Annotated in this window: 55 protein-coding genes and 1 other annotated feature (2 of these 56 cut by a window edge); of the genes, 16 read left to right on the top strand and 39 right to left on the bottom strand. The window is 51.7% G+C overall.

Annotation, left to right across the window (positions count from 1 at the left end; genetic code table 11):
- Nucleotides 1–360: the 3' portion of an alpha-amylase family glycosyl hydrolase gene (locus M891_RS0102780; RefSeq protein WP_028537742.1), read on the top strand. 1800 nt of this gene lie to the left of the window's left edge; only the last 360 of its 2160 coding nucleotides appear in the window; the start codon falls outside the window, past its left edge; it ends in the stop codon at nt 358–360.
- A 113-nt stretch (nt 361–473) separates the two neighbouring features.
- On the opposite strand, the gene M891_RS0102775 is transcribed toward M891_RS0102780, so the two are convergent.
- Entirely contained in the window at nt 474–818 is a 345-nt protein-coding gene (locus M891_RS0102775; RefSeq protein ID WP_016311976.1) for a winged helix-turn-helix transcriptional regulator, read from the bottom strand.
- Nucleotides 819–963: 145 nt separating this feature from the next.
- Between M891_RS0102775 and M891_RS0102770 the strand changes: the two genes are divergently transcribed.
- Complete coding sequence (locus tag M891_RS0102770; protein WP_028537741.1) at nt 964–2034, top strand: LLM class flavin-dependent oxidoreductase; 1071 nt, start codon at nt 964–966, stop codon at nt 2032–2034.
- 2 nt (nt 2035–2036) lie between these two features.
- Nucleotides 2037–2597: an NADPH-dependent FMN reductase gene (locus tag M891_RS0102765; protein ID WP_028537740.1), complete on the top strand. Its 561-nt coding sequence runs from the start codon at nt 2037–2039 to the stop codon at nt 2595–2597.
- A gap of 60 nt (nt 2598–2657) precedes the next feature.
- On the opposite strand, the gene sstT is transcribed toward M891_RS0102765, so the two are convergent.
- On the bottom strand, nt 2658–3899 hold the full coding sequence (gene sstT, locus M891_RS0102760) for a serine/threonine transporter SstT (RefSeq protein WP_028537739.1): 1242 nt from the start codon (nt 3897–3899) through the stop codon (nt 2658–2660).
- Nucleotides 3900–4002: 103 nt separating this feature from the next.
- Entirely contained in the window at nt 4003–5142 is a 1140-nt protein-coding gene (locus tag M891_RS0102755; RefSeq protein ID WP_028537738.1) for an NAD(P)/FAD-dependent oxidoreductase, read from the bottom strand.
- Between the two features lie 98 nt (nt 5143–5240).
- Between M891_RS0102755 and M891_RS0102750 the strand changes: the two genes are divergently transcribed.
- Nucleotides 5241–5552 (top strand): YbjQ family protein, encoded by a 312-nt coding sequence (locus tag M891_RS0102750; RefSeq protein WP_016311971.1) that lies wholly within the window; start codon nt 5241–5243, stop codon nt 5550–5552.
- Between the two features lie 78 nt (nt 5553–5630).
- On the opposite strand, the gene M891_RS0102745 is transcribed toward M891_RS0102750, so the two are convergent.
- The 3 genes from M891_RS0102745 to M891_RS23195 form a co-directional block, all read right to left on the bottom strand.
- The gene (locus M891_RS0102745) at nt 5631–6086 is read right to left on the bottom strand and encodes a GNAT family N-acetyltransferase (protein WP_028537737.1); all 456 of its coding nucleotides are present in this window, start codon (nt 6084–6086) and stop codon (nt 5631–5633) included.
- 32 nt (nt 6087–6118) lie between these two features.
- Nucleotides 6119–7204 (bottom strand): aspartate-semialdehyde dehydrogenase, encoded by a 1086-nt coding sequence (asd, locus tag M891_RS0102740; protein WP_028537736.1) that lies wholly within the window; start codon nt 7202–7204, stop codon nt 6119–6121.
- A 78-nt stretch (nt 7205–7282) separates the two neighbouring features.
- Nucleotides 7283–7548 (bottom strand) — a binding site (T-box leader).
- Nucleotides 7549–7620: 72 nt separating this feature from the next.
- Nucleotides 7621–8505: a helix-turn-helix domain-containing protein gene (locus tag M891_RS23195; protein ID WP_232228275.1), complete on the bottom strand. Its 885-nt coding sequence runs from the start codon at nt 8503–8505 to the stop codon at nt 7621–7623.
- Between the two features lie 135 nt (nt 8506–8640).
- On the opposite strand from M891_RS23195, the gene M891_RS0102730 reads away from it, so the two are divergent.
- Nucleotides 8641–10626, top strand: a complete 1986-nt coding sequence (locus tag M891_RS0102730) for a beta-galactosidase trimerization domain-containing protein (RefSeq protein ID WP_028537735.1) — start codon at nt 8641–8643, stop codon at nt 10624–10626.
- A 38-nt stretch (nt 10627–10664) separates the two neighbouring features.
- Here M891_RS0102730 and M891_RS0102725 read toward each other — a convergent pair whose 3' ends face one another.
- From M891_RS0102725 to M891_RS0102715, 3 genes are all read right to left on the bottom strand, one after another.
- Nucleotides 10665–11261 (bottom strand): hydrolase, encoded by a 597-nt coding sequence (locus M891_RS0102725; RefSeq protein ID WP_028537734.1) that lies wholly within the window; start codon nt 11259–11261, stop codon nt 10665–10667.
- A 33-nt stretch (nt 11262–11294) separates the two neighbouring features.
- Nucleotides 11295–12503: a multidrug efflux MFS transporter gene (locus tag M891_RS0102720; RefSeq protein WP_028537733.1), complete on the bottom strand. Its 1209-nt coding sequence runs from the start codon at nt 12501–12503 to the stop codon at nt 11295–11297.
- A 117-nt stretch (nt 12504–12620) separates the two neighbouring features.
- Complete coding sequence (locus M891_RS0102715; protein WP_028537732.1) at nt 12621–13451, bottom strand: AraC family transcriptional regulator; 831 nt, start codon at nt 13449–13451, stop codon at nt 12621–12623.
- 142 nt (nt 13452–13593) lie between these two features.
- On the opposite strand from M891_RS0102715, the gene M891_RS0102710 reads away from it, so the two are divergent.
- On the top strand, nt 13594–14319 hold the full coding sequence (locus M891_RS0102710) for a hypothetical protein (protein ID WP_157268747.1): 726 nt from the start codon (nt 13594–13596) through the stop codon (nt 14317–14319).
- 43 nt (nt 14320–14362) lie between these two features.
- On the opposite strand, the gene M891_RS0102705 is transcribed toward M891_RS0102710, so the two are convergent.
- From M891_RS0102705 to M891_RS0102695, 3 genes are all read right to left on the bottom strand, one after another.
- Nucleotides 14363–14896 (bottom strand): polymer-forming cytoskeletal protein, encoded by a 534-nt coding sequence (locus M891_RS0102705; RefSeq protein ID WP_016311962.1) that lies wholly within the window; start codon nt 14894–14896, stop codon nt 14363–14365.
- Between the two features lie 223 nt (nt 14897–15119).
- Nucleotides 15120–15797, bottom strand: a complete 678-nt coding sequence (locus M891_RS23190; protein WP_051416814.1) for an SDR family NAD(P)-dependent oxidoreductase — start codon at nt 15795–15797, stop codon at nt 15120–15122.
- A gap of 180 nt (nt 15798–15977) precedes the next feature.
- Entirely contained in the window at nt 15978–21080 is a 5103-nt protein-coding gene (locus tag M891_RS0102695; protein ID WP_028537730.1) for a discoidin domain-containing protein, read from the bottom strand.
- 371 nt (nt 21081–21451) lie between these two features.
- On the opposite strand from M891_RS0102695, the gene M891_RS0102690 reads away from it, so the two are divergent.
- Nucleotides 21452–22330 (top strand): daunorubicin resistance protein DrrA family ABC transporter ATP-binding protein, encoded by an 879-nt coding sequence (locus tag M891_RS0102690; protein WP_028537729.1) that lies wholly within the window; start codon nt 21452–21454, stop codon nt 22328–22330.
- A complete protein-coding gene (locus M891_RS0102685; protein ID WP_028537728.1) occupies nt 22327–23115 on the top strand; it encodes an ABC transporter permease in 789 nt (262 codons plus the stop codon). Before M891_RS0102690 ends, M891_RS0102685 begins: the two co-directional genes overlap by 4 nt.
- A gap of 59 nt (nt 23116–23174) precedes the next feature.
- Here the strand turns inward: M891_RS0102685 and M891_RS0102680 are convergent, their stop codons facing one another.
- From M891_RS0102680 to M891_RS0102670, 3 genes are all read right to left on the bottom strand, one after another.
- Complete coding sequence (locus M891_RS0102680; RefSeq protein WP_028537727.1) at nt 23175–23972, bottom strand: TetR/AcrR family transcriptional regulator; 798 nt, start codon at nt 23970–23972, stop codon at nt 23175–23177.
- 100 nt (nt 23973–24072) lie between these two features.
- Entirely contained in the window at nt 24073–24762 is a 690-nt protein-coding gene (locus tag M891_RS0102675; RefSeq protein ID WP_028537726.1) for a VOC family protein, read from the bottom strand.
- Between the two features lie 57 nt (nt 24763–24819).
- Nucleotides 24820–25137 (bottom strand): thioredoxin family protein, encoded by a 318-nt coding sequence (locus M891_RS0102670; protein ID WP_016311955.1) that lies wholly within the window; start codon nt 25135–25137, stop codon nt 24820–24822.
- A 169-nt stretch (nt 25138–25306) separates the two neighbouring features.
- On the opposite strand from M891_RS0102670, the gene M891_RS0102665 reads away from it, so the two are divergent.
- Genes M891_RS0102665 through M891_RS25205 form a run of 3 tightly spaced genes read left to right on the top strand, consistent with a single transcriptional unit; the run spans nt 25307 to nt 26759 of the window.
- Entirely contained in the window at nt 25307–25633 is a 327-nt protein-coding gene (locus M891_RS0102665; RefSeq protein WP_028537725.1) for a YnfA family protein, read from the top strand.
- A 13-nt stretch (nt 25634–25646) separates the two neighbouring features.
- Nucleotides 25647–26573 carry a serine hydrolase domain-containing protein gene (locus tag M891_RS0102660; RefSeq protein ID WP_051416813.1) on the top strand — a complete coding sequence of 309 codons (927 nt, stop codon included), beginning with the start codon at nt 25647–25649 and terminating at the stop codon, nt 26571–26573.
- Nucleotides 26574–26606: 33 nt separating this feature from the next.
- Complete coding sequence (locus M891_RS25205) at nt 26607–26759, top strand: hypothetical protein (protein ID WP_157268745.1); 153 nt, start codon at nt 26607–26609, stop codon at nt 26757–26759.
- A gap of 85 nt (nt 26760–26844) precedes the next feature.
- Here the strand turns inward: M891_RS25205 and M891_RS0102650 are convergent, their stop codons facing one another.
- The 4 genes from M891_RS0102650 to M891_RS0102635 are packed head-to-tail and all read right to left on the bottom strand — an operon-like array spanning nt 26845 to nt 30983.
- Nucleotides 26845–27660 (bottom strand): carbohydrate ABC transporter permease, encoded by an 816-nt coding sequence (locus M891_RS0102650; protein WP_016311952.1) that lies wholly within the window; start codon nt 27658–27660, stop codon nt 26845–26847.
- An 11-nt stretch (nt 27661–27671) separates the two neighbouring features.
- Nucleotides 27672–28544 carry a carbohydrate ABC transporter permease gene (locus M891_RS0102645; RefSeq protein ID WP_028537722.1) on the bottom strand — a complete coding sequence of 291 codons (873 nt, stop codon included), beginning with the start codon at nt 28542–28544 and terminating at the stop codon, nt 27672–27674.
- 1 nt (nt 28545) lies between these two features.
- Nucleotides 28546–29832, bottom strand: coding sequence for an ABC transporter substrate-binding protein (locus M891_RS0102640; RefSeq protein ID WP_028537721.1), 1287 nt, complete (start codon nt 29830–29832; stop codon nt 28546–28548).
- Nucleotides 29833–29843: 11 nt separating this feature from the next.
- Nucleotides 29844–30983 (bottom strand): LLM class flavin-dependent oxidoreductase, encoded by a 1140-nt coding sequence (locus tag M891_RS0102635; RefSeq protein ID WP_028537720.1) that lies wholly within the window; start codon nt 30981–30983, stop codon nt 29844–29846.
- A gap of 167 nt (nt 30984–31150) precedes the next feature.
- Here M891_RS0102635 and M891_RS0102630 point away from each other — a divergent pair, with 167 nt between their 5' ends.
- Nucleotides 31151–32029: a helix-turn-helix transcriptional regulator gene (locus M891_RS0102630; RefSeq protein ID WP_051416812.1), complete on the top strand. Its 879-nt coding sequence runs from the start codon at nt 31151–31153 to the stop codon at nt 32027–32029.
- On the opposite strand, the gene ybaK is transcribed toward M891_RS0102630, so the two are convergent.
- Nucleotides 32026–32511: a Cys-tRNA(Pro) deacylase gene (gene ybaK, locus M891_RS0102625; protein WP_028537718.1), complete on the bottom strand. Its 486-nt coding sequence runs from the start codon at nt 32509–32511 to the stop codon at nt 32026–32028. The two genes, M891_RS0102630 and ybaK, sit on opposite strands and share 4 nt — an antisense overlap.
- A gap of 98 nt (nt 32512–32609) precedes the next feature.
- Nucleotides 32610–33920 (bottom strand): MFS transporter, encoded by a 1311-nt coding sequence (locus M891_RS0102620; RefSeq protein ID WP_028537717.1) that lies wholly within the window; start codon nt 33918–33920, stop codon nt 32610–32612.
- 150 nt (nt 33921–34070) lie between these two features.
- Here M891_RS0102620 and M891_RS0102615 point away from each other — a divergent pair, with 150 nt between their 5' ends.
- Nucleotides 34071–35183 carry a DNA alkylation repair protein gene (locus tag M891_RS0102615; RefSeq protein ID WP_028537716.1) on the top strand — a complete coding sequence of 371 codons (1113 nt, stop codon included), beginning with the start codon at nt 34071–34073 and terminating at the stop codon, nt 35181–35183.
- A gap of 103 nt (nt 35184–35286) precedes the next feature.
- Here the strand turns inward: M891_RS0102615 and M891_RS0102610 are convergent, their stop codons facing one another.
- A complete protein-coding gene (locus M891_RS0102610; RefSeq protein ID WP_016311944.1) occupies nt 35287–35997 on the bottom strand; it encodes a FadR/GntR family transcriptional regulator in 711 nt (236 codons plus the stop codon).
- 168 nt (nt 35998–36165) lie between these two features.
- Between M891_RS0102610 and M891_RS0102605 the strand changes: the two genes are divergently transcribed.
- Both M891_RS0102605 and M891_RS0102600 read left to right on the top strand, forming a co-directional pair.
- Nucleotides 36166–37578 carry an FAD-binding oxidoreductase gene (locus M891_RS0102605; protein ID WP_028537715.1) on the top strand — a complete coding sequence of 471 codons (1413 nt, stop codon included), beginning with the start codon at nt 36166–36168 and terminating at the stop codon, nt 37576–37578.
- On the top strand, nt 37575–38939 hold the full coding sequence (locus tag M891_RS0102600; RefSeq protein WP_232228273.1) for a (Fe-S)-binding protein: 1365 nt from the start codon (nt 37575–37577) through the stop codon (nt 38937–38939). Before M891_RS0102605 ends, M891_RS0102600 begins: the two co-directional genes overlap by 4 nt.
- 88 nt (nt 38940–39027) lie before the next feature.
- Here the strand turns inward: M891_RS0102600 and M891_RS0102595 are convergent, their stop codons facing one another.
- From M891_RS0102595 to M891_RS0102560, 8 genes are all read right to left on the bottom strand, one after another.
- Nucleotides 39028–39951 carry a BadF/BadG/BcrA/BcrD ATPase family protein gene (locus M891_RS0102595; protein WP_028537713.1) on the bottom strand — a complete coding sequence of 308 codons (924 nt, stop codon included), beginning with the start codon at nt 39949–39951 and terminating at the stop codon, nt 39028–39030.
- Between the two features lie 17 nt (nt 39952–39968).
- Nucleotides 39969–41111: an exo-beta-N-acetylmuramidase NamZ family protein gene (locus M891_RS0102590; RefSeq protein ID WP_016311940.1), complete on the bottom strand. Its 1143-nt coding sequence runs from the start codon at nt 41109–41111 to the stop codon at nt 39969–39971.
- Between the two features lie 47 nt (nt 41112–41158).
- Nucleotides 41159–42376, bottom strand: coding sequence for an anhydro-N-acetylmuramic acid kinase (locus tag M891_RS0102585; RefSeq protein WP_028537712.1), 1218 nt, complete (start codon nt 42374–42376; stop codon nt 41159–41161).
- Nucleotides 42377–42392: 16 nt separating this feature from the next.
- A complete protein-coding gene (locus M891_RS0102580) occupies nt 42393–43253 on the bottom strand; it encodes a carbohydrate ABC transporter permease (RefSeq protein ID WP_028537711.1) in 861 nt (286 codons plus the stop codon).
- A gap of 21 nt (nt 43254–43274) precedes the next feature.
- A complete protein-coding gene (locus M891_RS0102575; RefSeq protein WP_028537710.1) occupies nt 43275–44198 on the bottom strand; it encodes a carbohydrate ABC transporter permease in 924 nt (307 codons plus the stop codon).
- A gap of 85 nt (nt 44199–44283) precedes the next feature.
- On the bottom strand, nt 44284–45738 hold the full coding sequence (locus tag M891_RS0102570; protein ID WP_028537709.1) for an ABC transporter substrate-binding protein: 1455 nt from the start codon (nt 45736–45738) through the stop codon (nt 44284–44286).
- A gap of 30 nt (nt 45739–45768) precedes the next feature.
- The gene (gene murQ, locus M891_RS0102565; RefSeq protein ID WP_028537708.1) at nt 45769–46683 is read right to left on the bottom strand and encodes an N-acetylmuramic acid 6-phosphate etherase; all 915 of its coding nucleotides are present in this window, start codon (nt 46681–46683) and stop codon (nt 45769–45771) included.
- A gap of 202 nt (nt 46684–46885) precedes the next feature.
- Nucleotides 46886–47749: a MurR/RpiR family transcriptional regulator gene (locus M891_RS0102560; protein WP_016311934.1), complete on the bottom strand. Its 864-nt coding sequence runs from the start codon at nt 47747–47749 to the stop codon at nt 46886–46888.
- Nucleotides 47750–48126: 377 nt separating this feature from the next.
- Between M891_RS0102560 and M891_RS0102555 the strand changes: the two genes are divergently transcribed.
- Entirely contained in the window at nt 48127–48558 is a 432-nt protein-coding gene (locus M891_RS0102555) for a VOC family protein (protein WP_016311933.1), read from the top strand.
- Nucleotides 48559–48578: 20 nt separating this feature from the next.
- On the opposite strand, the gene M891_RS23185 is transcribed toward M891_RS0102555, so the two are convergent.
- From M891_RS23185 to M891_RS0102510, 9 genes are all read right to left on the bottom strand, one after another.
- The gene (locus tag M891_RS23185; RefSeq protein ID WP_051416811.1) at nt 48579–49301 is read right to left on the bottom strand and encodes an N-acetylmuramoyl-L-alanine amidase family protein; all 723 of its coding nucleotides are present in this window, start codon (nt 49299–49301) and stop codon (nt 48579–48581) included.
- Between the two features lie 88 nt (nt 49302–49389).
- Nucleotides 49390–50766 carry an ABC transporter substrate-binding protein gene (locus M891_RS23180; RefSeq protein ID WP_198032012.1) on the bottom strand — a complete coding sequence of 459 codons (1377 nt, stop codon included), beginning with the start codon at nt 50764–50766 and terminating at the stop codon, nt 49390–49392.
- 177 nt (nt 50767–50943) lie between these two features.
- Entirely contained in the window at nt 50944–52098 is a 1155-nt protein-coding gene (locus tag M891_RS0102540; protein ID WP_028537707.1) for a hypothetical protein, read from the bottom strand.
- Nucleotides 52095–53564, bottom strand: a complete 1470-nt coding sequence (locus tag M891_RS0102535; RefSeq protein ID WP_016311929.1) for a sensor histidine kinase — start codon at nt 53562–53564, stop codon at nt 52095–52097. The genes M891_RS0102540 and M891_RS0102535 overlap by 4 nt, the downstream gene beginning before the upstream one ends.
- 3 nt (nt 53565–53567) lie before the next feature.
- Entirely contained in the window at nt 53568–54266 is a 699-nt protein-coding gene (locus M891_RS0102530; RefSeq protein ID WP_016311928.1) for a response regulator transcription factor, read from the bottom strand.
- A 148-nt stretch (nt 54267–54414) separates the two neighbouring features.
- Complete coding sequence (locus tag M891_RS0102525; protein WP_016311927.1) at nt 54415–55461, bottom strand: HD-GYP domain-containing protein; 1047 nt, start codon at nt 55459–55461, stop codon at nt 54415–54417.
- Nucleotides 55462–55623: 162 nt separating this feature from the next.
- Nucleotides 55624–55764 (bottom strand): hypothetical protein, encoded by a 141-nt coding sequence (locus M891_RS25495; protein ID WP_176221884.1) that lies wholly within the window; start codon nt 55762–55764, stop codon nt 55624–55626.
- A 19-nt stretch (nt 55765–55783) separates the two neighbouring features.
- Nucleotides 55784–56953, bottom strand: a complete 1170-nt coding sequence (locus tag M891_RS0102515) for a Ger(x)C family spore germination protein (protein WP_028537706.1) — start codon at nt 56951–56953, stop codon at nt 55784–55786.
- Nucleotides 56946–57404, bottom strand: partial view of a GerAB/ArcD/ProY family transporter gene (locus M891_RS0102510; protein ID WP_028537705.1) — the 3' end only. The gene runs 648 nt beyond the window's last position; the window shows 459 of its 1107 coding nt (coding positions 649–1107); its start codon lies off the right edge, out of view; it ends in the stop codon at nt 56946–56948. Before M891_RS0102510 ends, M891_RS0102515 begins: the two co-directional genes overlap by 8 nt.

The following is a 57404-nucleotide window of genomic DNA, read 5'->3' as shown; positions in this document are numbered from 1 at the left end:
GCATCCTCCGTGGACAGCAACAGCTATAGCAGCTTTAACCTGCTTACAGGAGATCAAGTCTCGGTTCGGTTCATCATTAACAATGCCAACACCACGTTAGGTGAAAATGTCTACCTGACAGGCAACATCGCCGAGCTTGGCAACTGGGATCCGGACAAAGCGATTGGTCCGTTCTTTAACCAGATCATTCGAACTTATCCAACTTGGTACTTTGATGTCAGCGTGCCGGCGGGAACAACTCTGGAATTCAAGTTTATCAAAAAGAACGGGACATCCGTGACCTGGGAAGGCGGCTCCAACCACAGCTTTACAACGCCAACCAACGGTGTAGGCACGGTTGAGGTCGACTGGCAACCATAAGCAAGTTCATCTAACAACCAAATGAGCAGCTATGGATCAATTCCTTAGCTGCTCGTTTCTTATCTTTACGTAAATGCGCCCAACACCCGTGCCAATTGCACGGGTCTTATTTTTTATTTCACATGCAGTAACTTCTCTTCCTTCCGCAGCACATGACTGACCCCCCAACTGTGCATCGCGTCCAGAAGCGGCTCCAAACTTCTTCCATACTCTGATATCGAATATTCTACACGAGGCGGAACCTCGGGATAGACGATCCGTTCGATAATCCCCTCTTCCTCTAATTCACGCAGGTTCTGGGTCAGCATTTTTTGAGAAATGTCCGGCAGCTTGCGCTTAAGGTCACTGAATCTTTTTGTGCCTTCTTGCAACAACACCAACAGAATCATCGGTTTCCACTTTCCTACAATAATCTCCAATGCGTCACCGACGTGACAAAGCTCAGGTATCTTCTCCATAGCACAACCTCCTAGTTTCTTATTAGTTTCTTATAAGTAACTATACCACTAAAAAGTGCGTACTTACTATATTTTCGTAAGCTGATTATAATAAGCGCATAAGCAACATCACATCACCAAAAAATAAACAAGGGGTGAATTTCTCATGAACCAATATCGTATTGATCCCAGCAAAGGACTGGAGTTTGGCATATATACTTTGGGCGATCATGTGCCTGATCCCAAAACGGGAAAAAGCACTTCCCCACAAGAACGAATTCAACAAATTATCGAGTACGCTAAGCTTGCTGAACAAGCAGGTTTGGACTTCTTCAGTGTCGGAGAAAGCCACCAAAATTATTTCGCGACCCAAGCACACACGGTGGTGCTTGCTGCTATAGCTCAAGCCACAAGCAAAATCAAGATCGGCAGTACCGCGACGATTATCAGTACTTCGGATCCTGTTCGCGTGTATGAGGATTTCTCCACAATTGACCTCATCTCGAACGGCCGGGCAGAGATCGTGGCGGGGCGCGCCTCCAGAGTTGGACTTTTTGACTTGTTAGGTTACAATGTTCACGATTACGAGGAATTATTCGAAGAGAAATTCGATCTTCTGCGGTTGATTAATGAACAAGAGGTTGTCAACTGGAGTGGAGAATTCCGGGCACCGTTGCGAAATGCCAAGGTCATCCCACGTCCGCTTAACGGCTCCTTGCCGATTTGGCGGGCGGTTGGAGGAAGTCCAGCCAGTGCGGTTAAAGCTGGTTTCGCCGGCGTTCCAATGGTAATGGCACATTTGGGCGGTCCCGCTTCCGTCTTCAAACGGACGGTTGACGTCTATCGGGAAGCCGCCAGAAAGGCTGGCCACAACCCGGACGAACTGCCTGTCGCCACTGCAGGCTTCTTCTACGCAGCCGAAACGTCACAACAGGCCCTGCAGGAGTTCTATCCTTACGTCAACGAAAGCATGATGAAATCGAATGGCCAAGGCTTCCATCGACAACTGTTCATGCAAGGCAGCGACCCGCATCACATCATTAATGCCGGCAGCCCTCAACAAATTATCGAGAAGATCCTGTATCAACATGAATTGTTTGGTCATCAGCGATATATCGCCCAAATCGATCTTGGCGGTATGCCGTTTGATCAGGTGAAACGGAATATCGAACTGATCGGCACAGAAATCTTGCCAGCCATCAAGAAATACACGAAAAAATCTGAAGGAGGTAAATAATGATGAAAGTCGTTGGATTGTCCGGCACCATCGTAGGTTCCAAAACCAAAACTGCCGTGGATTACACTCTAAAAACGATAGCGGAAAAGTACCCCGGCACGGAAACGAAGCTGATTGATCTGGCTGAATATCAAGTTCAATTTAGTGACGGTCGTAACTATTTGGATTATGAAGGCGATACGGGGATGATCACCCGAGCGATCATGGACGCCGACGTTCTGATTATCGGTACACCAATCTTCCAGGCATCGATTCCGGGAACGCTCAAGAATATTTTCGATCTGCTTCCACAATATGCTCTTAAGGACAAGGTGGTTAGTATCGTGGCTACCGCAGGCTCATCCCGCCACTTCCTCGTACCTGAACAGCAATTGAAGCCGATCCTGACTTACTTGAAAGCACAATTAGTACAGAACTATGTGTTTATTGAGGAACAAGACTTCTACCGTAAAGAGATTGTGAACGATGATGTTAAATTCCGGATTGAGCGTTTAGCCGAGGATACCATGATGTTGGCTGAAACCTATGCCAATATCCGAGAGGCTGCCTATAACGAGTTATGATAGCAAACCAAAGACTGCGCATGAAAAAAGGCTGACGAATCATCGCCAGCCTTTTGTTATTTAATCCAAGCTTGCCGTATTTGCGAGCGGAAGCGCCGCTTCCTTGCGTTTTTTGGCATATTCAGCCGTAGCCGTAAACAGCACGTCGGAGGAGGAATTCAGCGCCGTTTCGCACGAATCCTGCACGACCCCGATAATAAACCCTACCCCTACAACCTGCATCGCGATGTCGTTCGAAATCCCAAACAAGCTGCAAGCCAGAGGGATCAGCAACAGCGAACCGCCGGCCACACCGGAAGCTCCAGCAGCAGAGATTGCCGACAGAACGCTGAGAATTACCGCAGTACCGAAGTCCACCTCAATGCCTAACGTATGGACAGCTGCCAGCGTCAGGACCGATATCGTGACCGCTGCGCCCGCCATATTGATCGTCGCTCCCAATGGAATGGATACCGAATACGTATCCTTATTCAGTCCCAATTTTTCACTGAGACGCATATTCACAGGAATATTCGCCGCAGAGCTGCGGGTGAAGAACGCCGTGATCCCACTCTCTTTCAAACAGGTGAAAACGAGTGGATACGGGTTCCGACGTATGTTGATGTAAACGATCAGCGGGTTGACGATCAACGCGATGAACAGCATGCAGCCCACCAAAACCACCAACAGCTTCCCGTAATCCAGCAACGATTCCAATCCACTTACCGTAATGGATTCATACACAAGTCCCAAAATTCCAAACGGTGCGAATTGAATAACCCACTTGACGATTTGCGAAACAGCGTCGGAGGCGTGTGTAAGCAAGCTTTTGGTCTGATCGCCTGCGCCTTTCAGCGCTAGACCAAGCAGGATCGCCCAAGCCAAAATACCGATATAATTGGCATTCATCAAGGCATGGACCGGATTATCCACCACATTTAGCAGCAGACCTTTTAGAACCTCGACGATGCCTCCTGGCGGCGTTAAGCCTTCCGTAGCCCCTGCCAAGGACAGGCTGACCGGAAACAGGAAACTCGCAGCCACAGCGCTAGCCCCAGCCAAAAACGTACTGACTAAGTACAACACGAGAATCGACTTCATGTTGGTTTGCCGCCCTTTTTGATGGTTCGCGATCGCAGCCATAACCAATAGCAGCACCAGTACCGGCGCTACGGCCTTTAGAGCGGACACAAACAGCGTCCCTAGGAGCGCTATGCCGCTGGCTTGGGGCACGATCAACGCCAAGAGGATCCCCACCACCAAGCCAACAAGAATTCGCTTCACAAGACTGATTTCATTCCATTTCTGTAAGATTGCCTTCATGTTTCTCCCCCGTATGTTTATGATGTCGCATCAATGCATAGCGATAGTATACCACGTATTATGGACATCTGTCCTCTGAGTGGAAACATTTGTGCAATACTTTTCACAGATTGTCAGAAAATTCAGGCGAAAGAGCCAGATGAAGACGATAATTCTCCAATTGGATCTCCGTCTCCCGCCCTAGCATGAGTTGGGCCAGCTGTGCGCCAATATACGGCCCCATCGTTAATCCTGAAGCTCCTAGGCCGTTGGCCGCATAGATCCCCTTCCATTCAGGTACCGTCCCGACGACCGGAAGAAATCCTGGTGTGAACGGACGAAACCCCACTCTCGCTTCCAAAAAACTGCCGTCCGCCAACCCCGGTGCCACCGACAGCGCCTTGTTGATCACTTCTTGCAAACCGCCCGCCGTCACACGGGTATCATAACCCTGCGGATCGTTTTCATGGGTTGCGCCAATCACAATCCGGCTGTCATCGAACGCCAGAATGTACTGATCTCCCGGCGGCATTACGACAGGCCAATGCTCGGTTGCAACGTCCGGCAGTGACAAATGAACAATTTGGGCTTTCTGGTAAGTGACCTGGAAGTCCAAACCTAGCGGAGTGAACAGTTGACGCGCCCATGCCCCGGCGCAAACGGCAACCGCATCAGCGTTGATCTCTTCCGTGCCGACGCGCACCCCGTTGACGGTGTTGCCGTCATACAGAAGCGAAGCTTCGCCGCGGACGATCGTCGCCCCATGCCGTACCGCTGCCCTCAGAAGCGATTCGCGGAGCGCACGCCCGTCAACGCGGGCGGCACCGCTCACATACAGGGCGTAGAACCCCTCATCCAACGGAGGAAACAACCGCTTTACTTCGTCCGGTTCAAGCAATCGAATCTCTCCCATCTCCGGGGCTTCTTGTCTACGGTCGACGGCCAGCTTCTCCAAGGCGACCAGCTTTTCGCGTTCCCGATGAAGACGCAGCGCCCCAACTCGAGCATATCCTGTATCGTACGCTCCTTCCGCCTCGAGTTCATTGATTAAGGACTCGTAATAATGCGCGCCCGATTTGGCCAAGCTATACCAAGCTTTATTACGCCGTTGTGAGATCCAAGGACATATTATCCCGGCGGCAGCGTCAGTGGCTTGTCCAGGCCCCCCACAGTCGACGACCGTAACCTCGGCTCCCAGCTTAGCCAACTGATATGCGGTTGAAGCCCCGAGAATCCCGGAGCCGATAACTATCATCTTTTTCACGTTAAAAGCCTCCCTTGCCTCCATTATAGTTTAAATTGAAACCATCACGGCATACCTTCGTAACAACCAATATGGCTCTAAAAAAAGGAGGACTCCCTATGATTATGACTACCACCCCAACCATTGAAGGATCTCCGGTCAAACGTTATCTTGGGATCGTGACCGGAGAAGTGATCATGGGCGCGAACGTGGTCCGCGATTTTCTAGCTTCGATCACCGATATCGTCGGCGGCCGTTCCGGTGCTTACGAGAACAAGCTTCAGGAAGCCCGAGACACCGCCTTCGCCGAAATGTCTGACCAAGCATCGCGCCTTGGCGCAAATGCGATTATCGGTGTCGATATCGATTACGAGGTCATTCGAGAAGGCATGCTGATGGTATCTGTCAGCGGAACCGCCGTCGTTGTATAGTCTCTGGAAAAAAATCAAAAACCCGCAAATTTGCGGGTTTTTGTGTGTTCCTGATTAGAATCGTTCATCTTTACTTGGTTATAATAACTTTGTCATAAATACGCTGTTCGGATCCTCGACATAATCTGCAAAGGGATCACAATACGTAAACCCAAAGCTCTCGTACAATTTACGGGCCGGAGCAAAAGCCTCCATCGAACCCGTCTCAAGGCTGATCCGCTGATAACCGCGTCGCACAGCCTCTTCAAGGATATGCGCCAGCATTTGCTTGGCAACGCCTTTCCCACGGTGCGGGATCGCAGTTCGCATCGATTTAACCTCACCGTATTCGCGATTCAGCTCCTTAAGCGCACCGCATCCCGCGAGCTCGCCATCGATCCAGGCGCTCCAAAACGTGACATCCGGCTGCTTCAAACCGTCTACATTTAACGCGTGGATGCTTTCAGGTGGAGAGGATTCCGCCATGTTCGCCAAGTGCTCGCCAATAAATGCTCTAATTTCAGGTCCGCTTAAATCATCCACTGTGATGGTGATCAACAGGCTCCCCTCCCCCGGACAAACCTAGATTATTTCGCTTGAATATATCCTTCTGCTTTCAGCAACTCAGCAATCAATACCGCACCGCCTGCAGCTCCGCGCAGCGTATTGTGCGACAGGCCAACAAATTTATAATCGTACAACGAATCTTCGCGCAGACGGCCGACGGAAACGCCCATCCCTTGCTCAATATCGCGATCGAGCTTGGTTTGCGGACGATTTTCTTCTTCAAAATACGTGATAAATTGCTTCGGAGCGCTTGGCAATCCCAGCTCTTGCGGACGGCCTTTGAACTCAGCCCAGCGCTGCAGGATTTCTTCCTTGGACGGTTTCTTCTTAAATGACACGAATACGGTAGCCAAGTGACCGTCCGTCACCGGAACGCGAATGCACTGGGTGGTAATAATTGGAGAACTTGCTTTGACGATCTGTCCGCCTTCCACATGCCCCCAAATACGCAGCGGCTCCTGCTCGCTCTTCTCTTCTTCGCCGCCGATATACGGAATGACGTTATCCAGCATTTCCGGCCAATCGGTAAAGTTCTTGCCTGCCCCGGAAATCGCCTGATAGGTCGATGCCACAACCGTCGTTGGTTCAAAATCAAGCAAAGCGTTTAACGCCGGTACGTAGCTTTGAATCGAGCAGTTTGGTTTCACGGCAATAAACCCGGTGCTCGTACCAAGGCGCTTGCGTTGGGCTTCAATCACTTCAATATGTTGCGGGTTTACTTCTGGAATCACCATCGGTACGTCCGGCGTCCAGCGGTGTGCTGAATTGTTGGAAATCACCGGAGTGCCGGTTTTCGCATAGGCTTCCTCCAACGCTTGGATTTCTGCCTTCTTCATATCTACGGCGCAGAAGACGAAGTCCACGTCCGACGTCACTTCCTCAACCTTAGACGCATCCTGTACCACAATGGATTTCACGGCTTCAGGCATCGGCGTCGCCATTTTCCAACGTCCTTGGACGGACTCTTCATAGGTTTTACCTGCAGAATTGGCGCTGGCTGCAATCGCAGTCACCTCAAACCAAGGATGCTGATCCAGCAGCTGCACGAAACGTTGCCCTACCATTCCTGTTCCACCAACGATGCCTACTTTCAACTTTTGACCCATTTCTAACATCCAGTCCTTTCCTTGTGAGTATTGGAATTATGTCATAAAAAAATCCCGCCTCCAAGACGAGACTTTCGTCTTGGGGGCGAGATTGGTATGCTCGCGGTACCACCCCAGGTTCGCTAATATGTCGCCATATTAACCTCTTCAAGTACAGCCTGACGCTGCCAAGCGTATACTCTAGCTCTATAACAGGAGCTCCTGTCACACCATCCCGCCGATTTACACGTTCCGATGTGCTGCTCAGAGGCTTTCTTCAGTAAAGTCACGCTTTGCTCCTTCTCAGCGTACCGGAGCTCTCTGGAAAGGTTCGCTTTACTTACTCTTCTCGTCATCGCATTTACATTACATGTTGCGATAATATTACCAGATTCCTGGCGGAACGTAAACTGGTTTCAAGAAATTTTCAGCTTTACCTACTTGTCCTTTTCATCCATTTGAATGACGCGGAATCGGTTTCGGTAGGCTCCCGGGGTCAAGGACGTCTCTCGTTTGAACAATCGGGAGAAATAATTGGGGTCCGAGATCCCGCATTGCTCGCCAATCCGTTTGAGCGGCTCGTCCGTATGGGCAAGCAACCGCTTAGCCCGTTCAATCTGCTGATGATGACGGTATTGCAGCGGACTCATTCCCGTATGTTGCTTCAAACATCTTGCTAAATAATCAAAATGATAATGCAGGTCTCGCTCCAGTTCCTCTGCGTCAAACGGGAGGTGCAATCGTTCTTCCAAGTAAGCTGCCACCTGCTCGCTGAGATCCGCAGATCGGGATTGCGGACTGCCTTGCCGCATTCCCTGTTGCAACTGGAGGAGCAACTGTCCGAAGCGAAGCTGCAACTCGAAGGAACGATATGGCGTTAGCGTGCGATGCAGTGCAACCATCTCATCCAGCATTGGGCGAATCGTTCGGAGATCAATGTCTGCGAACTTGGGAATGTCAATGATCGACGGACGCGGTTCAGTGTCCTGATCCGTTCGGGCAAGCAGCGGTTGCTGCCAGTTCTGCTTGTCCACCAGCTTCGGCGGAAGATGCGGCGAGTGGCAAAAATGAATCCAATAGACCTCGGTTTCCTCCTCGGTTGGACGGGTTCCGCGGTGTCTTTTCCCCGCTTCCAGCACCAACATTTTGCCGGCATCCATCTCGTAGGAGCGCCCTTCCTCCTCCATATATAGAGCGCCTTGTGCGCAAACAATCAAGTCATACGCCTCAAAGACCCGTTCGGCATGGATCACCCCCGGCCGCCATACCGCACAGCCCACTGCGGCAATCAGCGGATACGGCGGTGCCGTGAACTCCAGCACAAGCAAATCCTCACCCCCTATGCGATGTAGAAATTGTACTACTTTTCGTCGTATTTATCAGCTGTAGCAAGCGGTGATTCCGCCTAGAATGGTAGGTAACGTACGATACTCATTTCTAGATCGGGAGGAACGTCCATGAGATTCCGTCAGGTTCATCTTGATTTCCATACCTCCGAAGCCATTGAAGGGATTGGCAGCCGCTTTTCCAAGCAGCAGTTCCAAGAAATGCTCCAGTTAGGCCATGTGGATTCGATTACCGTCTTCGCCAAATGCCATCACGGTTGGGCCTATCACCCTTCAACAGCCAACGAAATGCATCCGCATCTGTCCTTCGACTTACTGGGCGCCCAAATCGAAGCCGCCCACGAAATTAGCGTCAAAACACCGGTGTATCTCTCCGCCGGACTCGATGAGAAACTGGCGCGCCGCCATCCAGAATGGCTGATTCGCGATCCGCAGGAGAAGCTGAACTGGGTGCCCGATTTTATGACGCCGGGATACCATCAATTTTGCATGAACACCCCTTACTTGGACATTCTGGCTAACCAAGTTCGTGAAGTCGTCTCCAATTATGACGTCGATGGAATCTTCCTTGATATCGTTGGGGTGCGCGAATGCTATTGCCAATCCTGCGTCGCAGAAATCCGCAGACGAGGCGAAGATCCCCGTAACCTGGATGCGATGAAAGTCCTTTGGGAAGAAACGTTTCTTCGGTACGCCCAAACGATGGACGAAGCAGTACATCGCATCAAGCCTGGACTTCCAGTGTTTCACAACAGCGGTCATGTCAAGCGTGGCCGGCGGGATTTTGCGAAGCTGAACACCCATCTGGAGTTGGAATCACTGCCGACGGGCGGCTGGGGCTATGACCATTTCCCGCTCTCAGCTCGCTATGCGCAAGGCTTGGGAATGGAGTTCCTGGGGATGACGGGAAAATTCCACACCTCATGGGGCGAATTTGGCGGCTATAAGCATCCGAACGCGCTGAAATACGAGACAGCACTTAGCTTAGCAAATGGGGCCCGCATCTCGATTGGCGATCAGCTGCATCCAACCGGATGGATGGATCCGGCAACGTATGCGTTAATTGGGGAAGCATATCGGGAAGTGGAGGCTAAGGAGGAATGGTGCCGGGACGTGAACTCGGTCGCTGACGTGGCTTTGTTGTCCGCCGAGGCCGCAGGGGAGCCCGGAAACACAGCACAGCACGCCGATGCAGGAGCTGTCCGGATTTTGCTGGAGGGTCATTACCTGTTTGACGTTGTGGATACGGAAAATGATCTCAGCTCCTATTCCGTCGTCATCCTGCCGGACGTGATCACGGTCGACGAAGCGTTGAAGACGAAACTTACAGCTTTTATCGCAAATGGCGGCAAAATTTTGGCAACGGGACGCTCCGGCCTTTCGCCGGACGGTTCCCATTTCGAGTTGGATTTCGGCGCCAAACCTCTTGGGGATGCGGCGTTTAAGCCGTCCTACTTTCGCCCGGACTTCGAGCTGCCTTCATTACGTCATGCTTCCTTCGTGATGTATACCGACGGTCAGGATATCGAACTTGAACCTCATGGAACAAAGCTGGGCAGCCGGGAAAATTCCTATTTCAACCGTGACCTGTTCACCTTCTGCTCACACCAGCATACGCCGTCTAACCTCCAGGACGCCGGTCCTGGTATGGTTGAAGGTCCCGCCGGCATCTATGCGGCTTGGAACCTGTTTGAGGACTACGCACTAAAAGGCAGCTTACCCGTCAAGGAGATTGTGCATTATGCCCTTGACCGCTTACTGAAACGTAAAACTGTACACACCAATCTTCCAGCACAAGGCGTGACGACATTGCAGGCTCAACCGTCCGAAAATCGCTGGGTGCACCACCTGCTTTATGCCTCGCCAGTGCGCCGAGGACTCAACGTCGAGGTCATCGAAGACCTGCCGGTTCTGAGCGACATCGAGGCCACGATCTCCGTGCCCGCACCAGTTCGGGAAGTTTATCTTGCACCGCAGGGTCTGAAACTCCCCTTCCGTCAGGCAAATGGCCGCGTCCATTACACCCTGCCGCCGTGGTCCTGCCACCAAATGGTTGTGCTGCAGTTTGAGCACGCAACCAACGCACAAAAGCCTTGAACCCCTTGGTTCAAGGCTTTCTTTATGATTCCGCAAGCTTAACGCAGCGCCGCCAATACCTCTGCCGTCGACCGAATCTTGCCGATGCGTGGGAAGATATAGCGGCAGACGTAGTCATGCTCCTCTTTTGTTGATGCCGTCATGGCATCCTCGACGAAGATTTGATGGTACCCATGCTGAAACGCTTCGCGCGCGGTCGTGTCCACCCCGATGGAGGTGGAGATGCCGCAGAGCACGATCGTATCGATGCCCCGCCGCCGCAGCTGCAGATCCAGATCTGTGCCGTAAAAAGCACCCCATTGGCGTTTCGTCACGACATGGGTCCCTTGAATATTGGCCAGTTCTGGCACGATTTCATCCCAACCTTCAGGGTAAGCGCCTGGACTGAGATGACCGTCGGTATCAGGCTTGAGCATATCCTTGCCATCCAACGTAGATACGCGGACAAGCACCACAAATCCGCCTTCTTCGGCAAATGTCTGGGCCAACCGGCTCGCGTTTCTTACGACTTCCGCACTGTCGTACGGCGCACTTTGTCGGGACGGATGGCAAATCCCTTGCTGCAAATCGATAAGCACGAGTGCGGTTTTTTCCGCAAGGATCATCGTGTTCGTTTCGGGTTGGATCATTTCCATCATTTCTGCTGAACTTCCCTTCTCTTGTATACTTTACAGAGCTGCCGAATGGCTGGGCTCCCGCAGCTTTTTATACACCTTTGCATATACCCAAGCTGCGTTAATCAGGAGCAACACGCTGGTCAGCAGGAAGACATACGGGATGCCAAACCAAGCCGCAACTTGACCGCCCAGCACCGAACCGGCGAATACTCCCAAGTAGCCAGCCGCCATACTTAATCCAAATACCCGGCCGGTTAGATGCTCCGGGGTAATTTTCTTAATGAGGGTGTTCACCGAGGGATTGAGTCCCCCTGCAGCAGCTCCCAGCAGGAACCGCAGCCCCATCAACTCCCAGGGATTGCGTGCCATCGCCTGCGGGACAAACAAGATCCCCGAGACCAAGAGCGCTGCCAGCATCACTTTATGGGCGCCAATCCGGTCGGACAGCTTGCCTAGCTTAGGTGCTGCCAAGATATTGGCCAACCCGGATGCCGAGAAGATGATACCTGCCAGCAACGCCACATGGCTGCTGTTACGGGAGATTTCATTCACATAAACGGTAAGGACCGGCTCCACCGAATACATTGCAACACTCAGCATAAAAAACGTAGCAAACAGCGTCACCGTCAAGCCTTTTTCCGGCAACGCACTCCATACTTCCTTCATGCCTGCCACCTTCACTTCCGACCGTACAAACGTCTCTTTAACGAACAATAACGTCGTTATGAAGGCGATTAACATCAGTCCGCCAGTTAAGAAAAAGGTCTCTTCAATCCCGGCATGTTCAGCGATAAAGCCGCCGATCGTTGGACCTAGCAGCGAGCCGGCGATGTTGGACGTAGACAAGAGTCCTAGTGCCCAACCGGCATGGGCTTTGTCCGTCTGAGTAGCAATCAATGTCGTACAAGCAGTGCTGTAGCCGGTGATGATGCCCTGCAGGAAACGAAGGAAGATCAGCATATGGACATTGGTGACAAACCCCATGCATCCAATGACAATCGCCATCCCGAGGCTGGCCCGTAAGAGCATCGGTTTCCGGCCAAATTTATCCGCCGCAAGACCCCAAATCGGCGAGAAAATCGCCGAGACGATAAACGTAATGCCGAAGGCTAGTCCGGAATACCGGGACACCGCATCCGCCTGATCCACCCCCAGCTCTTTGATGTATAGCGGCAAGATCGGTGCAAGCTGGCTCATGCCTATGCCGGTCACAAACATGCCGAACCAGCATACGATCAAATTTCTTTTCCAAATCGGCATACCCTTTAAGCCTTCTTTCTGTAACCCCCTGTCCTCTGCGCGTGCAGATGAACGTTAAGATGAACATTCTTGCAGAACAATATTAGCGCGAAGACTAGCTATACTCCATGCATTATCTTAAACTCCATGGACGATTTTGCTATAAAATTCCGATGGGCTCATCCCTTCGGTCCGTTTAAAGATGCGGCTGAAATAGAATTCATCGGCGAAACCAAGCTCCAACGCAATATCTTTAATTTTTTTATCACTTTCAAGGATCAACTCTTTGGCTTTATCAATTTTTAGTTTGTTAAAGTACTCAATGACGGTAAATCCGGTCGTCTGTTTAAAGGCTCGTGACAGGTAATACGTAGACAAATGCACCAGTTCCGACAGCTCTGCCAACGTAAGCCGCTCGCCCAGATGCTCACGCATGTACTGAATCACTTTCTCCACTTTGAGGGCAACCGCGTGGTTCTGATTTTGTCTTTGTGCATGGACCAAGATTTCATACAGCAGTTGCTCCAGTCCCGCTCTCGTCAGCAGCTCATACCCTGGCAATTTAGTGAACCAAGCAGCCGCCAAACGGCGAAAGGCATCCTCGACCAGATAACCGTTTTGCAGCACCTGCATGGACGGAAGCGGTAAACGCTCAGTTTCCTGCCCAATGGACCAGTTCCCGTCATCAAAGCGGATGCCCGCATAACTAAAATGGACGGAATAGAAACAGATCGGATCGGTTTCGTCCATCTGTATGTGATGAGGGAGACCCGCGTGGATGTAGAATAACATGCCTTCTTGAACGAGAAGTTTTTTGCGGTCCAACGTAATACTGCCCTTCCCCCCGGTGACGAGCAGCAATTCGTGATGCGTAAGTGTTCTACGGATGCTGCTTCTTAGCTGTTTACCGTCATTCGGCTGTTTACTGTTGCAATAATGGATATGAAAATGCAGATGGTTCAGGTTCATCACCGCTCGCCTCCTCAATGAGACTTCCTGTGAAGTTTCTATGCAGTTTACAGCTACTGCGATTAGACCATACGTACCGGTAAACCGCAACCTCCGCCGTGTGGAGACGTAAATATAGTATCTGATTAGGGGAGGAAATCATGTGGGGGGAAAACCTTGGTTCATCCAGTGGATAAGGACGACTCGGGCTCAGTTAATCATTTCACTCCTCGTGATGATTGGGATTAGCGTTTGGACAGCGCCTTATTTTTCGGAATCGGTGTTTTATCTGCATGGGGACAAATTCAGACCGATCCTTCAGGAGCCGCAGGCGGTGACGTATCGAGCCCATAACGGTCAAGAGGTCGTGGTCATGAACAGTGATGAACCGGGCCAAAAGCGGGTAATCATCGAGCGGCAAGAATACGAGGTCCACGTTCTGGAAGATCAATCAATTCCCCGCTATGAAGTGATCTATCCTTCAGGGGAGCGGTTTCGGGTAGAAGCACACAACAAGATATTATTGTGGCTGGACCAGCAGGGCGAATGGGTCCCTGAAATCTCCTGGAACATCAATGGTGCCCCTCAACCTATCGACGAACAAGTAGGCTTGTACAGCCCAAGTATGATCGTTCGAGCCGCCTTTCCCGAATACCACAGCAAACAGGGGGTCTTGCTGCTCTATTACGGTTCCTATGCGCTTATGCTATTCGGATGGAGCTTATTCCGCTTTGAGAAGCTGCAAATCCTCTTGTTTCATCTCTCCTTCCACTGGTTATGGGTGCGTGAGGCGGAGCCAAGTGATTTCTATTATCTCTCGTGCAAAATCAGCGGTATCGCGATTATTGGTATAGGGATCTATGTGTTCGTCCAATCGTTCTTCATCTAAAAAAATAAGGCCAACCTCATGAGGTTGGCCTTTGGGTTTGCTGTTATTTCACTTCCGTTGCCCCTGTTACTTTACCGTCGATTTTCGCGCTGGCTTGCACGTCGGCATTGGCGAAGTAAAGGTTACCGTCGATCGTAGCGTTTTCGTACAGGTTGAAGCCGTTCGCTTCAACATAGACATCACCTTTTACGGTACCGCCTTGAATTCTCAGGTTTTCACTTTGAACCGTCAATTTCGGAACGGTTAAGGTGTAAGAAGCGGTCACGTTGTGGTCTTCATCTTGCGCATACAATGCGATCTTCCGGTAGATGTCTTTCGAAGCATCGTTTTTATCGTGGAATTCGCCAGCAACAACAACATCTTGATCCACCGTCAAGTCGTTGAGAATGGCGATGATCCAAGTCCCTTTCTCACTCACTGCATTCACGAATGCATCCGATTGATTGACGATTGAAGCCGATGTCGTAGCATCCGCTGGTTTATTGGCGTTAGCCGCCGAGTTCCCGTCATTTGAACCGCATCCTGCCAGCAGAGCCGCAGCAAGCCCGGCAACAACCAATCCTTTGACCATTTTCATATTGTTTCCCTCCTGTTTTTCTCTTCAGTTTGAATTATAAAAAAAAGTGGTTTTTGATAATGTGATTTTTTTCACTTATATGTGCGAAATTTCACATTGCTAGTCACAGCTTGTTCATCTTTGACATTCCCTCCTCTAAATTTTCGTAATGGAAGCCGACCAACTCCCTGGCCGGCTTGTATCTATATGAACTCCCTCACGGGAGATGTTTTTCATACTTCGTTCAGTCGAGCTGATGTGCTGGCGTCCCCATTGGCGAAGAGCCTGCGCCCCCGTCCACGCTGAATTCTGCACTAGTGACGTAAGATGAATCATCCGAAGCTAGGAATAACACCGCATTCGCCAATTCTTCCGGTTTCCCCATCCGGTTGAGCGGGATACTTTGCTTCAAATATTCTTCGAGCGGGCTAAATTCCGGAACCGATGTATCCCCCCAAATCGGTGTCTTCGTTGCGCCAGGAACAACGGTGTTCACGCGGATTCCCCGCGGCGCGAACTCTGCCACCAATACCCGTGCCATGCTGGTAACCGCTCCTTTACTTGCTGCATAAGCTGCATATCCTGGATGGCCTGCCTTTGCCAACACGGAGCCGTTTAAAATCACCGATCCGCCTTCTTTCAAATATGCGGAAGCTGCTTGAACTGTAAAGAACACTCCGGCGATGTTCACATCAAGGATCTTCTTGAACAAGGATGGATCTGCACTGCCAAGCGGCGTGTTGCCGCTGATACCGGCGTTCGCGAACACGATGTCTAACCGGCCAAAGCCGTCAACCGCTGCCGCGACGGCTTTCTCAGCACCCTCTGGATCTGATGCGTCTGACACTACGCCAATCGTGTTGGCACTACCCAACGCTGCAACAGCTTTATTCAATTTCTCCTGATCCCGGCCTGTGTTCATTGACGAAAGGCTGCAATTGGACGCTTCCTCCTTTCATCCTGAGTTTATCATAATGAGAACGTTCGGTAAATTATTATTTTAGATTTATCGTTCTCGAATTATAAACTCAAAAAAACAGCTCCCGGTAACGGAAGTATCCGTCCGGGAGCTGCGTCATTCTTACTTACTTCTATTCAACTTTTACCGATAGAGATTTAACTCGGCGATCGACCACCACCACGATGGCGTCGTGGAGGTTTGGATGATTTTCACATAACGCGCCGTTTGCCGAGGGAAGGTCGTTACGATCTGTTTGCTCGTTCCGACATCCTCAGCAACCAACGTCCAGTCCACCCCGTTCTCCGAGGCAAGGACTTGATAGCTGCGAGCATAGTCGTTGCCGCTCTCGCCCGAGTCCATGCTCAGTTTGCTGATCGTCCGCAGGCCGCCCAGATCAATCTGAATCCATTGGCCTGGTGTTTGCGCCTCACCGGACGTCCAGCGGCTGCGCAAATTGTCATCCAACATCTCCGAGATATCCGCTGTGGTAGAAGCGGTAACCATCCATCCAGAACGGTCCAGCACATTAAGGAAATCGTCCTCTCCCGCTAACGGTTCTGCAATCCATGGCGTCGAATCAGCGGTAAATACCTTCACATCATGAATAGACCACCAATGCGAATCGGTCCCCGTTTGTACGACTTTAAGGTAACGGGCCGTCTGCAGCGGGAAGGCTGCCGTTACGACGGGGCCATCTCCTTGCCCCGCAGCGACAGGTTCGCCCCAGGATTGACCGTCCAGCGAGACGTATACCTCATATCCGCGCGCATAATCCTCGTGGCTATGCGCACTGTCCATGACGATTTGGTCCACGGGCAGGGCCGTACCCAAATCCAGTTCGAACCATTCGCCGCCGCTTTGCTCGCGGCCGCTCGTCCAGCGAGTTGCTTCGTTGCCGTCCAGCATCGCTTCTGCTTCTTCACCGGAAGAAGCTGTAACGGACCAACCGTCAGGAATCAGTTCCTGTTGCTTGCCGATACCGTAATCATAGACGTTAAGCTCGGCAATCGACCACCAACGGTTAGCTTCGCCGGTTTGAACCAGCTTGAGATAACGAGCCGTTTGTGTCGGGAATGTAATCGACATGCGGCCCGATTGCCCTTGACCGCCGATCACCGGCTTGCCCCAGTTCTCCCCGTCGTAGGAGACATAGAGAAGATAGGAACGCGGATAATCATCACTGGCATGACCAGGATCAAGCACGAGAGAATCAAATTGATATACTGCGCCTAAATCCACTTTCACCCATTGTCCCTTCGCCTGATCGCGTCCATTCGTCCAAAGCGTGTCGCGATTGCCATCCAGCATGTTAGCCGGTACATCCCGGCCTTGCGAGGAGGAGGCAGTCACAACCCATCCAGAATGGTCTGCTAGAGAACCGTCCGATGGCAATGGATGCTGCGGCTCCGGATCTGGCTGCGGTTCAGGTTCATCCGGTTGCGGTTCTGGCTGTGGTTCGGGCTCCGGTTGTGGTTCGGGCTCCGGTTGTGGTTCCGGATCTGGCTGCGGTTCTGTCACTGGCGGCGTTACAGGTTCCATATTGCTGAATTCAGCCAGCTTCAGCTCCGTAATCGACCACCAACTGTCAGCAGGCTCTGTCAGCACAATCTTGATATAACGAGCCAGTTGCTTATCGAAGGATACAACCAAGCTTGGCGATACCCCAGTACCTGTTGCTACCGGTTCATTCCAGTTCTCGCCATCCGCCGATACGTAAACTTCATAACCATGCGCATAGTCGCCCCAGTTGGTGCCGGAGTTCATAAACAACGTATCAAACGCTTGCTCCGTGCCCAGGTCGATTTGCAGCCAGTCGCCAGGAGCTTGCAGTTGTCCCGAAGACCAACGGGTAGACAAATCGCCGTCCACAAGGCGCCCAACATCCTCAGAGCTGGAAGAAGCCGTGATCGTCCATCCGTTTCGATCGACGTATTTTACGCCTTGCGACGGATCCGGGCCGTCCAGCACCGTCTCTTCAAGCGGATTCACTTTCACTTGGGCTTTAGCATAAACCGTTGCCGATCCAAGCGGCCCATTGGCATTATAAAAATGCACCGATTTGGCGCTGTCCGACGGGTTCCAGATTTGCGCCGTGTAGACACCATCTTTTTCATAGACGGTCACAGCTGGATCATCTGCCCAAATATCCATAGTTCGGGTACCTGTCGATACCATGCTATGAATAAACCAGTAGGCATTAAACACTTCGTTTTGCTGCATTTGGCTGGTATCCCATTTCGCCAGCGCCCCTTCCGGATCACCGATCGATTGGAACGGCCAAATAATGTGCTGCCAGGAACGTTCTTGCTGACCGCCGAGATCCTTAATCAAACCGGCGTACAGCTCGTTCGTTTTTTGCGGGTCCCGACCATAGTAAGTCATCCATTCTGCCGGCGGAAGCCAGTGAATGCCGTAAATCTGCTCCGGATCTCCGGAGAAATACGTACCAAACGAATAGGCGCTGCCGTAAACTTGGCCTACGGCTGCATGATTGAAGCCTTCCACCCAGTTGTCATGATCGTAGTTGAACCAATATTGTTCAGCAGCTTTTTCCTCAGTGGTGAAGCCCCAAATCCCGGTATCCCGGTATTCGTCATTGCCCGTCACAAGCCCCCACATATATTCGCCGACCCAGCTGAACAGAGCTTCGCCGGCCGCTTCCTGGTTATTGCCGCTGCGGTTGTCCGCATAGCCGCCTGCCCAGGAATGGCCTTCGTACGGGTCAAAGTTGCGGAGCCATGGGAACTGGCTGTCTGTTCTTGACGGGTTCGCATAGTCACGAATCAGCAATTCGATCATATCGCGATAATCTTGAAGGAACTGCTGGTCATACGTCGCAAGAACTGCGGAAGCAAAGATGTAATAGCCGTACGTGAAATGATGATCCGTTAAGCCGGTATTCACGCCAAAGCCGCTGCCATACGGGAAGATCGCGCCCCACTCATCCGAGTAATGGAAATAGTAGGAGTGCAATCGTTCTTCCGGCGAATAGGTATACCAGTCTGTCAAAATTTCCTTCAGCTTCGAGAGATAGAAATCTCTCCGTTCCGTATCGCCAATTTGATCACTAATCAAGACACCTAGCGCCAAAGGATGAAGCTTCTTGCCTTGCCAATAAGGGTCATCGCTCATGATGTCCCCCGACACATCCGCATCTAATTGATCCAAGTATGCGATCAACTGTGCGCGGGAGTAAGTTGGATCGTTAGGTTCTACGAACTGAGGAATGATTCCATAGAAACGGTCTTGTGTCGTAAACGAGTTCCCTTCCCGAATCTTCAACAAACCACGGATCGAAGGGTAGCTTAAATCCGTTAATGGTGTGCTCGAAATCTTCCATTGATGCGGAAGCAATGCCATGAGCGTCTCCGAAGAGAAGCCAGGCCGCTTCAGCTCTGTGATCGATTCAAAATCCGTTGTCACGAGCGAAGTCGCTTGATCGTAACGGTAGTCCACTCTCGTATCCGTGACGAAGGCATAAGCGTGCTGATAATATTTGCTAAGATCGCTTGCCGACGGCAGTGTAGCCACAGACAAGTAATTTCCGCCTTGGCCGAATTTGATCTTAATCGTATTCCCGAGCTTCATAAATACCGTGCCTTCTGGAGCAAACACCCCGTAATGGCGAACGAACGTCTGCGGCTGCGGCGCTTTGTCCTGATTCGTCACTTCGATGCCGATGTGGTCCGTGGTCAGCGTGTCGCCGTCATTCAGCAGAATCGGCTGGTTGTTATCGTCATACAGCCGGGTAATGAACTGTGACTGGAGAATCGCCGCATCCGGGTTTTCAAATGTGTGATAAAGGAACGGCGAGCCTTTGACGAACGTCGTGCTCATTTTCGCTGTATCATCGTCGCTCATGACAACCGTGGCTGAATAATCGCCATAACCGGAAATCTTCGTGACAACGTTAGCAGGGTTGATCGTATTCGTCGACAGAATCAGATCCGATTCGCCGTCGGCATCAATCGAACCTCCGCCGCCCGACACATAACCGGCTCCCGGATTCAAAATGTTCAGCCCCTGCTTGGTATACCAATTTTTCAGGGGAAGTGTGATCAAGCTGTTCCCGTCGCCCAGATTTGAAATCAGGATGTTTTGCCACCAGTCATTGGACGGGATGGGGCTTTGAATATTGGATGTGCGATACTTCGGATTTTTAGGCTCCAGCATCGTTACATCGTTGATTTCATAACTGCCCGCACCAAGCTGAACGGCGGAAGTGGTTGGTACTTCCGGAATGTCATAAGTGGATTTCGGATCCCCTTCCCGGTAGGCATAAACGCCAAACTCGTACAGCGAATACCCGTTCGTTGTGCCGCGGCCTAGACCCGCCATTTTCACGTAACGTGCTTTCGCGTACACCGGAATGTTCTCCCGTCCTCCCGATCCGTTGAGTTCACGGTAAACGGTGGTCCAGTTCTGCGCATCATCGGACACTTGGATATCGTAGGCACGTCCGTAAGCCGCTTCCCAATTGAAGGATACGCTGCCGATTTCGCTGACTTCACCAAGGTCTACGTAAATCCATTCGTTATCCTGATAAATGGAAGACCAGCGAGTATCGTTGCTGCCGTCGGTGACGTTGCTCGCCAAATAGTTCTTCTCTTCCATTTTGGCTTTATCCTCAGCCGATTTGCTTGGCTCATTAATCTCCAGCGAAGACGCCGTTACCGGCTTGCCCAGCGCCAGGTTGACGGCAGCTGGCTTCGGAGGAAGACTTACGCCGCCGGTGCCATAAACGTTAAATTCATAGATGGACACCCCGTAAGCTTCTTGAGCCCGCTTGGTGCTGTACACGCGGACATAGCGGCCTTGGGCAGCAACGTCCACCTCGGTCCATCCGCCTTTGCCTTCCGTAGTGGAATACACGGGCTCCCAATGAACTTCATCATCAGATACCTCAAACTGAAAAGCGCTGGCATAAGCGTTCTCCCATTTGACGGAAATTTTCGAAATGGTCGCACTGGCGCCCAAATCGACGTAGATCCATTGCGGATCCTTCTTCCACACACTTTCCCACCGGGTGTTCTCATTCCCGTCAACCGCCATGTCCGGCGTGTTACCGCCCAGCGAAGAGGAACTGTAGACCGGTCTATATAGTGATAATAAATAATCGCCCTCAGCGGCATGAGCTGCCGGTGCCGGCAAGACTTGCACACTGCTGATCAATAAAATGATCGCGGTCAATAAATTCGCCCAGACAGTCCGGGCATGGCGCTTGATCACGAACGCTCTTTTCATGATTTCTCTCCTTTGTTTTGATTAACTATAAAGCGCTCTACCACCGACTCCTACCCCATTTCTTCACGTTTACTACCTCACCATCGGCACGTCCCCTCACTCTGCAAAAATGTTCTCGGAAATGGTCCTATCGTGGAAAAAAGTTCCACTCCACATTGGATTATCGTCCGATGATTCACCAATTTGTAGAGCATACATCCTGAATTCTAAAAAACAGGAATATAGTACCAAATAAAATCGGGATCGTATTCCGTAAGTCTCAGAATCACATAACAATTGTCCTATTCACATTTGGATTGACTTAATTATTGTATACATCATATACTGTTTATATAATATACAATAATTAAGATAGGAAAGGAGCCAACTTGATGAATGCGATCGAAGTGGACCGTTTGTACAAAAGCTTTGGCAATCAGACGATACTCAATGGCGTAGATTTGGTTGTCCCTGCAGGCACGGTATTTGCGCTGCTTGGCCCCAATGGCGCAGGTAAAACAACGCTCATTCGCATCCTCTCCACACTGACTGCGCCGGATGCAGGAACCGTACGGGTCGCTGGATACGATGTGGTCGCCGAGAAAAACGAGGTCAAGCGCTCGATCAGTCTCACCGGACAATTCACTGCCGTCGATGAGGTGCTGACCGGAGAGGAAAATTTGGTGATGATGGGCCGTCTCTCCGGGCTTTCCGCGAGAGCAGCCCGTTTGCGGGCGATGGAGCTCTTGGAACAGTTCGACTTGACGGCTGCGGCCCGTAAACGGGTAAAAGCCTACTCCGGCGGTATGCGTCGCCGCCTGGATCTGGCCATCAGCCTCATCGTAAGCCGCCCGGTCCTGTTCCTCGACGAACCTACGACAGGACTGGATACGCAAAGCCGCCGCGTGTTATGGGATGGTATCACGGAATTGGCCCAGCAAGGCCATACCATATTTTTGACAACGCAATATTTAGAAGAAGCCGATCAGTTAGCTGATACGGTGGCCGTTCTCAAGGACGGACACATTGTGGCGACCGGCACCGCGGAAGAGCTGAAGGGGCAAGTTCACAGTGATCGGGTTGAAATTAGAGATGCCGAAGACCAACTGGTCTCCCGGGTGCCGACCGATGGGACTGTTGAGGATCTGCTTAGAATATTAAGCACATTGCACGCACAGGTGCCGTCGAATGCGAGAGTTACGATTCAACGCCCAACGATGGATGATGTGTATATTGCCCTGACTTCCGGTGAGAAGGAGGTATCGGCATGATCAAAGCCCAACTTTCCGCACGACAGCCCTCGGTATGGACCACCAATGCGGTATTTGTCGGCCGCGGTATTCGCCACAGTCTAAGAGATGTGGACACCATGGTCATGGCGATCCTGCTGCCAGTAATGCTGATGCTGCTGTTCACCTATGTTTTTGGCGGGGCCCTGGACCCTACCGGCAATTATGTCGATTATGTGGTCCCCGGAATTATCCTCCTTTGCGCCGGGTTTGGTGCCTCAGGGACCGCAGTGAAAGTTGCAGAGGACGTTACCAACGGGGTGATCGAACGCTTCCGGACGATGCCGATTCAAAGCCTGGGCGTAATTACCGGCCATGTCGCCGCCAGCCTCATTCGGAACCTCGTCGCCACGGCAATCGTCATCGGTGTAGCTTTACTGGTCGGCTTCCGCCCATCTGCTAGCTTTGGGGCGTGGCTCGGAGCGGCCGGCGTGATTATTTTATTTATTCTGGCGATCACCTGGTTGTTTGCTGCGATTGGGCTGGTTGCCGGCAGCGCTTCTGCTGCCAGCGGGTATGGATTCATTTTGCTGTTCCTGCCTTACTTGTCCAGCGCCTTCGTCCCAACTCAATCCATGCCGAAGTGGCTTCAAGGCTTCGCAGCCCATCAACCCATCACGCCGGCCAACGAAACGATCCGCGCATTGCTGACCGGCGGGCCAATCGAAAACCATGCGCTGTGGGCAGTTACATGGTGCCTGATCCTCATCGCTGGTGCTTTCATCTGGTGCCGAGTCGTGTTTCATCGCCGATCAGGACAACGCTAACAACTAATTCATCAAAAAACAGGGAAATCGAATCGCTTCGATTTCCCTGTTTTTGCGTGTTACACCTTTCCCTTTGGAGCAAAGTTCAAATAATGCTCCACTCCATCTAGAATCCGTTCCAGCCCAAATTCGATGTCGTTGCCGATGTCGCTCTCGGCTTCATTTTCACTGGTGTATTCCCCCGATATCACAAGCGGATGCAGATATGGAAAACGCTCCGGGGTCACGAGTTCCTTCAATGCCGCACTGTAGCTGAACCCGCTGAACTCGTCCAGACTGGTGCCCGAACTTAAGGCACGGTCCATGTCCCGTTGCAGAATTCCGCATGCCCGCGCATAGCTGCTTAGCAGCAAGATGATCGACATTTTCGCGTAACCGCTGATCGGAAACTTCTGCATTCCTTGCAAAGCCCAATCCACAATCCGCAAGCTGTTAGGGGTAATTGGAGCACCGTAAATCGGAAGGTCGGCAAACCAAGGATGGTCCTTATAGACCTGTACCGTACTCCAAACGAAAGTACGCATCATCCCACGCCAGTCGTCCGGATCCGGAGACTCCGGAAGGGAAATGTCACAAACCGCCTCCTGCATCAATAGCAGCAAATCGTCTTTACTTGGGATATACCGATACAACGACATGGCTGTATATCCTAATGCCCCGGCAACCCGACTCATGGATACAGCAGCGAGTCCGTCTTTATCCGCAAGCGCCACCGCTGTATTAACAATCTCCGGAATGCTGAGCTCCCGTTTCGGCCCGCGTTTGGGTTCCGGAATTAATCCCCATGTTAAGGCTACCCCGTGTGGAAGACCTTTGGTATAGGTTCGCTCGTCCGCTTTATTTTCTTTTCTGTTCATGTCTAACGTCTCCTATATCTGCGAGAAGTTCATGGTCTAAACCGCTTATCCTATAAGCAATATACCATAAACTCCAGAGCATCAGCCATGAACACGTACGTTAAACCTCGGCTTCCATTCGTCCGAGTGCGGTTAACGAGAACTCATCCTGCGTTTGGAAACTTAATCGTCCGACGCCAGCCACAGTAAGTTCAACGGGGTAGAAACGTGCCGGGATACCATTGGAGAAAAACCACTCCCGCTGCTCCCTCACCACGATCAACAGCCCGTGTTCGTCGCCAATCGGAGTAAACGCGGGATCGGCCTCCTGAAAGTTCGTAAGCCCCGCCGCATTCAGCCGATGAACGAGCGGGAGAACCTCGGAGGTCACGATGCCGATTTCACTGACGCCCATAATATCTTCAATCGAGAAGTCATGGCTAAGCTCACTGGGCAAATTGTGCCGGGCGATTAATTCCAAGATATTGCCGGACGGATCTTTAAAGTACACCGCATGGGCATTCCAAGCAGTGAAAAACACCTCGTCCTTCCCCTGTTCTTCGATCAGCGGGACCCGCGCAGCCAACCACTGCTTCGCTTCCGCGAACTTATTTTCCGGTATATTCAGTGCAAAATGATAATATGGAGATTCTTTCACCTCAGCGGATCGGAACGTAACCAGCGTCGCGCCCGCCTGAATCGTGAAATGCTCCAGACCATGCTCAATCAAGGCGAACCCCAGCGTTTCGGTATAGAAGACTTCCGTCTCCTGAAGCTGCCCAGACCATAACGTCATGTGCGTAAATTTCATGTCCCTCATCCCCTTATTTCGGTTGGGCGATGAACATCGCTTCTGCCGCTTACCGCATTAAGCCAAGTTCTCCAGGTATTCGCGGACTTGTCCCGGCGTCTTGGCAAATTTGCTGTGCAGATGGGCGATCTTCTCCCCATTTTTATACACGAGCAAGCTTGGAATTCCCCGTACCTCGTTAGCCTCAGCCAGCGGCTGGAATTCTTCGGCATCCATCGCGTAGAACTCTTTGTCCGGATGCTCCTGAATGATATCGCCGATAAACCGATCGAGGTTTTTGCAATCCGGGCACCAGGTCGTGTCAAATTTGATCACCGTATATTGGTCTCTTTGAATTAATTGCTCGAATTGCGATTCCGATTGGACACGTTCCATCCGGATCCACTCCTTTAATTGTTGATTTGATAGTTTAATTTTGAAGATTTGTTTACATTGATTATAGCGCATCCATATAAAGAAGCCAGTATCTTCATCAAGGTTTCATCTTCGCGGATTCATGGTACAATCTTTGGTAAAAATAACGCGAAAGGACTTAAGCTGCATCATGCTCCTCGCCATCCTCTTGTTCATTGTCGCCGGACTCGCTGAAATCGGCGGCGGTTATTTAGTTTGGCTGTGGTTGCGCGAATCCAAACCGCTATGGTACGGAATCGTCGGCAGCCTAATTTTGATCGTATACGGCCTGATTCCGACACTGCAGAAATTTCCGAACTTTGGCCGTGTGTATGCAGCCTATGGCGGCGTATTTATTGTGCTCGCAGTGTTATGGGGCTGGTGGGTGGACAAGAAAACCCCCGACCTCTACGATTGGCTTGGCGCCGCAGTTTGCCTGATCGGCGTCTCCATTATCCTCTGGGCACCACGACATTAGAAAGGACATCGTTATGAACGTATCTTCCATTTCGGCAGCCATCGCGCCGCTTGATTTAAGAAGCTGCATAATTCACACGCAAGGCCAGATGGTGCTTGAACATTATCGCAACGATCAAATTGCGGACGAGCTCGCCAAAATTAATTCTTGCACGAAAAGCTTTCTCTCCGCCCTGCTCTGCATTGCCTGGGATCAGGGTCTCCTGCCATCTCCCGACACACCGATTCTCCGCTTCTTTCCGCAGTTGGAGGAAGATCCGGATAAGCGAAAACGTGAGATTACATTGCGTCATCTGCTCACGATGACGGCTGGGTGGAATTGGACGGAGTTTGGCGGACATAACTCGTTCCCACGCATGACCCGGTCGCCCAATTGGGTTCAGTTTGCGCTGGAGCAGCCGATGGCTGACCGCCCCGGGGACCGGATGGAATACAACTCCGGAGCGTCTCAGCTGTTATCGGCGATCCTTGTCCAAGTCACCGGCATCCCGGTGGCGCAATTTGCCGAGGAGCATCTGTTTGGCCCGCTGGGCATTGAGACGTATCGTTGGCAGCAAGACCCGCAGGGCATTCATACCGGTGGATTTGGCATGTGGCTCCGTCCGACGGACATGTTGAAATTCGGTTTACTTTACTTGCAGGGCGGCAGATGGGAAGGCCGGCAGGTGATCCAGGCAGAACGAGTAGCGGAATCCGTAAAGCCTGCGATCGATGTCGAATCCCCTTGGCGCGGCTGTTATGCTTGGCATTGGTGGGTGGACGTTTATGGAGAGGACGGGCATCCGAAATTTGATTTTTTCTATGCTCGTGGATACGGTGGGCAGTTCATATATGTCATTCCCAGCTTGGAGACGGTGGTTGTGCTGACCCAAGATCAACGGAAGCAGAAACGGCCGCCAACAGAAATGTTCCGCTTATGTATTGCACCTTATTTAGTGTAAAAAAAGAACCGGTATTGCACGAAGACCATGGGCTTGGAACTCGATGGGCTTGCATGGATTCCGATTCAAGAAGAAGGCTGGCAATGGGAGCTCGGCCTGAAATGGCGAAAAGACCGGTATGTCTTACCGGCGGCTAGGCGGTTTATCGATTACGCCAAAAGTCTGAGCGAGGAGAAGCAAAACTAGTGACATGAACAAGCCCATTCCACCATTGGAATGGGCTTGTTTTTCGATTAGACGCGGGTCAAGATGCCATCTGCACGCTAACTTATTATCCTTTCAACGATCCTGCCAATGCACCAGCAATAAAGTATCGCTGCAAGAACACAAAAATCACGATCATCGGAAGCGCCGCAACAACAACGCCAGTCATTAACAACGGATAATGGGTGACATACTCGCCTTTAAATTGAAGCAGAGCTAACGGCAAGGTCAGCTTATCTTTTTCCACAAGCAGCAGCATCGGGAATAACAGATCATTCCAAACGATCACAAATAAAAAGGCTGCAGTGGTTGCTAAGTAAGGAGCACATAACGGCACAACGATTTGCGTGAACAGCCTGAGTTCACTTGCACCGTCAATCTCCCCCGCTTCCATTAATTCTTTGGGCAATGTATTCACAAAACCCGACAGGATAAAGACGCTTAGCGGCAGCAAGATCGTCAAGCTGACCATAATCAGCCCGAAGTGGCTATTCGTCAGCGACCACTCCCGAAGCAACGCATAGATCGGGATCATATTCACCTGCGACGGAATCATCAAACCGATGGCGAACAGCGCAAATAATAGCTTCCCGACTTTGCTCTTTCCATACCTCATGATCGCATACGCCATACTGCTTGCCAGCAGCAATTCTGCCGCTACCGTAACGAAAGTAATCAACGTGCTATTCCAAAAATAACGCCACATCATTTGCTTGGCAAACAAGCTGCGCACATTATCCAAGGAGAATTGGTCCGGCCACGAAAGCGGGTTGGCATAAAACTCGGGATTCGTTTTTAAGGTCGTGATCACCACGATCAATAGAGGAGCCAGAATGACTCCAGCAAAACCAACAAGCATCACTTTTCCAACGATACGGAGCATTCTATCCCCCCTTAATAACTAACGCGATCTGTGCGCAGCAGCTTAAATTGGACAAAAGTAATCACTGCGATCAGGATCATAAAGTAGACCGAAGCCGTAGCCGCTTTACCAAACGTGTAGTTAAGAAAGGCAGAGCTATAAATATACGTAGATAAAATCTCCGTGGAGTAGTTAGGCCCTCCACCGGTCATCGTAAACACGAGATCAAACGCCTTAAAGGATTGGATTGTCGTATAGGACACCACCAAAGCTGCCGCCGGGGCAAGCAACGGCCAAATGATGCGAAAAAACAATCGAATCTGAGACGCTCCATCCAAAATGGCAGCTTCCTTCAATTCCTTAGGGATCGATAAAAGCCCGGCGATAAATAATACCGCCATCTGCCCAATATGAGCCCACGCTTGTACCGCAGCGATCGAAAAGATCGCGATCTTCGGATCGCCAAGCCAGTTTTGAGCCACGCCTCCTAACCCGATATTTTGTAACATTAAATTGACAGCACCCAAATTGGAATCATAAATAAATGTCCAAATAAACCCTACGGATACCGATGACAATATCGTCGGCAAGAAAAATAACGCGCGCAAGAAAACATTCCACTTAGTTGTTTTGTAAATCTGCAACGCTAAGAGCAAGGAGACAACGGTCTGCACAAGAACCACGGTCAACATAAACTTCACATTATTGCCCATAGCTTTGCGAAAGATGATATCTTCGCTGACCTTCTGGTAGTTTTGCAAGCCGACAAACTGATAGGACGGTGATAAGCCATCCCAATTCGTTAAAGAATAGTAGAGTGCGGAGATCGTCGGGTATAAAAACAACACCGCATATAAAGACAACCCAGGTAAAACAAACGGAAGCAATCGCAGATGTTTTCTCATGCTACTCCCCGATCTGCTGTTCCACGATCGCTTGCGCATCCGCCGCGGCTTTTTCCGCTGATTCCCCGCTTAGTACCGCCTGGATGGAATTGGTAACTGCCTTTTGAACTTCGGCGTTGGAGATCGTAAACCGCGGCTGGAAGCGGGTCCGCTTCTTCGTCCATTCGCTCACGATTTGGAGTTCTTCTGAAGTGTACTCCACATCTTTGACGGTGACGTTCTGACCTGTACCATTCGCATATTCCCCGGCGATATCTGGACGACTCAAAAATTCAATAAACAGCTTCGCTTCTTCAGGGTGCTTCGATTTACTATTGACCGCCAGCATAAATGTGGTGGTATGAATCCCTTCATAAACCGCCTGATCCGCAGATACGGTAATCGGGGCTAACAGACCTTGCTTTAGATTAGGGTTGCTCGCTTTATTCGAGGCAAGATGGTAAGAGCCGGTTGCCAGAATCGCGGCCTGCTCCTGCACGAACAAAGCGATGGAAGAATCCTGTTTCGCGCCGACGGCGTCCTTCTGAAAATACCCTCGATCATTCAGCTCCTTAAATTGCGACAAAGTGGTCACCCACCATCCATCAGTGAGCTTCGCTTCCCCGGCCTCCAACTTCACAAAAATCTCCTCATCCGGCGCATTATTCATCACCATGGAGTTCATGAGTTGCCCAGGCCCAATGTCCGCTCCTGGAAAAGCAATCGGCGTTAGGCCAGCCTGCTTAAACACCTCCATAGCTTCCAAGAAGCTGTTCCAATCCCGGGGAATATCCACGTGATACTTCTCAAACAGCGAAATATTGTAAACCGGAATATTATAGACCAACTGATACGGTAACGCATATTGTTTCCCATCCAATTGTCCAGCAGCGATTAAGTTCGGCTCGAAATGGTCCAGCCAGCTTTCAGTAGACAGATCCGTAAAGATCCCTGCCTTGGCGATCGCTTGAAACTGCGCTCCTGGAAATACGGTGAATACATCCCCGACGGAGCCGTCGGCGATTTTAGCTTGAGCGGTCGATTGATATTGATCCGACGGGAACACCTGAGTCTCAACCTGGATGTTCGGATTTTCTTGTTCAAACTTGTCTATGATGCGGTCCAGCACTTCCACATCTTCGCCGCGCCAATGAATAAAGCTCAGTTTCACCTTCTCTTGTTGATCTCCGCCGCTGTTGGCATGACTTGACTGAGTCGTGTTTTGACTGCTCTGGCTACTGTCGCTGCCGCATGCCGATACGAGCAGCACCAGCGTAAGAATGATGATGTATCCGCTCCATTTTCTCATATCCGATCCTCCTAATCCTGCTTAACCAAGCCGCGCTCAGCCATTTTTTGCTTTAATACCGGCATCAGTAAGCGCCCTGAAATCTCCGCTTCCTCCAAATGAGGATAACCGGACAAAATAAACGAAGTCACACCAAGATCCACGAACTCAAATATTCGGTCTGCAATCTGCTTCGCTGTACCAACAAAAGCGACGGCACCGCCTCCGCGGATCGCTGACAATCCCGCCCACATATTTGGCGCAATCACATAATCGTCCTGAATCGATTGATGATACAGATCCATTTGCCGGTTTTGACCTACGGCATCGGTTTTCGCATGCAGCTTTTCTCTGGACTGAATGAGCTCTGGATCGGCTTTGCTTAATAGCTTCCAGGCCGCAGCCCAGGCTTCTTCCTCTGTTTCTCGGACAACTACTTGAGCACGCATGCCATACCTTAATGTGCGTTTGATCCCCTGCTCTCTCTCAAGTTCTTGCAGATAGTCTTTCATTTCTTCGATTTGCGATCGAATCCATTGAAGGGGCTCAGCCCACATTAAATAGACATCCGCGGTCAAAGCTGCCGTCTTCTTGCCGGCAACCGAGCTTCCTCCAAAATAGATGGGAGGATGAGGCTGCTGCAAGACAGGGGGCTGACAGGAGCCGCCTTCAATAAAATAATGCTTGCCCTCAAAGTTAAACCCTCCATCCTTCGCATCCCCTGCTTCCCATACCCCCTTGACTACCTTCACAAATTCCAGTGTCCGTTCGTACCGTGCATCATGCTGGTCATACAACGGATCGCCGCAAGCCTTCAAGTCCTGTGGATAATGACCGGTCACAACGTTGAACATCGTTCTACCGCCGGTCATTTGGTCCAATGTGGCTGCATTGCGGGCTGCAAGAACGGGTGTGATTAGGCCTGGACGCAAGGCAACTAAACTCTTAAGCTTCGAAGTATGAGCAGCGATCCAGCTCCCAACGACAAAACCATCCCAGCAATCGCCTCCAGTTGGGATCAGGACAAACTCATAGCCTGCATGTTCCGCTGCCTTGGCAATCTCTGTCAGATACTCCGGAGAAGCCGGCCGTTGCGGAGGAATCCCTACATATTCGCCATCTCCGGTGGTAGGCAGGAACCATCCGAATTCCACATGCTGCTGTTCTGACATGACTTCGCCTCCATGTGAAAAATAAATAATTATTTTCCTATGTTTTTACTAGGTTTAATATGATATAAGTTAGAGTACACAAAGTTGTCACAAGTGTCTATGTCCTTTTGTTGCAGATTGATTTGTCTCTTTGTGGGGGAGTACCAGGCTTAAGGGGAGTGAGTGCAGTGGAATTGGTAAAGGGGATTCAACTTGAACATTGGAACGAACATGAGCATGAGTGGCTGGCGATTTATCCGCTTCAGCCCACCGATTTCGAGAAGCAGCATGGAATTTGGCCACTTCGCATCGGGGCGAACATCGCCAAGCCTCACTATCACATCGGACCACGTGTTACCCATAATTATTATTTGTTGTGCGTATTGGAAGGAACGGGCACTTTTATCCAACAGAAGAAGCAGTATCACCTTCAGCCTAATGATATCTTCTGCCTGTTTCCTCAAGTGATACATGAATATTATTGCGATCCTCAGCAACCCATCAAGAAGCTGATCTTGGCCTTTGACGGTAAACAAGCGCTGGCGACATTGGCGCGGCTAGGGCTGACACCGGAGCATCCGCATATGCCCAATCGCGTGGTGGATCGAACCATTTCGGCTTTTCTCAACTTAATTCATCAACACCAGCAGGCGCTCGCGCGCCTGCACGGGATGTATGCCATCTTTCAATCGTTGGAACTACCAACCCCGCTGGTTCTGCAGCAAGATCTAACTCTGGATTGGCTTGATAAAGGCAAGCAGCTCATCGAGCACAATTTTTCGGAACTAATTACCATTGAGGAGATCGCCACTTCGGTTGGCATCGAGCGAACGCATTTTTCCAAAATGTTTCGCAAGACCTATGGCACTTCTCCCGTTAATTACCTGCTCCAACTCAGAATGCAGGAGGCTCAGCTGCTCTTGCTGCATACCAATTACACTATTGCCGAAATCGCTAGAGCTGTAGGTTACCAAGACATTTCTTCCTTCTCAAAAGCGTTTAAGAAGCGATTAGGGATATCTCCAATCGAATATCGTACGAATGGGAAAAAGGAGCAAACGAGCTAATTCTCTTCCTTACGAATCAGTGTCGCGAACTTCCCCTTCACCTGTTCCGCCAACAGGTGAGGCGACAGCTCCATTTGCAGGCCGACTCGTCCTGCGGAGACAAGGAAGGTTTCCAGTTGTTCGGCCGTACGATCGATATAGGTCGGGAACAGCTTCTTCATACCAATCGGAGAGCAGCCGCCGCGGACATAGCCCGTGTATTGCTGCAAATCCTTAAGCGGCAGCATCTCGATCTTTTTGACCCCCGCAGCCTTAGCCGCCTTCTTCAGGTCCAGCTCCTCCGCAACCGGAATAATAAACACAAATAACGATGCGCCTTGATGAGCCACCAATGTTTTGTAAACTTGTTCGACGGGCTTGCCGATCTTCTCCGCCACCGCGGTTCCATGAATTTGTCCGTCCTCGGCATCGTATGCAAAAATGTGATATGGGGTTTTCGATTTGTCCAGCATACGCATGGCATTGGTTTTGACTTCGGCCATGGTTTCCACTCCTCTAATCTTCCTGGGTCCTGTATTCAATTATCGTAGCATTTTTGCAGGAAGCAGGACAGGCCGGAAACGGATGAAGTTGTTTTTTCCTATGCCGTTACGGGCGGCTTCGGTTCAGAAGAAAAAGGATCGTTTATATCCCGCAAGGCATCCGCCTTTCCTCGGTTTAGGTTCAATCTCATCACGACAGCGATCCCTAAGCCAAAAAACAGCAGCAACGACAAGATCCCCAGGCGCGAATTGCCAGTGATTTGTCCAATGAGCCCAAAAGCAAACGGCCCAAAGATCGAGGAAAACTTGCTCGTAATGTTAACGAAGCCAAAAAATTCGCCCGTCCGGTTCGGCGGCATCAGCTCGCTAAGAATCGTGCGGGAAATCGATTGGCTTCCCCCTTGCACAAGCCCCACCATAACAGCGAGTATGTAAAAATGCAGCGCGCTGCTCATGCCAAAGCCCAAGAGAACAATCACCACATAGGTCCACAGCGTGCCGATCAACACACGTTTGGAGCCGAGACGTGTTGCCGCTTTGCCGAGCAGGATCGTACTAGGGAATCCAACGAACTGCGTAATTAATAGAGCCAAAATCAAATCGCTGGTACCGATCCCCAAGATCGTGCCGTAGATCGTGGCCATCAGAATGATCGTATTAATCCCATCATTGTAAAACCAGAAGGCCGCGATCATCCGAAACAGCTGCGGATAACGTCGAATGTCCTTGAATGTACCGCGAAGCCGCTTGGAGGCAGCTCGTACGTATCCTCCAGCCGTAAGACCGGTTGCTTGCTTCGGAAGGTTAGAGACGTTCCGCATTAACGGCAGTGAGAAGACGAGCCACCAAAGCCCCACGGTCAAGAAAGAAAGCTGGGTGCCCGCAAGCTCATCCCTCATCCCAAACCAGTGCGGCTGTTGGATCATCAGCAGGTTGACCGCCAGCAGGATCCCGCCGCCGATGTACCCGGCTGCATATCCTTTGGCTGAGACATCATCGCGTTTTGGCGATGGTACCAAGTCCGGCAGTAACGCATCATAAAAGGTGAGGCTCCCCGAGAATCCAACGGTCGTCACGACAAGCAAAGCCGAAGCGAGCAGCCAGTCCCCTGGGCCAACGAGCGCGAACCCCAACGTACCTACGATACCAAGCAGCGCAAACCAAGTCAGAAACGTTGTTTTGCGGCCAGATATATCCGCAATAGATCCCAGCAATGGAGAGATCACCGCCACCAACGCCATGCCGATGGAATGCGTATAGGCCAAATAGGAAGCTGCAGTCGTTTCACTTAACCCTTGCGCAGCCACCCCGGCATAAAAGATGGGCAGCACGGCAGCCAACACCGTTGTCGAATACGCGGAATTGGCCCAATCATACAGAATCCAAGCACGGATTGCCGATTTTTTCATTTGGGGCTTCCCCTTTCACTACCAAATGGTTAGATTATAATCAAATACGTTAACAGCGTGTATCATCATGGTTTGCGCTCAATTAAATCGTTATCGTAAAATAGACCCCTGAAACTTTCAACCTCAGTTTGGATAGAACGGAGAATAGACATGGCAGATACATTAAAATCAATTTATAGTGAGGAATTTCTGCGGGATTTCGGCAGCAAAGTGAAGGAAGCTTACGCTCCCTTTGATACGGAACGATTCGTGACTGACGTGATGGACGAAACTTGGGACAAGTTGGAGCTCAAGGCGCGGATGCGGCAGATCTCGTTAAAGCTGGGCGCTTTGTTGCCTGCCAGCTTTGGGGAAGCGCTGGACATCTTATATGCCATTGATGATACCTGCGTGGGGTTCCCCTACCTCTTCTTTCCCGATTTCGTAGAGGTGTTTGGTCAGGCCGAAGCGGACTGGGAGCAGGCGATGCAAGCGCTGGAGCGCTTCACGTCTAAATCGTCCGCGGAGTTTGCCGTCCGTTCATTTATTGAACGGGACCCCGAGCGGATGATGCGGCAAATGTTGGCCTGGGCGCAGCATAACAACGAGCATGTACGCCGCTTGGCCAGTGAAGGCTGCAGGCCGCGCCTGCCATGGGGACAAGCACTGCCGATGTTCAAGCGTGATCCCGCGCCAATTTTGCCGATCCTGGAGCAACTGAAGGCCGATCCGAGCTTGTATGTTCGCAAAAGTGTGGCCAACAACCTGAACGACATCGCTAAGGACCATCCAGACCTAGTGCTGGAGATCGCCCGGCGCTGGAAAGGCTCCCATCCGCACACCGATTGGATCATTCGACACGGCTGCCGGACGCTGATCCGACGCGGCAGCCCTGAGGTTCTGGAGCTGTTCGGCTACGCCACCGGCGAGGACAGTGAGCCTCTGACAACAGCTGCCTCGCTCGTAATTGAACCAAACGTACTGCGGATCGGTGAGGCCAGCGAGCTCCGTTACGAGCTGACCATCCGCTCAGGCGCCCCGGCCAAGGTGCGCATTGAATACGGCATCGATTTCGTCAAAGCCGGAGGCCGCACGTCGCGGAAGCTATTTTTATTGTCGGACAAAACGGTACCCGGCGGTTCACGCCTCAGCGGCACTCGGCGGCATAGCTGGGCTGACTTGTCCACCCGCCGCCATTACCCTGGCGAACACCGCATCGTGCTGCTGGTCAACGGCGTGGAAACGGCGGCAGCCCAACTCACGCTGCAAGCGGGCGAAGCATAAGAAGCTAGCAGACAACCGGGGCAGCATGTAATACTTATACGTCTTGAATGCTAAAGAAAGACCTGATCGTAAGGAGTCAGGTCTTTTCGATGTTCGTATCCATTCAGTTGATTTCCGAAGGACTGGGTTGCTCCGAAGCTCCCATCAGCGCTTGTCCAACTTTGGTTAGATGGGTCCGCATCAGGTCTGCCGCTGCCTGCGGGTTCTGCTTGCGGATTGCCTCCAGCATTTGGCGGTGCTCCTGGAACAGACGGTGGGCCGATTCCTGCTCGCTGAACAGCCACAGACTCCGGCTGTCGCGGATCGTTCGCATCATCATGGTGGAGATGCTTTCCATCATTTGACGGAGCAACGGATTTTGCGTTGCCTTGGCGATGGCCAAGTGAAAATTGACGTCATGCACCTGGCTGATTTCCTCGTTCCCGATCGCTTCCTCCATTAGAGCAACGATCTCCGAAAGTTCAGCCACATCGGCTTCACTCCGGTGGAGGGCTGCCAGCTCAATGCTTCCAACCTCCAGAATGCTGCGCACCTCCAGCAGTTGCTGCAGGTCCTCGCGGTTCTTGATTTGCTGGGCTGCCATTGATTCTAGTGCCTGCGCCCGGACGTAGGTTCCGCCTCCCTGCCGCGTCTCCAGCAGGCCCCGGGCTTTCAAATGGCTGATCGCTTCGCGGACAGTGGAACGGCCAACGCGATAGCGTTTGGCCATATTTTCGATTGTCTCCAGCTTCTCTCCCGGCTTCACCTTCCCGGTTGCAATGATCCGCTCCAGTTCCTCGGTGATGATTTCGTAATTTTTTTTGCCTAAATCCATGACTTCTCCCTCTTCCGGCCGCGGCCTTCCTAAAAACAATCATCATTCTTAAATTACAGTCTATACAATTTACCAGCGATATGGTAGATTTATTTCAAATTTAAAATTCATCTGATGACCTGATTAATCTAATAATTCGTTTATACCAGAAAACGGGAGGAATGTGAATTGATCAGTCCCGAAGTGAAAGCGCAGCTTCAAGCCCTCGTCGGGGACAAATGGGTGTTGGACCGCCCGGCCGATCTATACGCCTATTCCTATGACGCTACGCCGATGTACCAAGCTATGCCTGACGCGGTCGTATTCCCTGCCTCGGCTCAAGAGGTTTCCGGCATTTTGCAGCTAGCGAATACCCACCAGATTCCGATTATCACTCGGGGGTCCGGTACCAACCTCGCTGGCAGCACCATTCCGATTCAGAGCGGGATCGTCCTTAACATGAACCGAATGAATCAAATCCACGAAATCGATACGGCAAATCTGACAGCGACCGTTGGTCCTGGAGTTGTCACCGCCAACTTGCATCATGCCGTCGAAGCGTTAGGCCTGTTCTATCCGCCAGACCCAGGGAGTATGCGGATTTCCACGATTGGCGGAAATATCGCCCAAGGGGCCGGCGGGATGCGCGGACTCAAGTACGGCGTAACGAAGGATTACGTGATGGGCCTAGAATATGTGCTGCCGTCGGGCGAGATTCTGCGCTGCGGCGGGAAGAACGTCAAGGACGTCGCCGGATATGATATGACGCGGCTGCTCGTTGGTTCCGAAGGAACGCTTGCCGTCATCACGGAGGTTACGCTCAAGCTGCTCCCATTGCCGGAAACGAAGCGAACCCTGGTCGCTTATTACCGGAATTTGGTGGATGCCGCTAAAACGGTCGAAGCCATCATCGCCTCGAAAATCATCCCGGCCACCGTAGAGTTCATGGATCAAGGAACGATGAAGGTCGTGGACGACTTCGCGAAGCTCGGTCTCCCTTTGGAAATGAAGTCGATGCTCCTGATTGAACAAGACGGGCCGGCCGAAGTCGTTAACCGCGATATCGAGCAGATCGCGACCATCGCCCAAGAACACGGCGCTGCCGGAGTTGAGGTGGCCAGCACACCCGAGGAAGGCGCGAAGCTGCTGGCTGCGCGGCGTGCGGCGTTATCGGCCCTCTCCCGACTGAAGCCGACCACGATTTTGGAGGACGCTACCGTACCACGGTCCCGTCTGGCGGAAATGGTCGAAGAAGTGGAACGGGTTGCCGAGAAATATGGGGTACAGATCTGTACGTTTGGTCATGCCGGTGACGGCAACCTTCATCCGACCTGTATGACTGATGAGCGGAACCGGGAGGAAATCGAACGCGTGGAGAAAGCGTTTGAGGAGATTTTTCACGCGGCGATCCGATTAGGAGGCACGATTACCGGAGAACACGGGGTTGGCTTGGCCAAGAAGGACTTCCTGCACCTGAAAACGGGTGAAGCCGGCCTGGAACTGATGCAGCGCCTCAAAGCCGCCTTTGATCCAAACGGTATTCTCAATCCCGGCAAAATCGTTAACTTTACAAATCGGCGGAGATTGGTGGTGCAACGATGAGCGGAGAAAAACATTCATTATCTAAGGAGTTCGCCTCCCCTGCCTGCGGCGGAACAACGGTCCTCCCGATGACCCATACAGACAGCAACCGCCTGCAACCCTTTGATCTGGATGAAATCATGAACTGTATGCACTGCGGGTTTTGTCTGCCTACCTGCCCAACTTATCAGCAAACCGGGCTGGAAACGTACAGTCCCCGTGGACGGATTGCTTTAATGAAGGGCGTGGCCACCGGGCAGCTCCCGGTAAATGAGGAATTCGAGCAGCATATGAACGCTTGCCTGGGTTGTCGGGCTTGTGAAACGGCTTGTCCTGCGGGTGTGCCTTACGGGAGCTTGCTGGAAACCGCACGTCATGTTGTGCAGGAAACGAAGCAAGAGACGGCGAAGCCCTCGGTACTGCGCAACTTGATTTTCGAACGGGTTTTCCCGTATCCGAAACGTGTTCGTCGTCTGGGCCATGTCCTATGGGGAGCTCAAGCGCTGGGTCTGCAATCCTTCGCCAATCGAACCGGTCTGATCCGGGTGTTGCCGAAGTCAATGCGCGAAATGCAGAAGGCGGTCGAAACAGTTGCTTCCCCGCGCGAACGCCGCAAGCGGGAGCAACACATGAAAGCCGAAGGCGAAACCAAACTCACGGTCGGCTTGTTCACCGGATGCGTCATGGATGTGATGTTCTTCGAGACGAATCAAGCGACGGCGCGGCTGTTAACCAAAGCCGGCTGCGACGTCGTGTTTGTCGAAGCACAGAACTGCTGCGGAGCGATGCACGCCCATTCCGGCGAGATGGCTGGCGCCAAAGAGCTAGCCAAGCGGAATATCGAAGCGTTTGAACAAGCCGGCGTTGACTTCATCGTGAACAATGCCGGAGGCTGCGGGGCGGCGTTAAAGGAATACGGGCACTGGTTCAAAGGCGATCCGGTGTGGGAGGAACGGGCCAAGCGGTTTGCCGCCCGCAACCGCGACGCGAATGAGCTGCTGGCCGAGCTCCCCCCTCTCCAATTCAGCAAGCCGCTGAATTACAAAGTCACGTATCAAGATTCCTGCCATCTGGCCCACGGTCAAGGTGTGCGTAACCAACCCCGTGAGCTGCTGCGCCGCATCCCGGGATTGGAGCTTGTGGAAATGCGTCATCCCGACAGCTGCTGCGGCTCAGCCGGGACGTACAACCTGACCCAATTTGAGATGTCGATGCAAATTTTGGACGACAAAATGGAAGAGGTCCGGGAGACGAAAGCTCACCTCATCGTCACCTCGAACCCGGGCTGTCTGCTGCAGATGAAACAAGGCATCTTGCGAGCTGGCTTGGATAAGCAAATGGAAGCCGTGCATATTATGGATCTGTTAGACCGGGCTCTGTAAGCTCTGCTTGGCTGATCAGAGCACAAGGAAAGGCGTTTCCCTTCATGGATGCAACCTGAAGGGAAACGCCTTTTGTGCACCGGGCGGCTTAGCCCCGCCCGGGCGCCAGCGCGCGCAGCGCCAGCATGACCGCGCCATAGGCCGCGTCATGCTTGGGCAGCGTGCAGGTGAGCCTCGGGAAGCGCTCGCTGAGCGCTTCCCTGACGCCCGCCTGCACGTGCGCGCTGCGGAGCAGCACGCTCCCGGCCAGCGCCAGCTCGCCCTCCTCCAGGGCGAGCCGGCTGGCCACGGGAGCGGCCAGCTCCGCCAGAGCGATCGCGCTGCGCCGCGCGATCGCCAGCGCCGTGCTGTCGCCAAGCTCGCAGGCTTGCGACAGCAGCGGGGCTAGTGCGGCAATGTCCTTCTTGTTCGTGTCCTTGCTGTACACGAACCCGATCAGCTGCCGCACCGAATCGATCTCCAGCTGCGCATAGACCAGCTCCGTGATCGCAGTGGGACCGCTCCGTCCGTCCGCCGCCCGGACGACCGCGCTCAGCAGCTCGCGGCCAATGAAATAGCCGCTGCCTTCGTCATCGATCAGGTGACCGAAGCCCCCTGTTCGATGGGTTTCCCCGCGCGCGTTCCGCCCGAAGCAGATGGACCCGGTCCCGGCGATCAGGATCATGCCGATCGAGCGATCTAACGCCCCGCACAACGCGGTTTCGTGATCGCCTACCAAGTCGAGCCCGCCGTGGTAACCGCCGGAGCGGATCAGCGTTGTCAGTCGCTCCGCAACAACCGGGTTGCTAATCCCCGCCGCGCCGAGACACATCTGCATACAATGATCAAGCCCGCCGCACACCTCGGTCGTAATCTGCAGGAGATGACCTAGCGTTTGTTCCACCGATCCGGCATCCTGACCGTTGAGATTCAGCGGACCGACGGCGAAGGAGCGAACGATGTTCCCTGTCTCATCGGCAACCGTTGCTTTCGTTTTCGTACCGCCGCCGTCGATGCCAACGACATATCTCATTTGAATCCAGCCTCCCCTCAGGCATAGAGGTGATATTGCTGCTTCATCGCAGCGAACGCCCGGCTCTCTTCCCGGAACTGCTCCAATAGCTCCGGAAGCGGCAAAGCCCCTTCGCGAAGCAGCTTGTCGCCGCTCAGCATATCGATGAAGGACAAGCGGTTCTCCTGCATCGGCGGCAGGAAAGCAAATTCCTCGTAGTTTCGACGAATGGTATCCAGCAGGATATATCCGGTCTCCACCGCATGCAGCGCCCGAGGATCGGTCACATACAACTGGACGCCCCCGCAGAGCTCCCTCTCGTGTTTGGAGGTCGTCGGCTTAAAATACACCGGCCGGAACAGCACGCCCGGCAATCGCTTCGCATTCATTTCCGCGGCCAGCTGCTCCGGCTGAATATAAGGCGCACCGATCATTTCAAACGGGAACGTCGTGCCGCGCCCCTCCGATAGATTTGTCCCTTCAAACAAGCAGGTTCCCCCATATAGCAAGGCGGTCTCAAACCTAGGCATATTGAGCGACGGATGTACCCAGATCCGCCCGGTTTCCGGATAGAGCATGCTCCGGTCCCAGCCTCGGCACGGGATCACATGCAATTCGGCATTCCAGCCCATTTGCTCGTTGACCATGCGGGCCACTTCCCCGGCAGTTAAACCGTACCGTACACAAAGTGGATAGTTGCCGACAAACGACTCAAACCCCGGCTTAAGCACATTGCCTTCCACCGTAACACCATCCAGCGGATTCACTCGATCCAGCACGACAAAAGGCTTGCCCGCTGCCGCACAATCCTCCAGCGCGTAAAGCATGGTATAGATGTAAGTATAGTATCGAATACCTACATCCTGAATATCATAGACGACGGCATCAACCTCATCGAGCATCTCCGGTGTCAGCCGCTTGGAATCTTGTCGGTAAAGGCTATGTACCGGCACCCCCGTGATCGGATCGATGTAGCTGTCGACCAGCGCACCAGCGGCCTGATCTCCGCGAACCCCGTGCTCGGGCGAGAATAAGGCCGTCAGATGAAACTGGTCATGCAGCACCTGAATTGTAGACCTAAAATCCGAGGTAAGGCCGGTCGGCGCTGTAATTAACCCCAGCCGATGGCCTTGCAGCAGATTGGCATATTCCGAAAGCCGATCAATCCCGTTTTCCACCATCCTATTAACATCCCCTCTCTACAATTGCACGTTGACCGACCGTCGAATTACCGCTTGGGAACTGAATAGCTGATCTTCCCCATCACCACGGGATGAGCGGCGCCGGTGACCCGCGGGAGATTGTTCGGCACCCCATCCAGCGTGCAGCCCGCTAATAACGCAAACGCTACCGCCTCTTTGGCGTCGCTGTGAAAGCCCAGCTCTTCCTGCGTCATCACAGCAACCCCCATCGCGTTCATCTCGTCCGCCAGCATGCTCATCAGCACTGGGTTATAGCTCCCGCCTCCCCCAACAATCAACACATCGGCTGCATGCTGGGCCCGAACAAACCGGCGATATCCTTCACCAATCGTCCAGGCCGTAAGCCGGGTGACCGTAGCCACCAGATCCTCTGCTGTAAGACCATACCGTGCCTGGTACTCTAACAGACGGTCAATGTAGGCCGCATTAAACAGCTCTCGTCCGGTTGACTTCGGAATCGGCTGCTCGTAGTAAGGCTCCTGCATTAATTCTTCAAGCAGCCTGGCATGCACTTGGCCGCGCCGGGCCAGACTTCCGCCAACATCCATCGTGGCTGCGCCTCCAGTCAGACGCGTCACCACACCATCGATCAATACGTTCCCGGGCCCCGTATCAAATGCATACACCTCATCTGATCGACAGTTCTGGGGAAGAACGGTCATATTTCCGATCCCTCCGATATTTTGCAACAGCAGCGTCCGCTTCTCCTCCCGATACAGCAAATATTCCGTATATGGTACCAGCGGAGCTCCTTGGCCTCCCACGGCCATATCTGCGACGCGAAAATCAGAGACGCAAGGGATTCCTGTCCGGGCTGCAATCACCGCCCCTTCCCCGATTTGAACGGTATACCGTAAATCGAGGCCCTCCACGAGGCTCGCGTTCGGCGCATGATAAATGGTTTGGCCATGGGAGCCAATCCAGGCGATTTCACCGGGAGTTAACCCGGCTTTCCGAATCACCGCCAGCGCCGCTTGGGCGAACAACTCACCCAGCCACACGTTCAGACGACCTACCCGGTCGATCGTCGCTTGCCGGGGATCAAACATCGCAAAGATCTCTGCCCGAACCTGATCTGAGTATGGCGTGTTGTCGTAAGCAACCAACCGGACTTCCGGTTTTTCGCTGCCATCCAGCTCACCGCGAATGGCGACCACAGCGGCATCGATGCCATCGACCGAGGTTCCTGACATCAAACCTACCGCATAGCGGTAAGCCGCAGAAGTTCCGCGAGGACGCCCCATCCCCTCACCTCCAGGTTCACCCCTTCACCGCGCCAACCGTGACGCCTTCCAGGAAATATTTTTGCAAGCTGAAGAACAAGATGAACATCGGCAAGGCCGAGATCGTCGCCCCCGCCATCATCGGAGCGAAGTACGTGGTGTTCGCGAATCGGAAGTTTTTGAGCCCCACCTGAATCGTTTGCATGTCCATCGTGTTCGTAACCAGAAACGGCCAGAAGAACGTGTTCCAGCTATCCATAAAGGTGAGAATGGCCATAACCGCCATCACGGTTTTGGAGAGGGGGAGAACGATCTTCGTGAACATCTGAAGCTGGTTGCAGCCTTCCACCTTCGCGCATTCTAAAATTTCGGACGGAATGGAAGTCATGAACTGCTTGGCTAGAAAGATGTTAAATACGGTGACGAGACCTGGCATTATCAACGCACCGTATGTATTTTCAATCTGAAACACGTTCACGATCAAAATGTAAAGCGGCACCTGAGTTACTTGATACGGAATCATCATCGCGCAGAGCATAATCGAAAACAACACCGATCTGCCGCGGAAACGAATTTTGGAGAAGGCGTATCCCGCCAAGGTCGCAAAGAGGACATTCGACACCATCACGCTGGTCGCCACAATCAGCGAATTAAACAGCCAGCGATAGGAATACTCGCTATAGTCGAAGAAAAACTTGTAGGAATCCAGCGATATTTTGCCCGGCCACAACGAATAGCTTAAGGCCCCCGCTTCCACGGGATCACCGAAGGAGGAAATGATCATGAAGTAGATCGGAAACAGCGTCGCCAGCGCAAAAAGCAGAAGAACGATCATGAGCCCTGCGTTGCGGATTCGCCTCACGTATGGATGGCCGGTATGATTACTGTATAGTGCCATGGGTTCATCCTCCCTCCCACGCTAATATTCGATGTCGTTGCCCATAAATTTGAACTGGAGCAGGGAAATGCTTGCAATAATCACCGTTAGAATCAAGGATTGTGCCGCCGCCTCCCCGAATTCAAAATACTTGAAGGCATTGTTAAAAATCAGCAGCCCCACCATCGTGGTCGCGTTATCCGGACCGCCTCCAGTCATCAGATAGGCGTTCTGGAACACCTGGAAAGAACCGATTACGCCGGTCACCAGCAGGAACAACGTTGTTGGCTTGAGGCAGGGAATTACGATGTACCAGATCTTCTGGAGGAACGATGCCCCATCCAGCTCCGCCGCTTCATAGTAACTATGATCAATGCCAAGCAGCGCCGCCAAATAGATGATAATGCTCGTGCCGTGACTGGACAGCCAGGCCATCAACACCAGCGAGAACATCGCCGTTGAGCTGGAACCCAGCCAGTTCTGGTTCGTGATGCCAAACAGTCCTAGCAGCTGGTTTAAGATCCCGCTCGTCATTGGATCAAAGATCCATAGCCAGACAACCGACAGGGCTACACCGGATGCCACCGCCGGCAAATAATAGATCGCTTTAAAGGTCGTTTGCATTCCTTTACGCAGCGGATGGATCATGATGGCGATCACAAATGACAGGAACAAAGAGACCGGAACGGTTAAAACGGTATAAACAATCGTGTTCTTGATCGATTTCCAAAATAAGCTGTCGGTGAAGGTGTTTGCATAATTCTCCCATCCGACAAACTGGGAACCCAGCGGTTTGTATTCCTGAAAACTGATAATCAAAGCGCTGACAACAGGATAGGCGGTAAATACGGCGTAGACGACCAGCGCCACGGCGATAAAAGCGTATGCCCAGCTCGTGTCTCCTTTGATCCGCAGCATCTTTCTTTTGGTTGGGCCTGTCGTCCGCATTTTTGCCAACTGGGCCATCGTGTCCAAACTCCTTTTCGCTAGTGTAAAAAAAGCGGTTCGGATAGCCGCAGACCTTCCCCACGGCTATCCGATCCTCCATTGGTTAGTCGATCACTACGCCGTCTTCCCCAAACATCTTGATCGCTTCTTTTTTGACGGCTTCGTACATTTCCTCCGGCGTAATCTCATCAGCCAACAAGGCTTGCAGCTTCGGAATGATCACTTCATCCTCCAGCTTGATCGCCTGGGCGCCAAGCTCCACCGGGATATCCGGACGTGCCGGATTGGCGTGGGATAACAAAGTTTCGACTGCGGCAACGTTATCCGGATTCCGGTTCACCGTCAGGTCCTTCGCCGCTTCTCTGCCGCTCTTGGTAATGTGAGCCGCAAACAGGTCATTGTTCGTCAATGCCGCTACTTTGCCGCTGGCTAGATAGTAGGCCGCCTTCACGACGTTAGCTTTATGCTCGGCGCTGGGTTCCTTCTTGCCGCGGAAGGTGACATAACCGTCCACGACTGTGCTGGAGACCGGCTCTTGACCTAGGAACGTGGGGACAGGAAGGACAATGTACTCAACCGGAATGCTGCCAGCGACCGCACTGCCGTCATTGGCCTTCAGCTTCTCATTGTTTTGATTTGCCGAGTTCTCGAAGGTGGCCAGCCCTTTCCCGGTAATCATCGTTTGACCGGTCAGGAACATGTTCCAGCGTTTGCCGGCATCGACGGAACTCAGCTCCTTCGGCATCGAGCCGTCATCGATCATTTGCCGTACCGCCTTTAGCACTTCCAAGTAATTTTTGCTGGTGTAAGCAAATTTCAAGTCTTTGGTGAACGCGGCAGGCATCCCGGCATTTTTAATGAGGATGTTCAGATAATCCTTAGCCGTCACCCCGGCGGTTGCGAACACGAAGCCATACCGTTTGATCGTATCGCCTTCCTTCACAACGCCTTTTTTGATCGCTTCACGGAACTCTTCGTATGTCCAACCGTTTTGCTGTACGCTTTTCCAATCAATCCCTGCTTCTTCAAGGAACTGTTTGTTACCGCCAAGGGCGTGAACCTCCATATAGGCCGGGAACCCGTACAGTCCATCTGCTTTCTTCATATACTCGAGCGGCGTTGGATCAAAGTCCGCGACCATTTCCGGCGTTACGGTATCGGTGATGTCCATCAACATCCCTTGCTGCACGTATTTGGAGATCCCATCCGAGCCGATAAAGGCAATGTCTGGGGGACTGCCGGCATTCACCTGCGTATCCAGCTTTTGTGTCATGTCCTCCCAGCTGGCCGGTTCAATTTTTAAAGTTAAATTGGGATACAGGGCGTTAAAATCTTTCTCAATTTCCTCAAATCGACTTTGGAAGTTGCCTGAAACCGGCGGAAGTAACGCGGTGATCGTGTCTTTGGCCTCGGCAGGCGCTTCAGCGGAGCTATTGGTGTTGTTGGGAGTCGCGGAATCGCCGCCGTTTGCGGCTTTGTTCCCCGACCCGCATGCCGTCAATAAGCTGATCGACATGGTTAATGCCAATACAGATGCCCATACATGCATTTTTCTCATCGCCAAAAATCCTCCCCCTGGATAATCGTGTTAAACCACTTTGTTTTGTGTGCGAATCGCCAGCTTGAGATTACCGTCACACTCGGTTAATCGACGCTCAGCCTCCTTGGCCTCCATCCCCGTCTTGATCATCAGGATCGCAAGCTTGCAGTTCAGTGATGCCTCCTCCAGCACTTTCGCTGCGGTGGCACTGTCGACACCGGTGGCGATTTTGAGGATGCGGATAGAACGGTCATACAGCTTCTTGTTGCTCGCCTTCAAGTCCACCATCAGGTTATTGTACGTCTTCCCCAGCTTCACCATCGTGCAGGTCGTGAGCATGTTAAGCACCAGCTTCTGTGCCGTTCCTGCCTTCAGACGGGTAGAGCCCATAATTGCTTCCGGTCCTACCACAGGTGAGATACAAATATCGCAGACTGCCTCCAGCTTGGATGCCTTGTTGTTGACGATGCCAATGGTCGCTGCCCCCAGCTCAGCAGCTTTCTTCAAGCTCGCAATGACGAAGCCGGCGCTGCCGCTGGCCGAAATACCGATCACTGCATCCTTGTTCGTCACCCCAAGCCGTTCGATTAATGCCATCCCCTCCTCCTCGTTATCCTCATAACCTTCGACCGCTGCTCTTAAAGCGATGTCTCCACCGGCGATATGCCCTTGCACCAGCTCAGGATCAACGCCGAAGGTTGGTGGACATTCTGAAGCATCCAGCACCCCCAATCTGCCCGAGGTCCCTGCCCCGATATAAAACATTCTCCCCCCCTGCTTCAGCAGTTGGTGTAGAAGATCCACCGCCTTGGAGATCTGCGGAATTTCCGCAGCCACAGAGGCGGGTACCGTGGCATCCTCCCGATTCAGCAGACGCAGCATTTCTTCGGTCGAGCATTCATCAATCCTTAACGTATTTTGGTTGATAGCCTCCGTCGTCAGCCCAGCATAGTATTCTTCCATGGCGTCTTCATTCTCCTCACTGATGATCTGGTTTGATCCACCCTTTACTTGAGTCTTAGTTTACGGTGGTAAACTTTACCACGTCAATAGATTTTGAAATAAAATTTTACTATGTAATATATTTTTGATTTTTTACTCCTTTTTTCAACAAAAAAAGACATCGGATCGTCAGGATCCAATGTCTGATGTAAGCTTGTTTCCTTTATCTTTTGTGCTTCGCGGCTAAAATACTATGCGTCTTGGTCAAATACTTCTTCACATGTTGATATTCTGCACTGGCCACTCCGGCAAACAGCATGTCTATGATCGTCAGCATCGCAATCCGAGAGCCCATCGCCCCGCTGCGCATGGTGATCTCCGGTGTGGAGATGCCGAGCAGGATATCCGCCTTATCGGCAAGCTCGCTTTTGTTGTATTTGGTAATGGCGACCGTTGTCGCGTTGTTCTTCTTGGCAATCTCCAGTGTCTCTATAATTTCAAGGGTACTACCGGAGTTTGAGACGAAGATGGCAACGTCACCTTTGCCAAGCAATGTCGCCGCAGTCAACTGACTATGACCATCGGTGTACGCATGGCACATTTTATTAATTCGTGAAAATTTCTGTTCCCCGTCCTGGCACACCAATCCGGAGGCGCCGATCCCAAAGAACACGATGCGGTTAGAGGCTCGAAGCGCTTTAACGGCACGAGCAACCTCGCCGCGATCCAGCACACTTAACGTATCCTCAATCGACTTCATATTGTTGCGCGAAATGTTGGCGATAATCGTATCCAGGTCATCGCCCGGTTGGATATCGGTGTACTGGTCCTTCCGCTCGTCGTCCATCGAGCCAAGCGCTGCGGAAATACTGACGATAAAGCTGCGGTAACCGCTGTATCCCATCGTTTTGCAGAACCGAAGCACCGAAGCATCGCTTGTTTTGCTCAGCTTGGCCAAGCTTTTGATCGAAAGATGGGGAATGTCTTCTGTATTGGCGAGAATATATTCCGCGACCATGCGCTCGACCGGCGTCAGATTTTCCTTCATATCGCGAATCTTGATCAGGATATTATCATGAATAGCCATCTTCATTACCTACTTCACTATTTGGATATATTTACTAGACTTGCAATCATATCTTAAGCGCAAAGCTGACAAAAAACAAGCAAACCATGTGAATTTTTTTTTGGAAATTCATTTCATTCGTTTGTAATTATATTTTAAAGTTAAAACATCTTTATGATATTAATTTACGAATTATATTATCGTAACGTAAACAAAAAGTCTCTAGTTCACTGTATTTTCTGCTTATCTCCCATCGAATGTTCTTTTGGAAATAGTGAAATAAATCTTGAGTTAATATATCCCATTTATGGATTATCCCTGATTCAAGTTGGTGGATTCTGGGTAAGCTTTAAGGGAGTCTATGCACAACGAGAGTTATTTAAGAGGAGGAGAAGGATATGCCGATTGACGCATATTTGTATTTCGACGGCAACTGCCGTGAAGCGGTGGAGTTTTACGCCCAAGCGTTTGGTGTGGAGCGGCCGCAAATCATGACCTACGGCGAAGCGCATGCGGCTGAACCGGATTATGCGCTTCCCGAAGCAGCAAAGGATCGGGTCATGCACGCCAATCTGCAGGTAAGCGGCAGTCATCTGATGTTCTCCGACGTGTTCCCAGGCTCCCCTTATACCGTTGGAACGAATATCAGTTTGGCGCTGGTCAGCACCAATCGAGAGGAAATCACCGCCGCGTTTGAGCGTCTCAAGGAGGGCGGAACGGTGAAGATGGAGCTGCAGGAAACATTCTGGAGCCCTTGTTATGGCAATGTAACGGACAAGTACGGCATTGAATGGCAGCTCAGTTATGACGACGGGAGAAACAGCAGGTAATCCTGCCGTTTCTCCCGGGTTTATTTTCCGAAATAGCGTTTGAGCGCATCCACTATCGCTTGCGCCGCTTTGTCCTGCCCCGCTTCACTAAATAAGACCGACTCATTCTCCGCGTTGGTCAGAAACCCGATTTCGGCCAGAACCGCTGGAACTTCGCTCGTTCGCAGCACTTTCCAGCCTTCTTGACGAACGCCCCTGTCCCGAAAACCCAAGGCTTCGATTAAATGCTGGTGGATCATCTCCGCCAGTTCATAACTGCCGTCTCCTCTGTTGTAGTAATACGTCTCCGTGCCGGACACTGGCTCCGACCCTTCATACGTGTTGCCATGCAAAGAGATGAATGCATTTGCATGCTGCTCGTTGGCGACCTTGGACCGATCCTCCAGCTCGATAAACTCATCACTTGTACGAGTTAATACGGGTTCGAACATCGGATCCTGCTCAAGTCGTTCATAGACCTTCTCCGCTAGGGCCAACGTAAAATCCTTCTCTTCTCTGCCGCTCATGCTGGTCGCTCCCGGATCCTTCCCGCCATGTCCGGGATCAATGACGATCCGGTACTTCCCGGCGGTTCCGCCGGGAACGGCCCTTTCCTCACCAACCGCCGGTCCGGACGACAAGAACCGATGAACGGAACCTCCGTGCTTCTCACCACCAAGGGTAATCACCCCCCCTAAGGACAGCAAAACCATAATGATCCCCAAGACAGCCACGAAATACGCGATCTTCCCACTTTTCCCCATAACTTCTCCTCCGAGTGTTCTCTATCTCCCTCAAATCGGAACCGACCCTCTCCCAGAATCGGATCCGTGCTGTTCATGATCACTGCTGCTATTCATTGAGATACGTCGTGACCTTGTTTTGGATCAGGCCTGCGACGTCCTCAGCGGATTTTTGCCCGCTGAAGAAAGCTTTGGACTCTTCAGTAATGATTTCCGACAGTTGATCCGGCTGAAATTTAGATACCATATGGGTCGCACCGGTCAGAAACTGCTCAAACGCAACCAGCTTGTCCAGCTCGACTTGGACGGGTCCCCCCTTCAATGGGCCCTCCTTGGCGGTTTGTACGGCCCCTTCTTTTTTCAACTGTTCGACTTCCTGTTTGTAAAGCTGCTTATTGAGCGGGAAGCCGGCATGGTTCGGATCGACCGGCACTTGATTCGAGATCATAAATTTCACGAAGTCCCAGGCTTGTTCCTTGGCTTTGGAGCTGCGATTCAATCCGATGCTTTGATACGGTTGAAAGTACCCGCCGGCCCCCACGTCTTGGGCATGCGGCTTGACGTAAAGCTTCATGTTTGGACTCCGATAGCTTTTTAGTGATTCGAAGTAATCGGCAGGCGAATTGATCTGCACAGGGAAGAAATAAGGGGCTCCCTCCATGCCAATCACTCCGTCTTCGGCCATGTTCTGCACCTGCTTCATTAAGCCGGTAAAGCTGCTCGTGTTGAATTTGGCCATTCCCTTGGGCTCGTCCACAAATAGCGATAAATTGTCGGACACCATCCAATTCAGCATGTATTGAGGTTCTGTTTGGATGACATGCGGATACGTTTTGTTCACCAATTGCTCGGAAAGAACGGCGAAATCGTTCCAAGACCAAGATTGGTCGTCGATCTCCACTCCAGCCTTCGCGAGCGCTTCTTCGTCGCCGGCCAGTCCGAGCAGGAAGAATGAAGTCGGCATCGCGTACAAGCCGCCGCCAAGCTTGGCATTGTCCAATATATTTGAGAAATAGTCCGTTTTCTTAAAAGTAGGATCTTGTGCGATCAACTCATCGAAGTTAACAAGCAGTCCGTTCTTTACATAATTGGCGGCCGGCAAATCATCCAGGATGAGCAAATCCGGCCCCTTTCCTGCCAGCATGGCCGTATTCGTTTGGGTCAGATATTTCTCCATCTCCGCCTCCAAATGAGCATCATCGGATTGCACGAACTGAAGTTGGATGTCCACCTCCGGGTGGATCTTTTCATATTGGTTGACCAGCTTCTCCAGACGAGCATCTGGAAAAAAGCTCGACAGAACCAACGTTGTTTTTCCAACGTCATCGGGATCCTGGCTTGGCGGTTCGCCCACGAGGTTGCCCGATTCACCGATTTGGGGATTTGGAGACGCTCCTCCCCCACCATGACAGGCAGCTAGTGAAAACAATAGGATGAAACTCACCGCTGCCGTCGTTATTGCTCTTGTTTTGATTGAAGTTTTCAACGTCCTATACTCCTTTCGGCCGCATGACGATAAGGCAATTCCTGTTTTTTGGGCCACCTTCATCGTAAAGGGGAGATGTCACCATCGTTTGACCGAGTTGTCAACAAAATGTCTCCAAACTGTAAACACAAAAAAACAGGAGCGTTTCAAACTCACGCTCCTGTTTAAGCTAAGACGTTATTTCAATTCGATAATGAAGGGCAGCCAGTCAGATTCCTGAACGGAGTATTCCGCGCTTGGCACGACGGCAGGCCCCTGTGAACTGCGAATCAGACTTCTCCCGCCAAAGATCAACAATCTTCGATTATCCTCGCTCCAGGACATCTGGTAGGGCAGCACCCCCTGATATATTGGACTCGCATTGATTATATTGTTGCCCTGTACTCTACCAGCAAGCAAGGTACCATCTTCCTTACTATAGGCGATGGTATGACGGTCTCTGGACAGCTCGAAGGTAAGGGCATAATCCAGCAGCACAGCCACTGCCTCATTCCGCAAATCGTATGCATACAACGTCCCGTCCTGACTCAGGAAGGCTACTTGATTGTCATTGAGCCATGCGGCTTGGCCATACCGGCTTAACGCATGTTCATATTGAGCGACGAATTCCCCGTCCTTCAACTTTCCGGCTACCAGCCTCGTTTCATCGATCCGTTGGACAAGAAGAAATGCGTTGTTCCCGTCATCGGAGACATGGACTGAGTTGTACAGTTCCGTCTGCCCTTCCTTCAGAAACGGAATCTTGTAAATTTCCGAAGTCCTATTTTGCATGTCATAGACCACGATCTCAGATTGACCTGTCACTTCAGGTTCGGATACATAATTAGTGAAGGCGAGATACCGACTGTTGTCCGACCAAGTAAACTGTTTCGTCGTGAGCTCAGAAGTGTCTATGGTTTTTAGCTTGAGATCTGCTTCTCCGGTCAAAGACAGCAGTTGAAGCTCATAATGGCTTCCCTTCTCCTCAATGGCGGTAATTCGCTTGCCGTCCGGGGATAGATCGAAAACGTACTGCTTGGCCCCCAATGCGCGAACCTTCTGCAAGTCCTCATATGGGGGCTTGATTTCCTCGAGAATTTGCGATCCGTTGGTTCCGTTATAAACCCCCAGCAAAGAATCGGTACCAAACCACCCCAATAGTCCGCCTTTGGCAGCGAGAGGAATTCGATAGATTTTCTCTACCTTGAAGGGCCCCGTAGGCTCGTCTGCATGTTGACTTTCCTCCGCATCCGGGATAATGATCATCTGGGTCTGGGGGCTGCCAGCACAGCCGGGCAGTAGAGTGACCGCGATCAACAACGATACAGCGATCATCCATATTCGCAGTTTCATGCCAACTCTCCTTCCGACTTCATGAATGGCAGCTCCACCACAACCGTGGTCAATTCGTTTTCGCTCGTCATCCGAACAGTCCCTCCATGATCATCCACGATCGATTTCACGATGCCCAGTCCCAAACCAACGCTCCCCGTCTCCTTCGCACCATGCCGCTCAGGGACATAATACGGCTCGAAGATTTCGTTTAATTGTTCCGGTGGAATTGTCTCCCCCAGGTTGGCAAATCGATAACGAACCTGCTCCCCTGCCCGCTTGGCTTGAACTTCAATCTCCGAATACGGTTTGCTGTATTTAATCGCGTTGTCCAGCAAATTGATGAAGATCTGCCGGATGCGGTCTTCCTGTCCGTAGACGTGAAGCCCTTCCTCGATCTCGCTGTGTATCGATTTATGGTAGCGCTTGGCTTTAAAGGCCAATGCCTCGCACGTATCGCGCAACAGTTGTCCCGTGTCCACCTGTTTGAACTCTTCGCTGCCTGCCGTTTCCCGCGATAATTCCAACAATCTCAGTACCATCCCATGCAATCGCTCACTTTCTTGAACGACATGGTTCATGCCTTTCTCAAAAAAAGCCCGATCCGACTCCCCTTGCTGGCGGATGATTTCTGCATATCCAAGAATGGAAGTCAGCGGCGTCTTCAGTTCATGGGTCACATTGTCGAAGAAGGTTTTCCGCTGCCGATTTAAACGCTCCAGGCGGTCGCGGTCTCGTTCGATGCGAGCAATTTGCTGCTTGATCTGTCCGATCATCTCGTTAAAGTTCGCGGCCAGTCGACCAATTTCATCCCGCCGCGTCGGTTTGACGTCAATGCGCACGTCCAGATTCCCTTTCATCACTTCGCTCGAGGCATTGCTGAGCTTGACCAGGGGAATCGTCAGATTACGGGACAACAAATAAGAAAATAAGAAAGCTACAGCCAATATGCCAAAAGCCAAATACGTGATGGTCTTCAGAATGGTATCGCTCTGCTCGTACAGCAAAGAGAAGTCCTTGGCAAACCGCAAGATTCCCACATGACTTCCATCAATGATCACCGGGTAGGAGTAATGCACGGCGGCCGTCCCTTGTTTATAGGTGATCGTGTAGGCGGTTTTGCCCTCGAGCGCTTGCTTTAAATCCTCATCAGTTGCACCGGCAAACGCCTCATTGGATGAGGCATGAAGCAGCACCCCGTCCACCGTATAGGCGCTGACCTCGCTGGAGGTCGCCCGTTTCAGGTCACTGACGATCTCTTCAGCCATTTGCCCGAAATAGAGATCGTCGTTCGTGAAGTGATTGATTAAGAACGCCTGCCGAACATAGATGTTGCTGTTTTTCTTCAGACCAATCAAGTCGTCCGTGATGATGCTCTGGTTGTTCCTCTGAATGAGGTGGTCTACCGTTTGATTCAGCAATAGAAAGGACAGGGCAAAGATGAGAAAAAAGCCGACAAGAAACTTCCCTCGAATCGTGCGAACCATCGCCTAGTCCACCTGTTTCTCGAATTTATACCCGACACCAAACACGGTTGTGATCAGGTCGCTCGCGTCGAGCTTTTTGCGCAATCGCTGGATATGCGTGTCAACGGTGCGCGTATCGCCAGGAAAGTCATACCCCCACACGAGATCCAGCAGCTCCGAACGCGTATAGATTTTGCCCCGGTGATGATACAGACGCAGCAGCAGATCAAATTCCTTTGGGGTTAAATCTACAGGCTCTCCGTCCTTGCGTACGAGCCTTTCGCTTTCGATGACCTCAATGTTCTTGAAGCGAATCCGCTCTTCCTGCGGAGAAGTTTCAAGCCCGCCGGCGGCAGGCTGAACCCGCCGAAGGATCGTACGGATTCGGGCGACCACCTCTCGCAAATCAAACGGCTTCGTAATGTAGTCGTCCGCCCCAAATTCCAGACCCAGAATTTTATCAGTAATATCGGATTTTGCCGTAATCATCAGAATTGGAAGGTTGTAAACAGCCGTTACTTTCTTGCAAATGTCCAGACCACTTTGGTCCGGCAGCATCCAGTCCAGCAACAAAAGATCCGGCTGGAACGTCTTCATCAGCTCCAGCCCTTCGGCTCCGCTTCCGGCGGTGCGGGTGTCAAACCCTTCCTTAGACAACCCGTAAGCCAACAAATCGGCAATAGCCGCTTCGTCGTCGATGATTAGGATTCTCGTCTTCTCCATAAGCGCCTCCATTTTACTTCCTCGACACCTATTGTACCCGTCTGACGACGCTCAGAAAAGTTTGGCGTACAAGGGGTCTCAACTAAATAAAAAACAACCCTTGCTCCTTCGATGGAGTGCGGGTTGCTTCCACTGGATTTATGTAATTTTACATAAACACATGCACTAAATCGATATTTCGTTCTCTCGACAAATCCCGGAACTGCCACTCGTCGATTTGCACCAACGGTTTGAAAATATCAGTAGGGTTGTTCCAAACAATCGTCGCCGTTTCACCGTTGCTTAGTTTCACTTTCTTCCCGATGAAATTCGGCAGAAGATTGGCCGTCAACGCTTGAACCGCCTTCTCATTCAGCTTGCCGAAGCCGAGATTATAAATGTTTCGCAGCACCGTCAAGATATCCTGCCGCGAACCTGATGCGTCTGGAGACGTCATCGCTATGTATTCATTCGCTACCGCAACGATTTCGGCATAAGGATGAATTTTCTCTTTGCGCAAGCCAGCCGGATAACCGGAGCCGTCTTCCCGTTCATGATGCTGAAGTGCGACGAGAGCCGTCACTTCTTCCCCTGTCGATCGGCGGATAATGTCATAACCGTAGGAGGTATGACGATTCATTTCCTCCCGTTCTTCCCCCGTTAATTCATGCTCGCGGTTGCGAAGGGATTGCCGCACCTGACTCTTCCCGATATCGTGCAGATACCCCGCCTTGCTAATTTCATAACATTCATTTGGCGGGTGTCCCAACCAAGTGGCAATATAATAGGACAACAGACCCACCTGCAATGAGTGGTTATAAATATTAACATCCTCTTCCGTGAAGGCGATCAGGAGTGACACAACATCCTTATTTCGATCTAGGACCTCAAGCATAGGCACCAAATGTTGCTCAACCATGGATTGATTAAACTTCCCGGTCGTCAGCGCCTCTAAAAATAACGTTTGATACCCCTTCACTGTAAAATAAAAGTTATCGCGCAAATGCTGGATAAAGCTTGAATTCTTGCTAGAGTTCAGGGTAACTTCCCCTTCGCGTAATTCGATATCGACATAATCGATACTCTGCCGAATCAGCAGGGCGATTTCCTCCGCATGAATGCTTGTCCCCTTCGGAAGAATGTGCAACCCGGCACGGTTAAACACATCGGTTCTCAGACGATCCCCTTCCTGAAGCTCCATGACGTGAGTTCTCATATAACCCCCCCTTCTTAATCTGCGCGTACACCGCCTAAAATCTACCTTTACATATAAATATCGCGCAAACCTACTCCGCCCTGAATAGTCCTAAAGGCGTGTTTTGGAAGGGGGGTTATTGCTGCTTTATTCATTGGGATGCAGGTCAAAAGCCCCGGATAATCACTTCCTCTTCCATGGTGGATCCCCGTACCGATGCAGCGCCTGATTGATGGAATAGACAATCCAAGGAATGACCGCCGACAATACTGCACAGACCCAGGTCAACGTGGTAGGAAGCCGATCTCGCACGAAATTCCACATGAGCTATTCTCCTCCTTCCTTATTTGGTTTCCAACGTTGAACCTACGATGCGAATCTTGGCGCGGACTTTTACTTCGATATCGCATCGGGAAAAATAACGTTCGCCCTGCTCCCAATCGTCCTTGATGCTCTGCCAAAGCGCATGATGCCTGCGATCCAGCTCTTTACCTAAACCTATCACATCCAACCCGTATTCCTGCTGCAGTTTCGTTAATGTTCCATTGGTGATGCGGATTACTTCTTGCTCGGTTTTCTCCTCGAGTTCTGCAAGTTGGTGAGGGGAAAGCAGATCCAATCGCTCCTGGGTCTCGCCAATGTTACCCTCCATCTCAAGATGGAGAGTAAACCGGATATGCTCCGGATCGGATACATCCGCCTGAATGCTCTGACGCAAGCCTTTGATCTCATACGCCATATACTCGTCATTCACATGGATCTCCAGAACCCCGTCCTGGGCGGTGCCGCGTAAAATGTTTAATCCCGAAGTCTCCTCTTCGTTCAGGAGCCCCTTCAGCTTCTGAGCATTGTCGAAGAGCGCAGTCCCCGATACGGAAACCTCATTTCCCAGTTTACGGATGATTGGAAGGGCGAAGCTGCTCTTGGACAAGATGTAGGCTTGGACTTCTCCGATGTTCGTTGGCGGATAAATGCTGGAGCTCTTCGTTGGATTTAGTGAAGTGGATTCAAAAAACATCACCGGGAGCTTCTCATTTTTCGGATTCGTCGCCAGTACTTCACGCGCATCTCCTTCCGTCACCATAATTTTCGTGGCTCGACGCATTTCATGGTCACGGAGGAAAAGATCCAATACAGAGGCAAGCTCTCCGCTTTCAGACAGTTTCCGAGAAATCAGGATCATGCGCATATGTTGCAAATAGGGGCTGCGGCTCGTTTGATAGGACATCTTGCGAGCCGCCGCAAACATCGTATTCGCGTTAGTAGACAGGTTAAAGTAAGCTTTGGAAGAACTCCCGTTTTTACTGTCGCCTTCTCTTGCCTGCAGCCCCCCTGGAATGACAAATTGGTAGGTAAGGATAAATTGCCCGTTCTGCGCCTCTTCCTCATCGGCAAGATCGATTCCGGCCCCTACGACAAACCCTCGATCTTCAATTTCGACCCGGTCCCAGCAACCGGTCAACCCTAAGGCTAGGATTAGTGCGGCGAACCCAACACAGCAAACTCTACGCACGTCCCTTCACCCCCCGCAGGATCGCCAACAATAACAGAAGGGTTGGAACGACCATCCCCACCCCGATGCCAGCGTAACTAATCCATTCAGCAAACAGCTGAAGTTCATCTATATTTTGCGGCTGCATGATGATGAGGAACAGAATCGGGCCTAACCCAATCGCCAGCGCCATGCGCTTCGCTTTTGAAAATACAGCTTCTATCGCCGAGAGAGACACATCGAAGGCCATCGCCGCTGAATTAAATAGCGTAAGTATCCAAACTGAGAAAAAAATCGACTCAAACCGTTCAAAAAAGCCCCCGGGTACCTCAACTTGCTTGGCCAACTCCTCCGTGGGATACAGCGTGCTGGCGGTCACCTCAGCACCAAACATGCCCAAGGTGATTAAAAACACGAGCAAATAGAGAATAAGCGGAATAAGCATCCCCAAGGTGGAGGCTTTTACGGCTTT

Source organism: Paenibacillus sp. J14 (assembly GCF_000518465.1).
Lineage (GTDB): Bacteria > Bacillota > Bacilli > Paenibacillales > Paenibacillaceae > Fontibacillus > Fontibacillus barengoltzii.
Note: the sequence above shows the minus strand (reverse complement) of the source record. Positions and strands in the feature narration are given on the sequence as shown.

Excerpts from the sequence above, each read along its gene's own strand:
- M891_RS0102775 (WP_016311976.1), bottom strand. The coding sequence starts at position 818 with ATGGAGAAGATACCTGAGCTTTGTCACGTCGGTGACGCATTGGAGATT.
- M891_RS0102770 (WP_028537741.1), top strand. The coding sequence starts at position 964 with ATGAACCAATATCGTATTGATCCCAGCAAAGGACTGGAGTTTGGCATA.
- M891_RS0102765 (WP_028537740.1), top strand. The coding sequence starts at position 2,037 with ATGAAAGTCGTTGGATTGTCCGGCACCATCGTAGGTTCCAAAACCAAA.
- sstT (WP_028537739.1), bottom strand. The coding sequence starts at position 3,899 with ATGAAGGCAATCTTACAGAAATGGAATGAAATCAGTCTTGTGAAGCGA.
- M891_RS0102750 (WP_016311971.1), top strand. The coding sequence starts at position 5,241 with ATGATTATGACTACCACCCCAACCATTGAAGGATCTCCGGTCAAACGT.
- asd (WP_028537736.1), bottom strand. The coding sequence starts at position 7,204 with ATGGGTCAAAAGTTGAAAGTAGGCATCGTTGGTGGAACAGGAATGGTA.
- M891_RS0102730 (WP_028537735.1), top strand. The coding sequence starts at position 8,641 with ATGAGATTCCGTCAGGTTCATCTTGATTTCCATACCTCCGAAGCCATT.
- M891_RS0102725 (WP_028537734.1), bottom strand. The coding sequence starts at position 11,261 with ATGGAAATGATCCAACCCGAAACGAACACGATGATCCTTGCGGAAAAA.
- M891_RS0102720 (WP_028537733.1), bottom strand. The coding sequence starts at position 12,503 with ATGCCGATTTGGAAAAGAAATTTGATCGTATGCTGGTTCGGCATGTTT.
- M891_RS0102715 (WP_028537732.1), bottom strand. The coding sequence starts at position 13,451 with ATGAACCTGAACCATCTGCATTTTCATATCCATTATTGCAACAGTAAA.
- M891_RS0102705 (WP_016311962.1), bottom strand. The coding sequence starts at position 14,896 with ATGAAAATGGTCAAAGGATTGGTTGTTGCCGGGCTTGCTGCGGCTCTG.
- M891_RS23190 (WP_051416814.1), bottom strand. The coding sequence starts at position 15,797 with ATGAACACAGGCCGGGATCAGGAGAAATTGAATAAAGCTGTTGCAGCG.
- M891_RS0102695 (WP_028537730.1), bottom strand. The coding sequence starts at position 21,080 with ATGAAAAGAGCGTTCGTGATCAAGCGCCATGCCCGGACTGTCTGGGCG.
- M891_RS0102690 (WP_028537729.1), top strand. The coding sequence starts at position 21,452 with ATGAATGCGATCGAAGTGGACCGTTTGTACAAAAGCTTTGGCAATCAG.
- M891_RS0102685 (WP_028537728.1), top strand. The coding sequence starts at position 22,327 with ATGATCAAAGCCCAACTTTCCGCACGACAGCCCTCGGTATGGACCACC.
- M891_RS0102680 (WP_028537727.1), bottom strand. The coding sequence starts at position 23,972 with ATGAACAGAAAAGAAAATAAAGCGGACGAGCGAACCTATACCAAAGGT.
- M891_RS0102675 (WP_028537726.1), bottom strand. The coding sequence starts at position 24,762 with ATGAAATTTACGCACATGACGTTATGGTCTGGGCAGCTTCAGGAGACG.
- M891_RS0102670 (WP_016311955.1), bottom strand. The coding sequence starts at position 25,137 with ATGGAACGTGTCCAATCGGAATCGCAATTCGAGCAATTAATTCAAAGA.
- M891_RS0102665 (WP_028537725.1), top strand. The coding sequence starts at position 25,307 with ATGCTCCTCGCCATCCTCTTGTTCATTGTCGCCGGACTCGCTGAAATC.
- M891_RS0102660 (WP_051416813.1), top strand. The coding sequence starts at position 25,647 with ATGAACGTATCTTCCATTTCGGCAGCCATCGCGCCGCTTGATTTAAGA.
- M891_RS0102650 (WP_016311952.1), bottom strand. The coding sequence starts at position 27,660 with ATGCTCCGTATCGTTGGAAAAGTGATGCTTGTTGGTTTTGCTGGAGTC.
- M891_RS0102645 (WP_028537722.1), bottom strand. The coding sequence starts at position 28,544 with ATGAGAAAACATCTGCGATTGCTTCCGTTTGTTTTACCTGGGTTGTCT.
- M891_RS0102640 (WP_028537721.1), bottom strand. The coding sequence starts at position 29,832 with ATGAGAAAATGGAGCGGATACATCATCATTCTTACGCTGGTGCTGCTC.
- M891_RS0102635 (WP_028537720.1), bottom strand. The coding sequence starts at position 30,983 with ATGTCAGAACAGCAGCATGTGGAATTCGGATGGTTCCTGCCTACCACC.
- ybaK (WP_028537718.1), bottom strand. The coding sequence starts at position 32,511 with ATGGCCGAAGTCAAAACCAATGCCATGCGTATGCTGGACAAATCGAAA.
- M891_RS0102620 (WP_028537717.1), bottom strand. The coding sequence starts at position 33,920 with ATGAAAAAATCGGCAATCCGTGCTTGGATTCTGTATGATTGGGCCAAT.
- M891_RS0102615 (WP_028537716.1), top strand. The coding sequence starts at position 34,071 with ATGGCAGATACATTAAAATCAATTTATAGTGAGGAATTTCTGCGGGAT.
- M891_RS0102610 (WP_016311944.1), bottom strand. The coding sequence starts at position 35,997 with ATGGATTTAGGCAAAAAAAATTACGAAATCATCACCGAGGAACTGGAG.
- M891_RS0102600 (WP_232228273.1), top strand. The coding sequence starts at position 37,575 with ATGAGCGGAGAAAAACATTCATTATCTAAGGAGTTCGCCTCCCCTGCC.
- M891_RS0102595 (WP_028537713.1), bottom strand. The coding sequence starts at position 39,951 with ATGAGATATGTCGTTGGCATCGACGGCGGCGGTACGAAAACGAAAGCA.
- M891_RS0102590 (WP_016311940.1), bottom strand. The coding sequence starts at position 41,111 with ATGGTGGAAAACGGGATTGATCGGCTTTCGGAATATGCCAATCTGCTG.
- M891_RS0102585 (WP_028537712.1), bottom strand. The coding sequence starts at position 42,376 with ATGGGGCGTCCTCGCGGAACTTCTGCGGCTTACCGCTATGCGGTAGGT.
- M891_RS0102580 (WP_028537711.1), bottom strand. The coding sequence starts at position 43,253 with ATGGCACTATACAGTAATCATACCGGCCATCCATACGTGAGGCGAATC.
- M891_RS0102575 (WP_028537710.1), bottom strand. The coding sequence starts at position 44,198 with ATGGCCCAGTTGGCAAAAATGCGGACGACAGGCCCAACCAAAAGAAAG.
- M891_RS0102570 (WP_028537709.1), bottom strand. The coding sequence starts at position 45,738 with ATGAGAAAAATGCATGTATGGGCATCTGTATTGGCATTAACCATGTCG.
- murQ (WP_028537708.1), bottom strand. The coding sequence starts at position 46,683 with ATGGAAGAATACTATGCTGGGCTGACGACGGAGGCTATCAACCAAAAT.
- M891_RS0102560 (WP_016311934.1), bottom strand. The coding sequence starts at position 47,749 with ATGGCTATTCATGATAATATCCTGATCAAGATTCGCGATATGAAGGAA.
- M891_RS0102555 (WP_016311933.1), top strand. The coding sequence starts at position 48,127 with ATGCCGATTGACGCATATTTGTATTTCGACGGCAACTGCCGTGAAGCG.
- M891_RS23185 (WP_051416811.1), bottom strand. The coding sequence starts at position 49,301 with ATGGGGAAAAGTGGGAAGATCGCGTATTTCGTGGCTGTCTTGGGGATC.
- M891_RS0102540 (WP_028537707.1), bottom strand. The coding sequence starts at position 52,098 with ATGAAACTGCGAATATGGATGATCGCTGTATCGTTGTTGATCGCGGTC.
- M891_RS0102535 (WP_016311929.1), bottom strand. The coding sequence starts at position 53,564 with ATGGTTCGCACGATTCGAGGGAAGTTTCTTGTCGGCTTTTTTCTCATC.
- M891_RS0102530 (WP_016311928.1), bottom strand. The coding sequence starts at position 54,266 with ATGGAGAAGACGAGAATCCTAATCATCGACGACGAAGCGGCTATTGCC.
- M891_RS0102525 (WP_016311927.1), bottom strand. The coding sequence starts at position 55,461 with ATGAGAACTCACGTCATGGAGCTTCAGGAAGGGGATCGTCTGAGAACC.
- M891_RS25495 (WP_176221884.1), bottom strand. The coding sequence starts at position 55,764 with ATGTGGAATTTCGTGCGAGATCGGCTTCCTACCACGTTGACCTGGGTC.